This is a genomic window from Enterobacter cloacae complex sp. XAL002 (assembly GCF_049236805.1).
In the GTDB taxonomy this organism is placed as follows: domain Bacteria; phylum Pseudomonadota; class Gammaproteobacteria; order Enterobacterales; family Enterobacteriaceae; genus Enterobacter; species Enterobacter intestinihominis.
This window is the reverse complement of record NZ_JBMKJN010000027.1, coordinates 1-57,671: the sequence shown is the minus strand read 5'-3', so window position 1 is coordinate 57,671 and position 57,671 is coordinate 1. Positions and strand designations below refer to the sequence as shown.

Below are 57,671 nucleotides of genomic sequence, written 5' to 3'. Positions count from 1 at the left end.
ATATCGCGATAACCCAACGTCCTTGAGCTGCTCGTCGCTCATCTGGCTCAGAATGCGGCGGGTACGGTTGATGCGATACCAGTTACGCAGCGTTTTCGCTACCCAGACAAACGCGATAAACGGACGTTTTGAACGATTCTCGTAGAATTCCATGATGCTCTCCTCGCTGTGCCAGTGGGGTTATCATCATGGAAAACGGCCAATACAATACAGATTCAAAAACTGCTTTTGTTTACCATACAGATCCGCTAAAACGGTATCTGCATGGCGTTTTACCCACCAATCTGTACTGGTTTAATAATCTGTATGGTGAAAACAAAGGATACAGCATGACGCGCTATCAACATCTGGCCAACCTACTGGCGGAACGTATCGAACAAGGGCTGTATCGCAGCGGCGAACGTCTGCCGTCGGTACGCACGCTGAGCCAGGAACACGGCGTGAGTATCAGCACCATACAGCAGGCCTACCAGATCCTCGAAAATCTCCAGTTGATCACGCCCCAGCCGCGCTCCGGTTATTTTGTCTCGAAACGCAAAGCGCAGCCGCCCGTACCGGCGATGACGCGCCCGGTGCAGCGCCCCGTGGACGTCACCCAGTGGGATGAGGTGATGATGCTGCTGGACGCCCGCGCCGACAAAGAGATGATCTCCTTTGGCGGCGGCTCGCCGGACATCAACCAGCCGAGCCTGAAGCCGCTGTGGCGCGAGATGAGCCGCATTGCGCAGCATAACCCTGGCGAAATGCTGAGCTATGACGTGCTCGATGGTCGTCTGGAGCTGCGCGAGCAGATCGCCCGCCTGATGCTGGACGGCGGCTCCACCGTGGCGGCAAACGAGATTGTGATCACCAACGGCTGCCACGGCGCGCTGTCGATCGCCCTGCTCTCGGTGTGCAAGCCTGGGGACATCGTGGCGGTCGAGTCGCCGTCGTTTCACGGCACCATGCAGATGCTGCGCGGATTCGACATCAAGGCGATTGAAATACCTACCGATCCCGAGACCGGGATCAGCATCGAGGCGTTAGAGCTGGCGCTGGAGCAGTGGCCGATCAAAGCGGTGATCCTGGTCCCCAACTGCAATAACCCGCTCGGGTTTATCATGCCGGAAGCACGTAAAAAGCAGGTGCTGGCGCTCGCCCAGCGGCACGATATTGTGATTGTGGAGGATGATATCTACGGCGAGCTGGCCGCAGAGTACCCGCGCCCGCGCACCATTCACTCGATGGACATTGATGGCCGCGTGATCCTCTGCAGCTCCTTTACCAAAACCGTGGCGCCGGGGCTACGCGTCGGCTGGATTGTGCCGGGGCGCTATTACGACCGGGTGATGCACATGAAATACGCCGCGGGCGGGTTTAACGTGCCGGGCACGCAGATGGCGGTGGCGGCGTTTATTCGCGACGGTCATTACCATCGCCACGTGCGGCGCATGCGCCAGATTTATCAGCAGAATATGGAGACCTACACCTGCTGGGTGCGGCAGTATTTTCCGGCAGAAATATGCGTTACCCGCCCGCAGGGCAGCTTCCTGCTGTGGGTCGAGCTGCCGGAGACGGTCGACATGGTGTGCGTCAGCAAGCAGCTGTGCCGTCTCAAAATCCAGGCTGCGGCCGGGTCGCTGTTTTCCGCCTCCGGTAAGTACCGCAACTGTCTGCGGATCAACGTGGCGCTGCCGCCGACGGATAAACATCGCGAGGCGTTGAAAAAGATGGGTGAGGCGATTGTGATTGCGATGGAGGGGTAGTGCGGCATTTTGCCCTCACCCCGGCCCTCTCCCGCAGGGAGAGGGTGAAAACCGATCCCGTAGGCCCGGTAAGCGCAGCGCCACCGGGCATTGGCTAACGACTCAGAACGTCCACGAAACGCTGCCGACAATGCTGCGCTCTGCACCGAAGTAGCAGTAAGAGAGCGAGTTACACGCCGCAACGTAGCTTTTGTCCGTCAGGTTATTGACGTTCAACTGCGCGCTCACGCCCGTGAGCCCCACTTTCGACAGGTCATACCCCACGACCATATCCACCAGGGTGTATGACGGTAGCGTATGGGTGTTCTGACGATCGCTGGCGATCCCGTTGACATAGCGCACGCCGGAGCCGACGGTCAGGCCGTCCAGCGGGCCGCTTTTGACGTCGTAGCTCAGCCAGGCGCTGGCCATGTTACGCGGGGCATAGACGGCGCGCTTGCCCTCCTCTTCCGGGCTGCTCTTCTTGTAGCGAATATCCGTATAGGTGTAGGCCGCCTGCATGCGCAGGCTGTCGGTCAGCTGTCCAATCGCCTCCAGCTCAACGCCTTCGGATTCGATTTCACCGATGGAACGGTACGGATCGGTCGGCTCCTCTTTAGTGGCAATGTTCTTCTGGTTGATGCGGAACACCGAGGCGCTGAACTGGCTGTTCATCCCCTCCGGCTCATACTTCACGCCCGCTTCCCACTGCTTGCCCTTCATCGGATCCAGGATATTCCCCTGCTCGTCGGCAAAGCTGGTCGGCGTAAAGGCGGTGGAGTAGCTGACGTACGGCGCGACGCCGTTATCAAACAGATACAGCAGCGCCGCGCGGCTGCTGAAGTTGTTTTTATCCAGATCGCTGCGGGTATGGTTGAAGTTGTCGACGTTCGACACGCTTACCTGGTCGTAACGCCCACCCAGCGTGAGGCGCCAGCGGTCAATGGACATCTGATCCTGCAGGTAGTAGCCGGTCTGGCGCAGCTTATGCTTTTCCCTGCTGTACTGGGTGATATAGTCCGGCTTCGCGCCATAAGCAGGATGGAAAGCGTCAATCGGCGGGAAGCCGCCGTAGTAGCCGGTGACGTTGTTGGTGCGGTCCTGGTAGTCCATGCCGATCAGCACGCGGTGGTTCACCTCGCCGGTATCGAAGCTGCCGTCGACCTGGTTATCCAGGGTGATGGCGTTCATCTTCTCATCGGAGCCGGAATAGCCGCGGTTCAGCTCGGTGTCGTTCAGCCAGCCTGCGGCATACACCTGGTTCAGCTCGACTTTGGTGTGCAGGTAGCGCAGCTTCTGGCGCACGGCCCAGCCGCTGTCAAACAAGTGCTCGATGTTATAACCGACCATGTTTTCCCGACGATCGTACTTGTCGTAATCGTCTTCACCTTCAAAAAAGGTGTTGGAGATTTTCTTACCGCTGTGCGGCACGACGGTGCCCTCATACGGCAGGCCGGAGTGGCTGCCGCCTTCCGGATCGCGGTGCAGGTAGGCCATCAGATCCAGACGGGTATTATCGGTGATACGCCAGGTCAGGCTCGGCATCAGCGCGTAACGCTCTTCTTTGAGCGGATCGAACTGGGAATCGGCATAGCGGGTCATCCCGCTGAGGCGTACCGCCACGCGGTCGTTATCATCAACCGGGCCGGTGACGTCGAACATCGCCCCACGCTGGTTATTGTTACCGGCGAAGAGCTTGATCTCCCCGCCCGGATCGAACGATGGCTTACGGGAGGTGAGCGCCACGATGCCGCCCGGCGATGAGCGACCGTACAGCACGGAGGCCGGGCCGCGCACGACTTCGATACTGTCCAGGAACCACGGATCAACCACCAGCGAGCTGTGGGAATTGGTGTCGCCCATCATCTTCAGGCCGTCGAGGTAGACGTTGTCCAGGCTGCCGTCCGAGAAGCCGCGCAGCACCATGTAGTCGAAGCGGTTTGATGCCCCAATCTGGTTGCTGTAGACCCCCGGCGTGTAGCTCACGGCCTGACGCACGCTGGTTGCGCCCTGCTCTTCGAACTGCTCGCGGGTGACGATAGAGACCGATTGCGGGGTTTCAATATCCGGCGTTTCAAGCTTGGTGGCTGCAGACTGCATCTGCGAGGTCACCACCACGGTGTCAGTTTTTTGGGCATCCTGCGCCAGTAAAGGAAAAGCGACGCTACCGGTAACCCATCCCACCAGCAGTGCCAGACGCGATTTAGCAAACATAACCCTCTCCAGAGATATTTCTTATTGTTAATAAGAATTATTACCTTTTTGAGGGTGCAAACAGCTATGCGCGCCGCCAGGTTATGTATGCGCGATGCTAAACCGCACGGGATACGTTCGCGCGATGGACAAAATTACGTTAGCGGAATTTGCGCACGTCACCCGGTGAAATCCCGTAATGACGACGAAACGCGGTGGCGAAGTTGGTGGCATGCTGATACCCGCACATCCACGCCGCCTGCTGTACGCTGTGGCCTTCCAGCAGATAGCGACGCGCCAGCGCAAGGCGACAGTCGCGGAGATAATCGAAGAGTGTGCAGCCGTAGCGTTGACGGAACTTGCTGCGCAGGCTGCTTGGGCTCATGGCAGCAAGGGCTGCCAGCTGCGCGAGTGTATGGTCACGTTCAGGAGACTGTTCCAGCAGGCACCGGACGCGTTCCAGACGCGCATGCTCAGGGCGGCTCGGGCAGGGCAGCTGGCACTGGTTCAGGCCGTGGCCGAGCAGCTGGTACATGAGCCCCTCCAGCAACAGCTTACGCGAGAGCACGCTTCCCCCCTGCCGCTGTGCATGCTGAATGCCTGACATCACAAACTCGGGAACGTGCCAGACAAACGCGGGGGTATTCAGGCTTTGCCATTCCAGCAGCAGCGACTCAAGCAGGGCTTCACGTCCGGCATCGTGCGGGTACACGCCAAACGAGAGCGTTTTCAGCGTGCTGTCAGCATCGTGACGCGCGCTCATCACCTGATCTTCACTCAGACGCGAGCTGAACGCCATGCCCGGGCGGACGGGATAATCGATACCATTGAGCGTGAGCGTCACGCACCCTTCCAGCACCACCAGCATATAAAGCGGGCTGCTGTGGCGAGAGGTGGTTTCATAGGGCTGTAATACACGTACGTCGGAATGGGTCAGTGAAATGCCGGACGAGAGCGTCATCTCTTCAACATTCCCCTGCAACACGGGGCTGCCGCTGACCTGCTCATCTTTTAGCTGCGGGAAACGGTAGTCGATGCCGTAGCGCTCGCCGAATATTTGAAAATCCTCAACAAAAAATATGCGCTTCGCTGATGTATTTTCACTCTGGAGCATAATTCGGAACCTGCATCGGGGAAAGGACAGGCAAAACAGTACCATTCATTTGCCATGGCAGCAATCACCGGGCGCAGACACTATTACGCTCCGGACAAAGCCGGAGCGAAGGCGTATATTTCTTTACGAGAAATATATTTATGCTTCCTGCCACTCAGCAAAAACCTCTTTATGGTTTTTGGTCAGGACAACTTTATTATCTTCGACCTTATCGACCCAGCCGAGAGGAATAAAGTGGTGCTTGCCGCCTGATTCCGGGTCGCTCTTTGCAAGCTTGATACGCTCACCATCAAGATGGTCCACAACCCCGACATGCGTTCCGCAGCTGGCGACAACCTGAGTGTGATCCTTAATTGCGCTTTTATCTACCATATTAATTCTCCTGTTTCGGTTATTTGCCTGTTGCACGAAATTAACTGTAGCGCATAAATTCGGACCTGAAATGCGTATTAGCATTTTGAAACATCATTGACAGAACCGAATATTATGTCTATTTAGCGCCGAATTGAAAAAAATAAGAATGAGATGAATTATTAGCGACTGATTATTTTCCGTTCATAATTAAAGTATCGCAACCAACGAGGAGGTATTTATGACGATTCGCAACAATCGGACAGAAATTTCGCTGGCTCTTGGTGAAGCGGTCTTAGACATCGTGCAAAAAGGCCATGAGGTATCGCGAGAAAATCTCGCCCAGGCGATGAAAATCAAAGCGGAAAAAGAGCGCGACGATGAGCGGCTTCTGAACTACTGGAAGGCCTGTAATATGCTGGTTTGAACGTAGCGGCGTTTAGTCTGACTAAACGCCGCTGTCTGTTACTCGTCGAAGTACCAGTATCCCTGGTTAATCAATCCGGTCAACTCTTCCACAAACGCCGGATTATTCAGCGCATTGCCCAGCTCGGCCTGGCCGAGCTGGGTGTAGCGGGACAGCGCGTCCGCCCCGTTCACATCCGCCGTCTCCAGCTGTTCGCTGTTAATAAAGAAGCTGCCGTTGACGTTCAGCACGCGCAGCCCGCTCAGGCGTGAAAGCGTTTCGCCCCCTTGCAGCGCGTCGAGCACCTCGTCTGCGGAATACGGCGGCTCGGCGGCGGCAATATCCAGCTCGTGACGCGGCGTGGAGACGAAGCTGCCGAACCATTTTATAAAATCATCCGGCTTGCTAATCATGTCGATCATCATCTGGCGAATGCGATCGAGCTCGTACTGCTCCACGCGGCCCGGGTGTTCGCGGCAGGTCAGATCCGGATCGCTGTAGTGCTCGCCACCCAGATCGTTTTCCAGCGCGTAATCGGCAAAGCTGCTGATCAGATCGCGACCGTTCGGCCCGCGGAAACCGACAGAGTAGTTGAGCGCGGTTTCATGGGTGAAGCCGTCATGCGGGAATCCAGGCGGAATATAGAGGATATCGCCCGGGGCCAGATCTTCGTCAATGATTGGCTCAAACGGATCGACGTGCAGCAGGGCCGGATGCGGACAGAACTGACGCATCGGCAGCTTGTCACCCACGCGCCAGCGACGGCTACCCATCCCCTGAATAATAAACACATCGTACTGATCGATATGCGGCCCAACGCCGCCGCCCGGGACGGAGAAGGAGATCATCAGGTCATCGAGACGCCAGTCCGGCAGGACGCGGAACGGACGCACCAGCTCTGCGGCGGGCATATGCCAGTGGTTCACCGCCTGCGCCAGCAGAGACCAGCCGGTTTCACCGAGGTTATCGAAATGCTCAAACGGGCCATTGCTCGCCTGCCACTTGCCGTTAGCATGGCTTACCAGGCGGCTATCGACTTCCGGCTCCATCGCCAGACCCGCCAGTTCATCAGGGGTAATGGGGTCGACAAAATTCGGGAAGGCATTTTTCAGCACAACGGGTTGTTTTTGCCAGTATTTCTCAAGAAATTCCGGCCAGTCGAGGTTCAGTTGATACGCCATGGTTAGCACCAGTGAGAGGGGAGACAGGCGCGATTATAGAAGAGACAGCCAGGGGGGAACTTGTCATGGGTCAATCGAGCGCGCGTAGGTCGGGTAAGGCGAAGCCGTCACCCGACGCACGCGCGGGCTAAAACTTAATCCAGGTTCAGCTCGTCATAATGGGTGATCAGTTTGCCCACGATGCCGTAGTCCAGCGCTTCCGCCGGTGACATCCAGAAGTTACGGTCGGTGTCCTTCTTCACTTTCTCCAGCGGCTGGCCGGTGGCGTCAGCAATCAGTTTGTTTACGCGTTCCAGCATACGGATAATCTCGCGCGCTTCGATTTCGATATCCGTTGCCTGACCGCGCACGCCGCCCAGCGGCTGGTGGATCATAAAGCGGGTATTCGGCAGCGAGTAGCGGTGCTCTTTTTTCGCCGCCAGGAAGATGGTGATCCCGGCGCTTGCCACCCAGCCGGTGCCAATGACGTGCACTTCCGGTCGGATAAACTTAATGAAGTCGTGGATGGTGTCGCCCGCTTCCACGTGGCCGCCCTGGCTGTTGATGTACAGCTTGATCGGATCGTTGCTGACGCTTTGCAGCAGGATCATCTGAGTGATGACTTTCTGGGCCAGCTCCTGGTTGATCTCACCGGAGATGACAATCGAACGGGATTCCAGCAGTTTTTGCTGTAGAGCGCCCGCGCCGCTTGTTCCTTCCGCTTTTTCTTTATCGTCACTGCTTTTCAGTGTGTAGTGCATCGTTATGTCCTCAGCTTGTCGCGCTCAAAATCAGAGTGTAGCCTGTTTTACCCGTCGGCGTCCTCACACAAAACATCGTGGCTCAGGATGAATATCGCCTGTGTCACGCTCTGGCTTCGCAGCCGGAAAGGTCTCTAAAAACAGCGTTCCGATCCTAACCAATTCGCCACATTTTTATTACACTTTCATATCATCTTCATATTGCCGAATGATAATAATTATTAATGTGTTAGTATGAATGAGGATAGCAAACAGTCGCTTACGTTCAAAAAGGCGCATTTTATTCTCGATGGTTTACTGATCACACCGGGGCGGTGAATGGAACACATTGTTTATGTGGTTGATGACGATGACGCTGTCAGGCAGTCCGTTGTTGGGCTGCTGGAATCAGCGGATATACACGCCCTTGGCTTTTCCTCAGCAGAAGCCTTTCTCAGCCATCCCTTTGAGGATCTGCCCTCCTGCGTGATTCTCGATATGCAGATGCCCACGATCACCGGGTTTGATGTCGCAGATGCGCTGAAAGCCAACGGGCGAGAAATACCGATCATTTTTCTCACCGGTCACGGCACCATCCCTATGTCCGTCCGGGCGATCAAAGGCGGGGCCTACGAATTTCTCACTAAACCCGTTGAATCCAGCGCCCTCATTGGCTCTATCGAATCCGCGCTCAGGCTGGCACAGCACAACGCCGCCCGCGTCAAAGAGCACTACGCCCTGAAACAGCGCCACATGTCCCTCACGCCGCGCGAGCATGAGGTGCTTGAGCTTGCCATCAGCGGCAAGCTCAACAAGCAGATCGCCGCCGAGTTGGGCGTCAGTGAGATTACGGTGAAAGTACACCGCCGCCGGGTGATGGAGAAAATGCAGGTCCGCTCCGTGGCCGAGCTGGTCAGGGCCGTCGAGCGCCTGACCAAACATCAGCCAGCGGAATAACCGTTACGCCTCCTGTCCGGCAAGCGGCAACGCGAAGGTAAACACCGTCCCGTACGGATCTCTGCGGCGCGCGCTCAGTTTTCCCCGGTGCCGTTCAATGATGCTGGCGCTGATGGTCAGCCCCATCCCCATTCCCTGCGCTTTGGTCGAATAGAACGAGTCAAAGATCCGCTCGGTGAGCTCCGGCTCAATGCCGCTGCCGGTATCGGCGATCTCAAAGATCACCTTCCCTTCGGCGCAGTTCGCGGTGGCGATCGTGATGCTGCACGGGCGATCCGTCACTTCCGCCATCGCTTCCATCGCATTCATCACCAGGTTAAGCAGCACCTGCTGGATCTGCACGCTGTCGCCGATGATAAAGCTGTCGTCAGCGTTCAGGAGATAATCAACGCATATGTGTCGCAGCTCAAGTTCGCTGCGGGAGAGCATAATGATGTGGTGGATCAGGAAGTGCAGATCGATTCGCGTAAACGTGGGGTCCTGTTTGCGCGTCAGAGATTGAATGCTGCGGATGATCTCCCCTGCCCGCTCGCCCTCGGCGGCGATCTCCTCCAGCCCCTCGCGCACTTTGTCCAGCCGCGCCGGATCGCGGTTGAGCCAGCGCAGGCTCGCGCCGGCGTTCGAGACAATCGACATCAGCGGCTGGTTGATCTCGTGCGCGATCGAGGAGGTCAGTTGCCCGACGGTGGTGGCCCGTGAGACTCGCGCCAGATCCGCCTGCGCCACCCGCATCGCATCCTCCGCCGCCCGCTGGCTGGTGATGTCGGTAATGATGCCGTAATACTCATTCACTTCGCTGCCCACGCCCACCGGATCGCCAATCCCGAGGATGTAGCGAACGGAGCCGTCGGTGCGGATAATGCGAAACTCCGCGCGCATCGACAGTCCGTCACGCACGCTCTGATTAACGAGGTTACCGATCCGGCCATAATCATCCTCATGCACGAAGGTCAAAAACTCCGCCATTGAGATCATCTTTTGCTGCTCCGGCAGGCCAAGAATACGGGCGTACTCTTCGGACATAAACATCAGATCCTGCACCAGCTCCCAGCGCCAGCTGCCGGTATGGCTGATCTGCTCACCCAGCATCAGCGAGGTCTGGCTGGCGCGCAGCTCTTTCTCCACCCGTCGGCGGTGGATGTTTTCCGCCAGCAGCTCGGCGTAGAGCCGTGCCGTCTCCAGCGAAACAGCCGCCTGCGCGCCCAGCAGGCTGACCACGCGCGAATGTTCGGCGGTAAACACTTCCGGCATCAGGCGGTTTTCCAGATACAGCACCCCCACCAGTCGCGCCTGTTTGAACATCGGGACACACATCACGGCGGCGCCGGACGTCACCAGATAAGGATCCTGGCTGAACGGGTGAAATTCCTCCGGTTTGCCGGTGCGGATCTCCTGCCCGGTGCGGATCACCGCGGCCAGCACCGACAGCGGCATGTCCGTCGCCATCGGTGTCTCTTTCAGGATGCGAACCCGCACCCCGTCGGTGCTGGTCCAGGCGCTGGCTTCGATCTCCGGGATGTGATTATCGCTGACGCGAAGCAGCAGGCCACGCTGCGCCCCGGCCCGTTCAAGCAGCAGCGTCATCAGGTTTTCAATTAAACGCTCGAGGTTGATTTCTTCGGACAAGGCGCGTGAGGCTTTGATGACGCTCTGTAAATCGCGGATCACCTCGTTCTGGGCAAATGCCACGGTGTCGTACGCGCGGCTCTGCCCGGAGGCCAGCAGATGCGGAAAATCCTGCTCCAGCTGACGCACCTTGGCCTGCGCCCCGGCGCGGCCCCAGGCGGCAATCGAACCGCGGAAATGGGCGTCGGAGGCGGTCGGGTAGCCGCAGGCCAGCGAGAAACGCCCTGCCAGCTCGTGGGCCAGGGCATTGATCGGGTTAAACCCGCCCTCCCGCGAGAGCCGCACCGCCTTTTCATACTGCTCCAGCGCGATGCTGTTCATGCCGTCCAGACGGACGATTTCGGCATAAATCAGCGCCTCTTTATCGGCAAACGTGCCCGGATTGATCCGCGCCCAGAGGGCAATTTTGTCGTAATGGTGATGAATACTGCGGCGATAATCCGCCGAGAAGGTCTCCGGCGAAAGCTGGCGGGAGAGCGCCAGCGCGCTGTAAAAATGGTAATCCAGCAGATGGATATGGCCCGGCGCGGACCACGCATACCAGCCCGCCCTCTCTAAATCCGCCTGCGCGTCGGCGTATTCGCCGCAGGTAAAGTGCGCCATCCCGCGATAGAGCCAGTACCAGAACAGCATGGTCGAGGTCTGCTCGGGCGCCTGCTCCGGCGGTGCGGGCAGCAGATCGTCAGGCAGCGCCTGGGCGGCGCTCCATGTGCCCGTCACCGGCGTGCGTAAAAACTCCACGTAGCGGCGCTGAATGTGCAGAACGGTTTCAATGTCCTGATAATCCGTTTTACGCACAAAAGCCAGACCGCGATCGATGCTGGTCAACACGCCGTCCAGATGATCGCCCCGGGAGAGGAAGTTAATGATCTGGTGACAGGCCGCGAAGCAGGCCATCGTCATGTCGCCGTGGGTCACCGCCGAGGTAAAGCAGGCCTTGGCGCACTCGATAGTGTACGACAGCGGCTGGGTCCAGACGCTGAGCTGGTCGAGCGGCAGCAGAGTTTTAGCTTCATAGGCATCATAGCCGTGGCGGTTCACCAGCTCGCGAGCCAGCGTGCCGTACTCAAACCCGAGACGGTATTCGGCATAGCGGTGGCCAATCAGCACGCCAAACCAGGCCATCGCCGTGGTAGATGTGCCGGTTATGCCGCGATCGAGCGTGAGGTGCATCATCCGGCACAGGAGTAAAAAGTGCAGGCGCGGGCAGGTAAAGCTGGCGAAAATACTGGCGCTGTAAAGCAGGTTCATTACCGCTTCGGTCTCCGCGCTCTCCATCAGCTTAAGCTGAGTAAACGGGTTCTGCGGCGCGTCGGCGGTGCGTTGACAGAACTGCTGCCAGGCCTCGTCACATTCGGCATTTTCCGGGTAGCGGCTGATCTGGATCCCGAACACGCCCAGCCAGCATAACGACGCCTCCAGCGCCAGGCGGATCTCCGACTGGCGCATATAGACTTCCGCCAGCAGGTTAGCGGCCAGCGCTTTCTCCGTCAGCCCGCCCGGTGAGCCGAGGATCGTATCGCACAGCGCGCGCGTGCGCTCCAGGTGCCCGAGCGCGAACTCACAGCCCGCCTCTTCGATATCCAGCATAAAGTCCGAGACCGGACCCGCGTTCCCCAGCGCACTGGCGGTCTGGATGTAACTTAACGCGGAAAGGTAATCGCCGGTACGCTTCGCACGCCGCGCGGCCTGGAGGCTCAGCTCACGGAATCTCTGGCGCTGCGGCGCAGGCTGGATGCAGTCCAGCGCGGCGCTGACGTGGTGAACCGCGCGGAACAGCAGTTCGTTACCCGCCGTCTGCCGCGCGGCATCCGCCAGCAGGCTGGCGGTGGTCAGGTGCAGATGGCTTTTCTCGCCCTCATCCAGCAGGGCAAAGGCGGCTTCCTGCACCCGATCGTGGGTAAAAGCGTACGCTTTCTCCGTCAGCACAATCAGCTGAGCGGTAACCGCCGGATGAAGGGCGTAGCGGATTTCCGCCGCCGACTGCCCCACCACGCGGCACAGCATCTCCAGCTCGCCCGTGCAGCCGAGGCAGGCGATGCTGCCCAGCAGGCGGCGCGTCTCGTCGGGCATCTCCTTGAGCTGTTCAAGCACCAGCGTCACCACGTTCTCGGTGTAATGCCGGGCGCGGATGGCCTGGAGATCGTAATGCCATTTCCCCTGATATTTGTTGTGCACCACCAGTCCGTCATCGACGATGCGGCGGAAAAATTCCTGAACGAACAGCGGGTTGCCGCCGGTTTTTTCATGGATCAGCGTGGCAAGATCGGAGGTGCCGGTACTGCGGGCATGAAAAATCCCCCCGAGCCAGCGTGCCACGGCCTTCACCGACAGCGGCTGCGGCACGATCGTCATGGCATGCTGCGCCGCCTCCGGCAGGCTCGCCAGCGCGGTTTGCAAGCTGGGATCAGAAAGCGAACTGAGATCGCGGTGCGCCACCACCACCAGCAGCGGGATGGCGCCGCAGGCGCGCAGCAGGTGATCGAGCGTTTGCAGGCTGGCGGCGTCGATCCACTGCACATCATCCAGCAGCAGCACCAGCGGCGCGCCCTGGGTGGCGAAGGTTTTCACCAGCGCCAGCACCATATGGCTGAAGCGCGCCCGCGCGTCGATGGAAAATGTATCCGCAGAGAAACGCGGTTTATTCTCAAGAAATAAATTCAGCTCCGGCACCAGGCTGACAGCCAGCTCCTCGAAGCCTTCCAGCGCGCGCGACAGGCGGGTTTTCCACGTCGCCACCTCCCCGGCTGGCAGCCCGAGCAGGTGCAGCGTGAGCGTCCGAAACGCCGAACTCAGCACGCCGTAGGGCAGCGTGGGAGAGTATTGATCGACCTTGCCCACCGCCAGCAGCACCTTGCGCTGTTGCAGCGATTTCAGCGTGGTGGCGATCACGGAAGATTTGCCGATCCCCGACGGACCGCCAATCGTCACCAGTTCCGGCGCACCGCTCTGGCGGACCAGCTCAAACGCGGCGATGACGTCGCTGGCCTGCGGATGCGCAGAGAAAAGCGAATCGGCAAGATGGATCGCCGGAGAGCGATCCTGCTGGCCGGGAATAAAGTCGACGATCTCACCTTCGGCGGTCAGCGTCGCCTGGCAGCGCCTGAGGTCGGCAATCAGCCCGTCGACGGTCTGATAGCGATTCTCCGGATTCTTCTCCAGCAACTTAAGGATAATGGTCGACAGCATGCCGGGTACGTCCGGACGCACCCGGCCCGGCGCAAGCGGCTCGGAGGCAATGTGGTAATGCGCCCAGTTAGTCTGGTCATCAGCGCTCAGTTCAAACGGCAATCGCCCGGTCAGAAGTTCATAAAGCACGATACCCAGACTGTAGAGATCGCTCCGGCTGTCGACGGCGCGCCGGGTACGCGTGGTGTGTTCCGGTGACATGTAGGCGGGCGTGCCGCCAGACGCGGCAAGCCGGGACTGGGAGAATGCGTCGGAAGTGGCGCAGGAAAGACCAAAGCTGCACAGACGGCTGGTGGCGTCGTGATGAACGAAGATCGACCCGGGTTTGATATCGCCGTGGATCAGGTTGTGCAGATGCATCTGGCGCAGGGGACCGCAGATGCGGATCGCCATCTCGATAAAGCGGGCGATCCCGGAAATCGCCTTACCTGCCCGGCACGCCAGCAGTTCAAAGCAGAACGGCGCGTAGACCAGCGCAAAACGTCCGCGATACTGGGTTGAAGCGACGGGCCGGATAGCCCAGCCGTCATGAAGTCGATCGCGCAGGGCAAACTCGTTTTTAAGCAGCCGCGTTGCCCGCTCCTCTTCTTCATCGCTGACCGCGGTGGCAATAATAAACGAACCGCCTGACTGGGGATGCCGCCCGTTCATCCAGGAGATGCCGCCCTCCTGCGCCAGCACGGTAAAAATAACATCCTCTTTCAGAACAAAAGCCCGCCCTTCATGGAGACTTCCCTGGGCGGGCCAAAATGCAGGCGACGTTTGTTCGTTCATCCGCGATCCTTATTGTCGGCGGGTCAGCTCCCGCTGAATATGATCCAGCAGAATATCGATGTTAATCGGCTTACGCAAAAATGCAGCGGCGCCCAGGCTGAGTGCATACCGCTGCATATTTTCATCCGCATGGCCGGAGATAAACAGTATTGGCGGCGGCGGCGTGGCCAGCAACCGCAGCTTCTCAAACAGCTCGATCCCGTTCATGCCGCGCAGCTTGATGTCGGTGATCACCAGCGACGCGCCGGACAGGGCGAGAGGGTGGCTCAAAAACACCTCTGCCGAATCGAAGGTATCGGTAGCATACCCTTCCGATTGCAGCAGGTTACTGAGCCCGCTGCGAACAGAGCGTTCGTCATCAATGATGGCAATGCGCCACGGCAGCGTCATGCTGTCTTTCCTCAAACAATTCGTTACGCGTCGCGGCTTTCCTTCGCGGGCGCTGGGGGCGCGGTACCGCTGATTTTCGGTACGCATTCATGACGAAACCAGGCCAGGGTCAGCGGTTCGCGGCTCACCAGACGCCGTCCGATGGGGATCAGTTGTTCACCCACCAGCATGCCGAACAGGCCAAGCAGCGCGACGACCGGCGGCGCCGGGGAATGCACGTCGAGCAGGGCGTAAATTACCCCAGCCGCGACCCCGCACACCAGCGAAATAATCCAGGCCTTCATGATGACGCTCCGGTCAGGTGCTGAACGTGGGGAACCGTCACCTGCACGCCAGCGGGATTATCGCGGGATAAAAGATGACGCATCGCCTGTTCCCCTGCCAGCATGCCCAGCAGGCCAATCAGCGCCAGCGCGGGCGGCGCGGGGGAACGCACCTTCAGCACGGCATACATCAGGCCAATCAGCACGCCTGCCGCGAGGGATATCAACCCTGTACTCATTGTGAACTCCAGAGAAAAAGGCAGTGACGAGCCGGATGAGGGACCAGCCCGCCGCCGGGATTTAGCGTGCCGGAACCGGCGCTAAGGTACGGTGCTCGCTCTTCTGGCGAGACGGCGCTTTGTGCACCATGGTGTAGGCATAATCCACGCCCATGCCGTACGCACCGGAGTGCTCGCGCACGATATCCATCACCGCGGTGTAGGTCTCTTTATGCGCCCAGTCACGCTGCCACTCCAGCATCACCTGCTGCCAGGTCACCGGGATCACGCCCGCCTGGATCATGCGCTGCATCGCGAAGTCGTGGGCTTCTTTGGAGGTGCCGCCGGACGCGTCCGCCACCATATAAATTTCGTAGTCGCCTTCCAGCATCGCGCACAGGGCAAAGCTGTTGTTGCACACTTCGGTCCACAGGCCCGCGACAACCACCTTCTTCTTGCCGTTAGCCTTCAGCGCGTCACGCACCTTCTGGTCGTCCCAGGAGTTCATGGAGGTACGCTCCAGAATGTCCTGACCCGGGAACACGTCCAGCAGCTCCGGATAGGTGTTACCGGAGAAGCTTTCGGTTTCAACGGTGGTGATGATGGTCGGGATGTTGAACACTTTTGCCGCTTTCGCCAGCGCCACGGTGTTGTTTTTCAGCACCTGGCGGTCAATAGACTGCACGCCAAACGCCATCTGCGGCTGGTGGTCGATGAAAATGATCTGACAGTTGGCTGGGGTTAAGACTTCGAGCTTTGTAGTGGTCATAAGATTATCCAGTGAGGTTAAAGGTTAAAATCGCCGCGAACAGCACGTCGATAAAATCGCATTCATCCTATGACCCACGCCGCTGGCGCGTAATTATCTCTTCGTATAGTTAACCTAAGGTATAGTTATACTTTGGTATACCTATCCTATTGTATAACTGGATCTTTCCCGAAACCGGTTCCCATAATCCTGACCATTCCCCTCTCAGTCTGGAGCAGTTATGGTTACCCTCGGTAAAGCCGATCTCATTCTGGTTAACGGCCAGTTTCACACCGTCGATCGCGAGAACCCTCTCGCGGAAGCCGTTGCCGTGCGCGACGGGAAATTCCTGGAAGTGGGCACCGTCGCCGAGGTGATGCAACACCACTGCGACGGCACTAAGATGGTCGACTTAAAAGGCCACACCGCCATCCCCGGCCTGAACGATTCGCACCTGCACCTGATCCGCGGCGGGCTGAACTACAACCTCGAGCTGCGCTGGGAAGGCGTACCGTCCCTGGCAGATGCCCTGCGCATGCTGAAAGAGCAGGCCCTGCGCACGCCGTCGCCCCAGTGGGTGCGCGTGGTGGGGGGCTGGAGCGAGTTCCAGTTTGCCGAGCGCCGTATGCCGACGCTGGATGAAATTAACGACGCCGCGCCGGATACGCCGGTGTTTATCCTTCACCTGTACGACCGCGCCCTGCTCAACCGCGCCGCGCTGAAGGTGGTCGGCTACACCAGGGACACGCCGAACCCGCCGGGCGGCGAGATCCAGCGCGACGCCAACGGCAACCCGACCGGGATGCTGATCGCCCGTCCTAACGCCATGATCCTGTACTCAACCCTCGCCAAAGGGCCGAAGCTGCCGCTGGAGCAGCAGGTCAACTCCACGCGCCAGTTCATGCGCGAGCTGAACCGCCTGGGGCTGACCAGCGCCATCGACGCAGGCGGCGGCTTCCAGAACTACCCGGAAGATTACGAGGTAATTGCCGAGCTGCACGAGAAAAAGCAGATGACCATCCGCATCGCCTACAACCTGTTTACCCAGCGTCCGGGCCACGAGCTGGAAGACTTTGAAAAATGGACCGACATGCTCACGCCGGGCCAGGGCAGCGACTTCTTCCGCCACAACGGCGCGGGCGAGATGCTGGTCTTCTCCGCCGCCGATTTTGAAGACTTCCTCGAGCCGCGCCCGGATCTCGCGCCGGGCATGGAGGACGAGCTGGAGCGCGTGGTGCGCCATCTGGTCGAACACCGCTGGCCGTTCCGCCTGCACGCCACCTATAACGAATCCATCAGCCGCATGCTGGATGTGTTCGAGAAGGTGAACCGCGACATTCCGTTCAACGGGCTGCACTGGTTCTTCGACCACGCCGAAACCGTGTCACAGGCCAACATCGACCGCATCAAAGAACTGGGCGGCGGCATTGCCGTGCAGCACCGCATGGCCTTCCAGGGGGAATACTTCGCCGAGCGTTACGGCATCGAAGCCACCCGCCACACGCCGCCGGTGGCGAAAATGCTGGAGACCGGCGTGCCGGTGGGCTTAGGCACCGACGCCACCCGCGTGGCAAGCTATAACCCGTGGACCGCGCTCTACTGGCTGGTCTCCGGCCGCACCGTTGGCGGGATGCAGATGTACGATCACAGCGCCCGTCTGGATCGCGATACCGCCCTGATGCTCTGGACCCAGGGCAGCGCGTGGTTCTCCAGCGAGCAGAACCAGAAGGGGCAGATCAAAACGGGCCAGCTCGCGGATCTGGCGGTGCTCAGCAAAGATTACTTCCGCGTGCCGGAAGAGGAGATCAAGGGCATCGAGTCCGTCCTCACCGTGGTCAACGGCGATATCGTCTACGCCGCTGGCAGCTTTGGCCCGCTCGCGCCGCCCGCCATTCCGGTCCTGCCCGAGTGGTCCCCGGTGGTGAAGGTGCCGGGCCACTACCGCAGCGCGCCGCCGCAGGCCGCACGCGTCGGCATGAGCGCCGTCCACCACTGCAGCGGCCCGTGCGGGGTTCATAGCCACCAGCATGATTTCGCCCGCACGTCAGAGATGCCGGTGTCCGACGAAAACGCTTTCTGGGGGGCGCTGGGCTGCAGCTGCTTTGCATTCTGATGAAACATAATGACGCTTCGCCCCGGATCGATCCGGGGCTGTTCTTCCTGCGCCTGACCGGCAGCCTGCTGCTGCTGTACGTGCACGGCCTGCCGAAGGTGCTCCACTTCAGCGAAGAGCTGACGCGCATCGAAGATCCGTTTGGTTTCGGACCTTACGCGAGCCTGATCCCGGCGATCGTCGCCGAGGTCATCTGCCCGCTGTTTATCATTGCAGGGGTTTACACCCGCCTGGCGTGCCTGCCGATTATCGCCGTACTGCTGGTGGCGATGCTGGCGGTGCACCCGGACTGGTCGATTGCCGAAGGGCAGTTTGGCTGGCTGCTGCTGATTATCTTCACCACCCTCGCCCTCACCGGACCGGGCCAGTGGCGGCTGCAGCGTAAGACGACGGAGAGGTTCGCATGACCCAGGTTAACGACGTTCGCGACGCACACGTCGAGACGACGCCCGCATCGGCGGCTTCGCCCTGGCAGCCGCTGAGCCAGCCGGTGTTCCGCATGCTGTGGATCGCCACGGTGGTCTCTAACGTCGGCTCATGGATGAGCGACGTCGGTATCAACTGGAGCATGCTGACGCTCAGCGCCGATCCGCTGGATATCGCGCTGGTGCAGGCGGCCAGCAGCCTGCCGATGTTCCTCTTCGCCCTGCCGTCCGGGGTGATGGCGGACATCGTTGACCGACGAAAATACCTGCTCTTCTCCCAGCTATGGGTATTCATCGCCGCTGCCGGGCTGACGCTGCTCTCTTTTACCGGACACGTCACCCCCACCGTTCTGCTGGCGGCAACGTTTCTGCTGAGCGTGGGCGCGGCCATGAGCTCGCCGCCGTTTCAGGCGATTGTGCCTGACCTGGTGAGCAAGCCCGAGCTGGGTTCCGCCGTGGCGCTAAACTCGCTCGGGGTCAACATCAGCCGGGCGATTGGCCCGGCGCTGGGCGGTTTCCTGCTGTCGCTGGCCGGGCCGTGGATGGTGTTTGCGCTTAACGCGCTATCCGTGGTCGGCGTGGCGTGGGTGCTGTGGCGCTGGCGTCCGGCGCCTTCCGTGCAGCGGCTGCCGCCGGAGCACTTCTTCTCGGCGGTGCGGTCCGGCATTCGCTACGTGCACGCCGCCCCGGTGCTGCGTAACGTGCTGGTGCGTACCGTGGCGTTCTTCGTTTTCGGCAGCGCGGGCTGGGCGTTACTGCCGCTGGTGGCGCGCCACGAGCTGGGCTTAGGCCCGGCGGGCTACGGCGTGATGTTGGCGTGTATCGGCCTGGGGGCGATTGCCGGGGCGATCCTGCTGCCGCGCCTGCGCCAGCGGCTGAATGCCGATCGGCTGATAGTGGCCGCCAGCCTGACGTTTGCCCTCACCATGCTGGCGCTGGCGTTCGTGCGCCACGTCTGGCTGCTGAACCTGTTTGAGTTCTTCACCGGCTTCGCGTGGATTGCGGTGCTCTCCACCCTCAACCTTGGCGCACAGCGCAGCGCCGCCCGCTGGGTAAAAGCCCGGGCGCTGGCTGTGTATCTGACGGTGTTCTTCGGCTCGATGACCGCAGGCAGCGCCGTCTGGGGGCAGATCGCCTCGCAGTTCGGCACCCCGACCTCGCTGGTGGTCGCCACGCTGGGGATGGTGCTGGCAAGCGCGACGGCGTTCCGCTGGAAGCTGTAGAAAGATCCGAATTTAAATCTCGACCTGAGCGGGCAGCCGCTGGACGGCGTGGAGATTGAACTCCCGAACGAGCGCGGCCCGGTGCTGGTGTCGCACGAGTACATCATCGACCCACAGAACGCGAAAGCGTTTTTGCAGGCCGTGCACGAGCTACGCCGGGTGCGCCGCCGCGCCGGAGCGATGAGCTGGGCGGTGTACGAGGATATCGAACGTCCAGGGCTGTTTATCGAGACCTTCCTGATGGGTTCCTGGATTGAGCATTTGCGCCAGCAGGAACGCCACACCATGAATGACCTCCTGTTGCAGAGCCGCGTTCTGGCTTTTCATCAGGGCACAACATCACCGGCAATTCGCTATCTGGTCGCGCCGGTATAACCATAACGATCACCTGCACAGGAACACACTATGGCACTGTTTAAGGCAAAAGACGGCACGCAGATTTACTACAAAGACTGCGGCGCGGGCAAACCGATCCTCTTCAGCCACGGCTGGCCGCTGGACGGCGACATGTGGGACAGCCAGCTGAACTACCTGGCCGAGCGCGGCTTCCGCGCCATCGCCTTTGACCGTCGCGGCTTTGGGCGTTCGGATCAGCCGTGGAACGGCTATGACTACGACACCTTTGCGTCCGACATTAACGACCTGATTACTACCCTGGATCTGCGCGACGTAACGCTGGTGGGCTTCTCCATGGGCGGCGGCGACGTGACCCGCTACATCAACAACTACGGCAGCGAACGCGTGGCTGGTCTGGCGCTGCTGGGCGCGGTGACGCCAATCTTCGGCAAATCCGACTCCTTCCCGCAGGGTGTGGATCAGAGCGTGTTCGACGGCATCCGTGACGGACTGCGTAAAGATCGCGCCCAGTTCATCAGCGACTTCGCCACCCCGTTCTACGGCACCAACGCCGGGCAGACCGTTTCCGCGGGTGCCCTGACGCAGACGCTGAACATCGCCCTGCTGGCGTCCCTGAAGGGCACCATCGATTGCGTGACCGCCTTCGCCGAAACCGACTTCCGCCCGGATATGGCGAAAATCGACGTGCCGACGCTGGTGATCCACGGCAGCAACGACCAGATCGTGCCGTTTGAAAGTACCGGCAAGCTGGCGGCGGAGATGATCAAAAACGCCACGCTGAAGGTGTACGACAACGCGCCGCACGGCTTCGCGCTGACCCACCAGGATCAGCTCAACGAAGATCTGCTGGCGTTTGTGAAGTCGCTGTAAGTCATTACGCGAAGCCTGATGGCGCTTCGCTTATCAGGCCTACAAGGGCTGGTCCTGTAGGCCGGGTAAGGCGCAGCCGCCACCCGGCGCTTTCGCAGACGCATTCCGCTCCGCCAGCAGCCGACAAATCTCCGCATGCCTCTCTTCGGTAAAGGTAAAGCGCGACATAAAGCCCATGCGAATCAGCGACCCTATCGCCGGTAACAAACAAATCCCGAAGAACAGCCCCGACAGCACGCTGTCGCTCTGTGACTGCGCCTGCGGCACATAGTCGATCATCGTCAGAAACACGCCGATTAACCCGCCGCCCACCGCCACCGACATCTTGCCGGTAAAGGTCTGCCCGGAGAAGGTGATCGCTGCGCAGCGCTTGTTAGTGTGGTACTCCGCGTACTCGATGGTGTCGGCAATCATCGACGAGGTGAGGATGTTGGTCATCATCACGAACAGCGTGCTCAGGCCGAGCAGGATAAACAGCAGCGCCGTGTGCTGATAGCCCGTGAACCACATCACCACGCGCACCGCCACGTCCAGCCCGCAGAGGATCATAAACAGCTTCCGCTTCTGCATCCGGCGCGTCAGCAGCGGGGCGACCAGGCACAGCACCGCCGCCACTATCCCCATCACGCCAATTGCCATTTGCAGGCTGCCGTCGCCCATGTTGTTGATAAAGAAGTAGATATAGAGTCCGCCCGCCACGTTATGGAACACGCAGAAAAAGAACGACAGCAGGACGATAAACAGCGGCTTGTTCTGGCGCAGGTTGTGGAAGGTGTCGCGCATCGTCACCTTTTCCGGGCTGGGCGGGACGCGCTCTTTGATCTGCATAAAGCCGTTGAGCATCAGCGGCAGGCCCACCAGCATCATCACCAGCGCCGCCATAAAGTAGCCTTTATCGTTGCTGTACTGGGCGAAGAACGCCGCCAGCTTCGGGAAGAAGATGTTGGCGCAGGCGATCCCGGCGTTCACCCCGAGCATCGCCGCCGTTACCGCGCGGGTGCGCTGGCCGGAGTCGTTGGTCATCACCGACGACATCGACCAGAACGGGATATCGGAGATGGCGTACAGCGTCCCCCACAGGATATACGTCACCCCGGCGTAGAGGATTTTGGTGGTCATGTCCGCTTCGATTTTATAGAACGCCAGCAGGGTGACGCCGGTAATCAGCAGCGGCGCAATCAGTAAAAAGTGGCGAAACTTGCCAAACCGGCTGTTAATGGTGTCCATAATGCTGGCAAACAGCGGATCGTGAACCGCGTCCCACGCGCGGGCAATCAGGAAGATGGTACTTGCCGCCAGCGCCGAGATCCCCAGCACGTCGGTGTAAAAATAGTTTATAAACGAACCCACTAAACCAAAGCTAAAACACTGACCTAAACCATAGCCAAAGTAGGACCATAACTCGCGAGACGGTATTTTCATTGTCATTGCCATAGTGCGTACCTGGTTGCCCGGCGACAGCGCGCCGGGTCATTATTATTAGCCCTGCGGATCCGGGGCGATATTGCGCAGCTTCTTCATCAGCGCGATTTCAGCGCGTGAAAACGGGATACCGTTCTCCTCGAACACGTCGTGGAACCACAGGCGGCAGTAGTCCGTGGACTCCTTCATCACCACCGGCCACGGCAGCCAGGTCTGGGTTTTACCGCGCACCAGCCCCCACTGATACGGCGCGACCTTTGCCATGTACATCAGCGGGAGCTGCTCTTCGATGGTGCCGCCCACGTGACGCGCCAGCCATTCGGTGCAGAAGATTGGGCGGCCCAGCGCCTGAAGTTGCTGGATAATCGCCGTCATGCGCCCGGTATTGGTATAGGCGTGATAGCTCACCACGTCCGACAGTTCCAGCGCGGTCTGGTCCAGCGGGTGCTGATAAAACGTCTCGCCCTCTTCTTCCGCCGGCAGACGCCACGCGCAGACGGTGAGCGGCTGGGTCGGGTCTTCCTCACGCACCCAGCGGAACGCCTGCTTCATCAACTCGTGCGCGCAGGTTTCCAGCTTCTCGTCGTACAACACCTCTTCGGTGCCCGTCGCGAAAATGCCGCGGTTGCCCGGCTCGTTATACAGATCCCAGAGCAATACGCGCTTATCCTCGCGGAACTGGCGCACAACGTCGCGGATATAGCGCTCAATCTGTGGCCAGCAGTCGCGATCGCACACCTTATCGCGCCCCGGGCTCGCCGCCGCCTGGCTGTTGTGTTTGCCCGGTACGGGCGGCTTTTGCGGGCCGAGGTACGGCTCGTCGCCGGAGAAACCGCAGTCGTCCATCAGGGTCAGCATGGTGCTGAACCCGTTGTCGTCGGCAATCGTCAAAAAGCGGTCGATGCGCGCCATCAGCCCGTCACGGTCGTGCTCCCAGACGATGAACGGCAGGTTGATGCGCAGGGTGTTATAGCCCGCGTCCGCCGCCCAGCCCAGCTCGCGGTCGATAGTGGCGGGATCGAAGGTCTCTTCCTGCCAGATATCGGTCCAGTTCACCGCTGTCGACGGCAGATAGTTGAACCCGCACAGCCAGCCTTTTTGCTGATACCACGCCTGTGCCTGTTCTTTACTCCACTGCTCTTTCATTACGCATCCTCTTGCTGATAATGTTTAGCTAATAAATATTAGCTGCGGGATAAATGCGCAAATCGCGGTGCAAAGAAAAGCGACGCCTCTCACAAAGTTCACGCTTCGATGAATGAGAAACGTGATCGGCGGCGCTAAAGCGTGCGGTTAGGGTATGATGCAAATTCGCGAAAGGGAGAGGACGGATGAAGCGAAAAACGAAAGTGACGATGAACGATATAGCGCGGGCGGCGGGCGTGTCGCAGGCGACGGTATCGCTGGTGCTTAACCAGTCCCGCAACATCAAGCTCAGCGACGACACCCGCCAGCGGGTGATTGGCGTCGCCACCGAGCTCGGCTACGACCGCCTCCCCGCCGTTCACGCCCCGCGCAACCAGGAGGAGATCGCCCTGCTGGTCAGCTCCATGCAGAGCTTCGACCCGTTTATCGACGCCATCAGCCAGGCGCGGGAAGCGGCGTGGCGCAACGAAACGTTGCTCACCGTCTACGACTACGGCGACGACGTGGAGCTGGCCCTGAACATCATCCGCCAGCTGGACAAGCGCAACTGCATCGGGATTATCCTTGCCTCTCCGGTCACGAACGTCGTCGATATGACGCCATTTCAGGACTGTACCCGCATCCCGCTGGTGCTGCTCAACCAGCGCGACCCTGGCTCGCCGCTGCTGCCGTCGTTTATCCCGGACGACTACGCCAACGCTTTTCAGGTGACTAAACACCTCATCGCCTGCGGCGCCAGCCGTATCGCCCACATCACCGGGGAGAGCTGGATGGAGGCCTCCCGCCAGCGACTGGCGGGCTACCAGGCCGCGCTGCAGCAGGCCGGTTTAACGTGTGACGAGAGCCTGGTGCGCCAGACCAACTGGCAGTTCAGCGAGTCCTTTACCGCCACCACCTCTCTGCTGGAACTGGCCGAGCGCCCGGACGCCATTTTCTGCGCCAGCGACTGGCTGGCGATTGGCTGCTATCAGGCGCTGGCGGTGAACGGCGTGCGCATCCCGCAGGACATGCTGCTGGCGGGCTACGACGACCAGAAGATCTCCGAGCAGCTCACCCCGCCGCTGACCAGTATCCAGCTCCCCTACAGCGAGCTGGGACGGCTGGCGGTGGAGTACCTGTGCAATCAGGAAGATGCCGCCACGCACGTGACGCTGGCGGGCAGGCTGAAGGTGCGCGCCTCAAGCCTCGTCTGAGGTAAACACCATGCCCGCATAGGGCTTCTCACGACACGCCGCCAGCCGCGCGGCGAGGCTGCCCACGTGCAGCTCCAGCTTGTGCCCGTCCGGGTCGAGAAAATAGAACGACGCCCCCTCGCTTTTATTCTGCTTCCAGACGGTGACGCCCGCCTGCTCAAGCCTGTGCGAGAACGGTTCAAAATCTGCTTCCGCCACGGTAAACGCGTAGTGGGTGTAGTCGCTCTCCTGCGGCGGCACGTACTGGCGCGCCTCGTCGTAGGACAGGCAGACCCACAGATCGCCGCAGGTGAGATAGGCCCCGGTATTCCAGCGGGCGTGCAGCGCAAGCCCTAGCAGCTCGTGCCAGAAGCTGACGCTTTTTTGCAGGTCGCTGACCGCGAGGGTCAGATGATTGAGAGATTGCAGCATGACGTGCCCTTTTGTTTTTCGCGCCGGACGTGATACGGTAAAGAGATGAACATAAACCACGCCGTGCTCACCGTAAACCGCTGGTGGCTGCCTTCTTAAAGGCGGCACGGAGTAGTTTTCCCCATTTTCAGATAGCCGCCGAAAGGCGGCTTTCACGTTTCTAAGACCCCTTTCGGCAATTGCACATTAAGGAGTCTTTATGAACACACCAAACATCCTCACCGGCGACCGCCCAACCGGCCCGCTGCACCTTGGCCACTTCGTCGGATCGCTGCGCCAGCGCGTGGCGCTGCAGCAGACGCACAGCCAGTTTGTGCTGATTGCCGACCTGCAGGGTCTGACCGACAATGGCAGCAACCCGCAAAAAATTCGCGACAACATTCCCGAAGTGCTGGCCGACTACCTCGCCGCCGGTATCGACCCGAACCTGACCACTATCTGCCTGCAATCCGCCCTGCCCGCCCTCGCCGAGCTGACGATGTTGTATATGAACATCGTCACCGTCGCCCGCGTGGAGCGTAACCCGACGGTAAAAAACGAGATTGCGCAGAAGGGTTTCGCCCGCTCGCTGCCGGTCGGGTTTATGGCCTACCCCATCAGCCAGGCGGCGGACATCACCGCGTTTAAGGCCGAGTGCGTGCCCGTCGGCGACGACCAGTTGCCGATGATTGAGCAGACCAACGAGATTGTGCACAAGATGAACAGCCTGCTGCCCACCCCGGTGCTGCGCCACTGCAAGGCGATGCTGAGCGACACCAGCCGCCTGCCCGGCATCGACGGCAGCGCCAAGATGTCGAAATCGCTGGGCAACACGCTGCACCTTTCGGCCAGCGAAGAGACCATTCACCGTGCGGTCAGCGCCATGTACACCGACCCGAACCACCTAAAGGTGAGCGACCCGGGGCAGATTGAGGGGAACGTGGTGTTTACGTACCTCGACGCGTTTCATCCGGACAAGGGCAAAGTGGCGGCGATGAAAGCGCACTATAAGGCGGGCGGGCTGGGGGATCGGGTATGTAAGAACGAGCTGGAGGCGTGCTTGCAGGAGCTGATTGCGCCGATGCGGGAGCGGAGGGCGATGTATATGCGTGACAAGGGCGAGTTAATGACGATGCTGAAGCGCGGCACGGAACGGGCGCAGGGGGTGACGCAGGCGACGTTGAGGGAGGTGAAGGTGGGGCTGGGGGTGCCGGTGTTTAGTTAAAGTAGGTTTAGCGGTGGAGTGCGTGGAATTGGCATGAAGCCGCTAACTTGATTATTTCGGAAATCAGCGAGGCGCAATAAATTCTGAAATGCATTATTAGCCATTGTTGTTTGTCATCCTACTGAGAGCACGATATTCATAGACTCTTTATATTTTAAACGTCGCGGCAACTGTTATGAGCAAGTTTATTATTTCCATGCTAAATACGTTACTTTGTGTTTTAGTGACCACGCTATGTCTCATTTGCGTGGGCGTCACTGACAACTGGAAAGAATGCACTATAGCAATAATCATCACTTTAGGATGCGCACATTTCATGGCCGTTTTACTGAATCGTGTATTGCCTCATAAGTTATCGATCTTAGAAGGAATAGTGGAATTATTGGGAGGACCATTATTAGTTATAGGCGCAATTGTGTGCTTTGATGTATTCGAACCTTGGCCGCTAAAAATCATTGGGATGTTTGCGTGGACTGTTTTGATTTTCTTTGTACCTTCAATAATAAATCCCAGACGTTAATTCGGTCTATTAATCAATGTCTACGTCATTACTTCACCCACGGAATCCAACATAATGTACCCCACTCTTTCGCAGGTCATTGAGGTTGTACGTCAGTCCTCGGGACATCATCGCAAGCGCATTGATGAGAACACCCTAATCGAAGCCGACCTCGATATATGCGGCATGGATGGCGATGCCCTGATTGAAGACTGCGAGGAAGCGTTTGGCGTTACGCTCGTCACTGAAGAAGATGGTTATGAGAAAATTTTTTCCCTCGCTGAAAACGAGTTTCTTTTTAGCACCGAGGGCATAGATTACTTTGGTATCTGCCGCTTGATTCGCAGGCTACGAGGCATTCCCGAACCTGTGATACGCGATTTAACCGTTGGTGAACTCCATGCTGTGCTGGTTAAGGCTGTGAAAGAGCAGATAAAGCACGAGTGGTTTTTTCTTAATACGGGCATGAGATGACATGCCCGTTACCTATCACTTTGGTCAGTTCAATATCACCCGTAGCGGTATTAAAGTACAGATAGAAAAAATCTGCGTTTAACCGTTCGGGTTTCGACCAGACCTCCTTCACTTCCAGGCTACGCTTTTCCTTCACATACCCTAACGTTTCGAGATAAGCGCGCAACGGTGCAGCACTGGTAGCGCCTTTAAAAATGATACTGTTTGAAGGTTCGTAACCATCGCCCGAATGCGCCTCAAAATAATAGTCGTCCGTTACTTTTGGGGCGTTCTTAATATCCTTGTCTGTCAGTATCCGGTAGTGGAAAAAATCGTTTTCCGTATAAACGGTCGTCGCATCAGAATCAGATGCCACAAGCCATACAAACAACCATCCGAGGATACATACAGTGGCAACCGTGAGCGCTGACCACTTCAAGGCGTTTAAAAGGATTGTCATAGAAAATGCCCATGAAATGTCTTATCCCTGCCTCAGATTGCATATCTTCCGAATGGCGAACATCAGTAGCGCGGTAACGACGGCCATCATCCCACCCAACACCCACAGGAATGATGGGTCTGCTTCACCATCAGCAAACCCCAGACCGGTACGATTTAAAAAATCATTGCTGGCTTGAGACAAGTAATCGAGCAAGCCTCCCAGAGGAAACAGGACGATAAAGAAGGAAGCAATGAGGCATGCCAGACCAATCAGGATATTATTTTTTAACTTTGCATGAAGCATAATCAGCCCTTCCTGTCACATCAATACGTCCATATGCCATCAACCCTTTACCACCAGGAACACGAATCTTCTTACGTGCAAGCAAAGATTGTCTGACCAGTTGAAAATCAGGGATATTATAGAACGTTATGCATCCCCACGACTCTCCCTCACCATTCGGCCTCAATGGATGAAGTCGAAATGAGCCTCTGTCGACCCCAGTCACAAATACGTTATCAGCCATGGTCGAAGCATTAAACAAGCCGAACTATTCAGAATGATCGGTCCCGTTCTTGAAGTCTTTTACAAACCGTTCAACCCGATTAGCAATACTGCCTTCCGGTGCATCAACGATCCAGTACGTACCCAAAGGTAATGCTGCATTCCTGATAAAGGCGCACTCTGCAATACTGGTTACGGGTTCTATTCCTGAAAAAACGGGAAACGTCCCAACGCCATAAACGTGTAGTTTCAGCTTTCTTCCATCGGCGGAGACATCATTATAATCCATCCTACAAATCTGCATAGCAATCCTCCCTGTCGCTTTGCGGAGAATGTTACAACCGATTTATTGAGTGCACCAGCGGAGTTAGATAATGCATCTAAAAAAGGAAAAATACGGGCATGCGTATTCAAGCCCGTATTAACTTATCCTTTTACATGATTAATGAAGGGATATTTTAGATATTATTCTTACTTTGCCAGACCATTTCCGCGCTTCACCATAGGTATATCTCCCGTATCATTCAGCGCTCCCGGAAACGTTTTTAACCACTGCACGACTTTCTGCTTATTTATATTCACCACACTCATACCTTCCAGACATCCCCATAATTCTCTTGTATGCTGTGGGGTAATCACGATGCAGTCTTTCATGGCGCGGATTTTCACAGGCATACCGTTGATAAAGCCTGCACGGGTTAACCAGTCGCCCCCTAGGAGAAGGTATTTCATATCTATGCGTGCATACAGTTCGCAGCAGGCGGCACTGTCCTTCGGTGTTTCCGCGCGTGGATGGACGGGGGCCACGTTGGTCTGGTTGCCGTGCAGACGGCGGGCGCTGTTTTTGCGTACCAGCTCGCGGTTTTCAATCATGCCGGTGAAAGCGTCTGATTCTGTTTTGCAAACGGTAAACTCTGGCTTAAAATTCGTCGCAGCCATTTTCAACTTCTCCGTAGTTGTTGGTGGTTAGCGGTATGGGGGTGTTGCAGCACCTTCATATCGCGAATTCTTCTTTAAATATTCTTTGATACTTCCTTTGCCGTTCGGCGTAATTTCTGGTGCCCATTATACAGGGCTGAATATAAATACAGCGGTTTAGGATGAGGGGAATTTGGATTTTGCGAGGGGGATTCAGGAAATTACGGTAGGTATTTTTTAATTCGCGAAACAACAACACTTTTGCCTGAAAATCACTTCAACTCGCCTCCTCCCGATATCTGTTCATTTGCAAACCTGGCACTAATGCCGCATCGGTTGCCTCAACACTTTTCTATCAGACCTCTCAAAAATTCATCAAACCTATAGATTAACGATTTACATCACCCTGATTTTGTTATGTGATCCTGTTACAGGCTTTAGTAACGCCCTGCCCAGCCAACCGTAACAGGACTTCATCGATGGAATTTTATCAGGCCGATCCGACGCTTGAGAACTACTGGCGTGGTGTGATCCTCTTTGGAAGGAACGTCGCATCTTACAAGTTTGCGCTGGCGTCTGCGTTGTATGAAGTGGATAAGACGGGCAGCGATTTGATTACGTTCGACCAGCTTGCCGTGCCGTTCAGCCGCTATCTTTGCGAGCACCTGAAGCATGCGCCAAAACAGATCACCTCCCGCAGCAGTCAGTTTTTGGAAACCTGTCTGAAGTTCAACCGAGGTGAAATCACCCACGCCCAGCTCATTGAAGCGACGGTGCGCCTTGGCTTTAACAACGTGATCGATGCCTTTCATTACGTGAACCAGGGCGAGATCGATAAACGTTTTTTCCTTGATGAGCGCAAAACCAACAACGGGATCCGCCTGACGGATAACTTCTATTTACTGGGCGAACGCCTGCAGTATAAAAACCTCGCCTTTGAAACCAATGCCCGCTGGAACCTGGTAGAACAGGCCTGGTCGATGGGGATTTCACGTAACCTTGTTGGCGTGGAGTTTGACGAAGATAATCAGCTGTTGTTTACGAGAGTAAATGCGCGTCGCGTAGACATCACCAGCTGCCGCGACAGCCTGAATGGATACCAGAAAGGACGATGTTTTTACTGCTTTAAACCCATCAGTCTGGTACCGGGAGACGCAGAACTGGCGGACGTCGACCACTTTATTCCCTGGGCTGCCCGCCAGGAAGTGAGCAATATTAACGGCGTATGGAACTTAGTGCTGGCCTGCCGGTGTTGTAACCGTGGCGTCGAAGGTAAATCTGCACGGATTCCCGACCTCAGGCTCCTGCAGCGGTTACACACCCGCAATGAGTATTTTATTCAGAGCAAACTGCCGTTACATGAGACGATTGTTCTACAGACAGGGCAACGTCCTGAAGCACGGAGAAGCTTTCTTCAGCGTAACTGGCAGGCTGCGCTGGATAAACTTATCCATACCTGGAAACCCAACGCGGAAGGCGAGGCAACGTTTTAATGACACTTCACTACTATCAGAACCACGCGCAGGATTTCTTCAATGGCACGGTCAATGTCGATATGACCCCGCTCTACGAGGCCTTCACCCAACATCTGACGCACGGTGCCCGGGTTCTGGATGCGGGCTGCGGTTCAGGCCGGGACGCAAAAGCCTTTCATGAGATGGGTTATCAGGTGGATGCGTTTGATGCCTCTTCCGCTATGGTGGAGCTGGCAAGGCAACATACCGGGCTACCCGTGCAGCTGATGACCTTTTCAGAGATCGACGGTAAAGCGCAGTACGATGGGATCTGGTGCTGTGCCTCATTACTGCATGTCCCCTCTTCTGAGTTGCCTGCGGTGATGCAGAAGATTGCGGATGCGCTTAAGCCTGGCGGCATCTGGTATGTGTCCTTTAAGTATGGGAACGGTGAACGCGTGCAGGGTGAAAGACGGTTTACGGATCTGGATGAAGAGGGGTTGCGGGATTTGCTGAAGACGGTTCCGGGGATGGAGATCGCTTCGCTGTGGGTGACGCAGGATAACCGCCCGGACAGAGATGAGACATGGCTGAATGGAATATTACGAAAAAACACCGCTTGATTATCAGGCGGTGCTAATCGATACGGAGTAAATTAACTCAGTCATTTATCACCTTGGTCAGCTCAACTTCACCCGTGGTGGCATTGAAGTACAGATAGAAAATGTCCCCTTTTACCTGATAGGGTTTAGACCAGACCTCCTTTTCCCAGGGTCAGTAAAGTCGGCTGGTAATGCTCACAATATGCAGCCGATTACATGGTGAACGTTACTTCCTGAGTTGATGTACTTGAGCCGCCAGCCAACTAGCAACTGTGACCATTTGAAAATCTTGAGGTTTTTCCTTTCCACCATTTTAACACCATTAAGAGGGCATCAAATAAAGTGTTCAACGTTCGGCTGTGGCTACAGATAACCCACAATTTAGCGTCATGCCCATCCCGCCTAAAGGCTCACAATCGAAAACAGTCCGGTATAGCTAGACCGGAATATTTTTGTCTATCAAAAGAGTAGTGGCAGCTAACTCAGAAATGCTAGGAGATCTTGGTTCTTATTGTTACTGTATAACAAAAAAATGAGGTCACTATGAAAACTACGTTATACAAAGATTTCACCTTTGAAGCCGCACACCGTCTTCCGAATGTTCCGGAAGGCCATAAATGCGGTCGCTTACACGGACATTCCTTTGTCGTGCGACTCGAGATAACCGGTGATGTGGATAAGCACACTGGTTGGATTATTGATTTCGCCGAACTAAAAGCGATTTTTAAACCTACTTTGGATAGGCTGGACCATTACTATCTCAATGACATTCCAGGCCTGGAAAACCCTACCAGCGAAGTGCTTGCTGAATGGATTTGGAATCAGATTAAACCTCAACTCCCGACCCTTAGCGCAGTCGTCGTGAAAGAGACATGCTCTGCAGGCTGCATTTATCGCGGCATAAAATAACTTATCTAGATAGCCAAAATTATATTGGCTATCTATTCTTTTAAAATCCCATTGTTATATGTAAGTACTACAGCAAGAATATTTCATATATTGCAATTGATTAATCACCTAGTTCAGATCAATTTAATGAATCTTAAGTTAAACTCGATACTACTAATACGAAAAATAGTAGTTGGAAATGGGGTTTTACGTATAGAAATCAATCACTACAAAGAAAGCTACTCACTTACTGTGTTATTTGTGAATCTACTAAGAACTTTGATTTTTTTCACTTGAATATGGGATTCATCTCAGTATCCTGTCAGTATCGACTGAACTTTTGCTTCTCAATGTGTGTCGTTCAGGCATGGAAACCCCTTACTTCATCCCATGACTGTTCATTTTTCGCACAAATCATACATGCGAAGATAATTTCAAGGATTGTGATGATGAACATATTACCTATAGGGTCGTTGGTTGCTTCCGAGAGTTTTGACGGTATCGGAAAAGTTATCAGCATTGATATTGACGAAAACAATGCAGCAGTTGCTTTTTTTGAGTCACCTGCACACCCCTATACACGTCAGGTTACAATTAGTCTTGAGAAGTTAACGCCGACGATTCCTCATGAAGAGGCTGTCGTCTACTGCCTTGAACCACAAAGTCAACGCTGGACGCGCGCTCGATTTGGTGGGTCGCGACCTAATGGTGATTATTTGGTCATTTTTCGCGAAGATGACGCAACGACGCTGCCTATCGATAAGATCTTTATACTGAACAAAGCACCCGATAAACCTATTAATCCTGCACATTTTCTGGCTTACCAGGCCAATGACGCCCCCTTCTTCTTTCCTCGCCGACACTCCTTCATCAAGACCTACATCCAACAACGCGCTTCCTGCAGGGGTCTAGCATCCATTTCCAGCAGCGCCGTCGAACTGGAACCGCATCAACTGGCCGTTGTACGGCGAGTATTACAAGATAAAACGCCGAAATATATTCTGGCGGATGAAGTGGGTCTTGGGAAAACCATTGAAGCAGGTATGGTTATCCGTGAACATGCCCTGGAAGAAGCGGGGCATGTCAGTATGCTTATCGCCGTGCCAGGCCAACTCGTCAGCCAGTGGCGGGAAGAATTAGGTGAACGTTTTCAGCTAAAACAGTTGCTCGTTGGTGTCTCGGCGATGCTCTCCTTGTTAAAGCAAGATGGCTCTGCACAGGGGATTGTTATCTGTAGTTATTCTGAGGCATGCCTCCTGCTGAGCAGAGGATTCTCACCATCCCTGATTACCATTGATGAAGTCCATCAAATTGCAGACTGGCCGTGGTCTACGGACGAAGACCAGCGTGATGATTTCAAACTGATATCACAAACATGTCAGAAAGCACATTACGCATTGCTTCTCACTGGTACGCCGCTGCATGGCCATGAGCGCAACTTCCTGTCGATGCTGCACTGCATCAACCCGGAAGCATTCCAGATTGATGAAAACCACCTGCATGCATTCACCGAACTAGTGAAAAACCGTGAAAGCCTTGGCGGTGTTTTCTCTTCTCTAGTTCCATCTGTGTCTAATATTAGTCTTCGCCGTAACCTTGAAGAGGTTCTGGTGCAATTCCCCGACGACCATCAGTTGGCAACGTTATGCCAAGGACTGTTTCCACTGATCGGGAGATTTTCTCAACCAACACCTGAACGTGAAGCGGGTATTAAAGCGATAAGACTACATCTTGGCGAGAATTACCGCATCCACCACCGTCTGCTGAGAAATCGCCGTCAGGTTGCACTGAGTCAGGATGAAAGCAAAAACCTGAATCTGGATCTTCTCTTCCCTGGTCTAAACGGCGTGAGGGAATCTCACTGGCAAACCGAAGGACTAACCTTGGATGAGTTGCTGGAAGAGTATCGCGCTATGGCCGTACTACCGCAAAACCAGCATTGGTCGTTAAAAGAAGCGAACTACATCGCCTGGATTGACGATCTCTTTTCCAGTCCGATTTGTGTTCTGCAGCGGGCAAAAGCCATTCTCACAGAGTCAACGGGACTGCCCAAGGATGAGCAAGCCTTACTGGAACATATCGTCTCGACGGCTAAAAATGAGCAACAAGCTATCGACAATATGTTGGCCGCATCGCTCAATGATTGGCTAAATCAATTTCCAGATGGCAAAGCGATTGTCTTCTGCGATCGTCCTGAACTAGCGCAGCACCTGTCAGTCAAAATGAGCATTCTGCTGGACTACCCAATAGAACGCTATCAGCCAGGCCAGTCACTACAGTTCACTCAGGCACAAAACCCCGTTCGGGTTCTATTGTGCGATAGAAGCGGCGAGGATGGGTTGAATCTCCACGGAGGACGTCGTCTGGCCGTTCATTATGGTTTGCCGCGATCCTGCAGTCGGATTGAGCAACGTCTGGGTCGTCTCAACCGCTATAGCGCCAACCTGCGTGGTATCAAACCGGTTCAAAGCATGATACTAAAAAACCATGTGACCGATAGCTTACGCAATCAGTGGGCCGACATTCTGGTGAACAGCATTGGCGTATTTAACAATACCATCGCCAGTCTGCAGTTCGTACTAGATGATTATATCAGTGATGCCTGGAACAGACTGTTCATCGAAGGCCCACAAGTGCTGGGAAACCTTACGGCAGAATTCTCTGGTGAAAATGGCGTTTTGGTCAGAGAGACCAACAAAATTAACATGCAGGAAAAATTGCTGGCAATGGATGAAGAAGTCTCGCAAGCGGCACTTTTCGCTCAGCAGCTTAGTAATGACGATCTCATTGCAGCAGAACAGTGTAAAGCACTTACGCCGTGGATCTCTCAAGGATTGCGTTTCCGTTCATCAGGAAATGCTGAAGAAGGGATGCGTTTTAGTTTTGAACTAGCTGAACGCAGTTCTGGGACGCTGGTAGATTTTAAAACTTTTCTGTCAACCTGCATGCTCAGCTTCGACAAAGAGGGAGGCAATCCACCGTCTACCCATCTAATGAGTGCAGAACGTATCCCTGCCATTGACGGGACAACGGTTTATCCCTTGCGTTACGGCCAACCTTTCGTCGATGCGATCTGGCAGTTACTGAATCAGGACGCGCGGGGCAGTTCGGTGGCGATGCTACGTATGATTAACGCAGAACTAAATGAACCTCGCTATTTCTTTCAGATGAGTTGGCTCATTACTGGCTGCGATCCGCTAAGCCCTTACGCCACTCTTCGTCAATGCGATGAACTGGAGCCGCCACGCATTGTTGAGGAGTGGGTAGCTGCAGACGGTTCCCAGGTGACAAATCCACAACTGCTTGGAATGCTGAACAGCGAGTACAGCAAGACCCCTTCTGCCACAAAAAGTTATGTGGACCTCAATCTGCGAGCCACTAGATGGCAAGAAATTGAAGAGCTGATTTCCGCTGATGCGTGGAAAGAACAGGTTGAGCAGGTATATGATAAAGCGCTGCAAAAACAGCGTGATTTGTCTCAAGCCAACGCTTATATCCAGCTGATGTCGGTAAAAGCGATCATTCTTTGCAGTAGCAATATTTTATCTGGAGTCGCCTGATGACGGAACAATGGTCACGTCTGCAGTTTGCGCTAACCACCTATTTTACCGATGACGTTACCTTCAAAGAGGGGATTGAAAATCCCTTCTTCCTGCGGTTAATGAACATCATCATCGACCCTACTGCCGGCCTGAATGATATTTTTGCCGGCTATGCCGATGCCCTTCGCACTGCACAGGTGAACGGCATCGAAGATCCCTGGCTGCCTTCTCCACCGTCGCTGACGGAGACCCCAGACCCACTTTGGGGGCTGGAAAAATCCGTCGTGGGACAGATATTGTCACTCGCTGCTGAAGCGGACCTGACGAGCACCCGGGCCACTTACCAGAGCCGAACCCGACGTAACTTATTGCAGCCGGAAATGGATCCGGCGCTCAAAAACTTGCTGGTCGACACGCCCCATACGCACTACCGTGGCTTCGGACAGCAGGCGGCAATCCGCACGCTGCTCACCTCCGACGTCAACAGCACTCTGGTGGTGAATCTCCCCACCAGCTGCGGTAAAAGCCTTATCACGCAAATCCAGGCCATCAGTGCGCCGTTCGGTTCGTTAACGCTGGTGATTGTCCCAACGGTCGCCCTCGCCATAGAACAAGCGGATTTTATGCGGGACATGCTGCGGCAGGCTGAGCAGGATCACGGAGGAACCTATGCCTGGGTTGGCGGTCAGGATCACACAACGCGCCAGACGCTGAAAGAGCGGTTGAGAAACGGCTCACAGCGCGTGCTCTTTTGTTCGCCGGAGGCGGCAAAATCGTCGCTGGTTCCGGTACTGTTTGACCTGGCGAAAAATAACCTAATAGGTGCCGTCGTTATCGACGAAGCCCATCTAATAGACCAGTGGGGCGCTGAATTCCGCCCTGATTTTCAGCTGATTGCGCCGCTGATTCGTTCATTAAAAGCCCAGCCCGGATGCCGTTTTCGCACCCTGCTGCTCTCCGCCACCTGGAGCCAGAACACCCGTGATGTGATTGTTGAGCAGTTCCGCTCAGATGACAGCGAACTGATTGAGATTACAGCGAACTTCCTGCGTCCCGAACCCGAATACTTCGTACATGCTGAGCCCACCCCTGGTGCGCATCAGCAGCGCGTGGAGCAGTTGCTAATGACGCTCCCACGCCCGCTCATCCTCTATTGCACCACGAAGGAAGAAGCGGAAAACTGGCATCTCCGACTTCAGCAACAGCAATACCAGCGTGTTGGCCTGTTCCATGGCGACACGGAAACCCTAGCTCGCAAAAAACTGATTTCACAATGGGCAAGCGACCAACTGGACATCATGGTTGCCACCTCGGCGTTTGGGGTAGGAATGAATAAAAGCAACGTCCGTTCGGTCATTCATGCCGCCATTCCGGAAAATATCGATCGCTATTATCAGGAATGTGGACGCGCCGGGCGTGATGGCAAAGCCTGCCAGGCGCATCTGGTCTGGCATAGTGCGCAAATGGAGACGGCAGAAAGCCTTTCGGTTGAAAAACTTATCAGCGTCGAAAAAGGCTACCAGCGTTGGATGGCCATGTTTAAGCGGTACCAGCCCAGCGACATCGCCAGTTACAGCATCTCACTGGATACTAAACCCGATCATATCGACTATCAGGGCGATCGAAATCAAGCCTGGAACCGCAGAACCTTACTATTGATGCAGCGCACCGGGCTGATTGAGCTGGTGTTCGCAGCCCCTGAGCTGCCAGAAAACCTGCGAAAAGATGAAGAAGAAAACGCTCAGGCAGTTCACGACTGGTTTGCCCAGTATTACAACAAAGTGCATATTCGCCACTGCAACGACTCGCACCACTCTGAAGAGTATTGGAACACCTTTGTTGATAGGGCCCGCCAAGAAGAACTAGCTAAGCGCCGTGCGGCATTTACCTTGTTAAAAACGTGGATCCTCGACCCTCGACCTCCCCTGTGCCAGACACTAAGAAAATTTTATATTTATCAGCACCATGCGCCAGAAATCACTTGCGGCGGATGCCCGGGGTGTCGGGCTCAGGGTAAAGGCGCGTTCTCCCCAACAGTTGGGGCCGATGTGGAAATTATACGAGCGACGCCGAAGAAACGAGCGCGCTTCGCTGGTGCCGTCAGGAAAGTGTATTACACCGATGAACTGGAAATGAGGGCTCTTCTATCAGAACTCCGCGTACCGCTTCGTCAGTTGATCGGCTCTGGCGATTACGAGACCATCCGAGCAGATAAGGCCGATTTCAGGCATCTGGAACGCGCCTTGGATTCCATCTCTCGCTTCTGGTGCGTGCAAAAACTTGCTGCACCCACTTCGGACAGTGCGGAAATTGTGATTGTGTCTAACACTGCCACTGCGCTACCGGACCTACCGGCCTCGCGATATGAACGCATCATCATCGCCCCGCAGCACCTGGCCGATCCGCAGCATCCTTACAGAAAATGGTGGGAAAGCGCAGGCAACGCGCAACCCTTGGACACTTTTATCAGGCAACTACAGCATGTCAATCATCAATAACGCAAACCCAGGAAGCAGCCTGGTGCTGATCCCCTTATTTGATCGCATTGTACAAAATGCCCAGGCACCGCTTTCCCCGGAAGCGGTTGTGGCTCGCTATCGGCCCAATAACCTGCCCGCTAACGATAACGCTTGGGGAAAAATCAGAGAGAACCTCGCCTTTTGGTGCCGACTGGGACTCTGGCCTATGGAAGAAGAGAGGATTCTGCCGCAGCCCAATGAGACTCGTCCGCTCTATCAGCGCGTGCTGCAATGCACCATTGATGCCTGCAAAGAAAAAGGTATCGCTGAAGGTAAGGAATGTGAACCATTGTGGCGAGTGCTAACCTGTTTGATGAATCTTCAGCAGCACTCATTAGGCGGCAAGGAACCGCTGGCCCCAAATATCATCACTGAAAAACTGCAAAGATGGCTTCCAACCGAAACCGTTAACTCCAATACCGAAAAGCTGGTCAGGGAATATGGACGCTATTTGGGCTTTCTGGAACTAGCGCCGGACCAGAACTACTATACCGATCCAACCCGGGCGATTCAGTGCTTTTTGCCGCAGATTTTTGGCGAACAAAATAGCCTCTCCATTAAAACCTTCATGGCCAATATGGCTGAAGTGATGCCAATGATGGACGGCGGTGAATTCCGGGTAAAAATGCAGGAGATCATGAGCGAACGCAACTGGTCTGCTCCGGAAGGTAAAAATATCAGCACCAGCACATCACTTGCGCTGCGTCGCTTGGAAATAGACCAGAAAATTCAGCTGATCGTTGGGAGCGATGACGCCGCATCATTATCGCTACAATTGCCCAATGGTGAGATTCGCCCAGTCAGCCAGGTCCGTCTCAGGGAGGCCGCACAATGAGTATCATGAACTACTGGCCGTCACTTGAAAATATCGAGCAGTGCATCCGTAACGAAGCCGAAGAGTTGCAGGATGATGTACTACTAGCGGTACATGAGCCAATGGTGCTTACCCGTCGTGATGTTAACAACAATCAGGTAGCCCTCCGCGACGAAGACATGTTTACACAACTGCTCACCACCGAGCGGGCTATCCCACTCATCGGCCGTTCAGGGATGGGGAAATCACATCTGGTGCGCTGGCTTGACTGTCGTCTAAAAAGCCATCTGCATGCAAACGGCGAACTGGCACAGTGGGAAATTGTCCGTATTCCGAAAAACGCCAGCCTGCGTCAGGTTCTGCTGCTGATCCTGAAAAATCTGCACGGTGGAATTTTTGATGACGCGCGTAAGCGTGTTGATGATGTGGCTGAACAACACTCCGCTAAAGATCTCGCTGATCTGATGCTGACCATGATGTCTCATCAATTAGAAAGCATGTATAACGAAGCGATGAAGATCGGCCAAGATTACGAATCGCAAGGGAAAGAGATCCCGGCAGATCTTCTGAACCGACTCGAAGCCATCATTGAAGAAGTCGAAAACGGCATTGGCAACCTGATTACTGACCCTAACTTTAAGCTGAATCTGCTCAAACAAGATCATTGCCTCTATAAACGCGCCAGTCGAATGAGCGATGGGCTTAAAGAGGAGGATGAGGATCACGATAATTACGAACTGGCACCCGCCGATCTCTTTTTCCAAGACAACATAGATGACCTGTCGTCGCTTGCTCGTGAATATATTCGACACTCGCGTATTGATGAACATGATAATGAAAAAGCCCGCATTCAGGCTGTAAGCGTTCTGAATGAAGCGATGCATGCGGCGTTAAAATCACTATTTGCCAAACTCTTTACATTCAACGGCGGTAACTTCCAGGAGTTGTTCCAGCAGATTCGCCGTGAGTTGCTCGCACAAGATCGCCGCCTTGTGATCTTGGTGGAAGATATGGCAGCTATTTCGGCCATTGAAGATGTACTGATTGACAGTCTGATCGAAGAAGGCATGCGTGATGGAGTGAAAACACTATGCCCGGTGCATTCGGTTATTGCCGTTACCGATAACTATCCGGGCTACAAACGCCGTCAGGAAACGCTGATGACACGAGCGGGCTACGAGTGGATCATTGAGCACACCGACAGAGACAACAACGAAGGGCGTATTGTGTCACTGTGCGGTCGTTATCTGAATGCAGCGCGCCATGGCGCAACGGCGCTGAAGCAGTCGCGGGCGCAAAACCAGGCAAATTGGCCGAGTGTCTGGCAAGACGAAGAAAAGCCGGAATGGTTGGCGGACTTTGGTATGACAGACAAACAGCAAGTTCCGCTGTTCCCGTTTAACCGCGAAGCTATCCGTGCGCTGGCTGATAAAAACTGCCGTGACAGCAGCGGCCAACTGACTTTTAACCCACGAATTGTGATTAACCGTATCCTGCTGGATATTTTGCGTGATTGCCGTGTTGAGGCAGAGCGCGGGCTATTTCCACCGCCGAACCTTGCAGGAATTGACGTTGGCACAGAAATACTTCACAACATCAATCAGTTAACCAGAAACAGAGTTACCAGTGCAGCGTCATTGACCGCACTTTGGAGCTATGGCTGCGACTCTTGGGAAAAAGTCTGCAATCAACTGCCGCCGGGAGTAGCAAAAGCTTTTGGTCTCACTGAGTTGGCCGAACGTATTAACGGTAAAATTTCTGCCCCACCAGCAGGAGGCAACGATGATGAAAAACTTAACAAACCAACCGGTATTACAGTTCCTGAACCTAAACCTGAACCGAAATCTGAGCTAGCTTTCATCAAACATCTCAAAGCCTGGGTCGATGAAAAAACCGTTTTACCTCAATTAATTGCCAGTGATCTGCGCGCAGGACTTAACAATTGCTATGAACTCTATGCCCAAGTGGAATTTTCCAGTATGGCAGAGCGACCTTCACTGATTGAGCGTAATCCTTTGATTAGCCTGCCACTGGCGGCTTCAGATCCCTCGAACGCTATTGTGAAATTCTATGAACTCAAAGACCTCAACGATCCGCTACGCAGGATAGAGATCTACAACGTGTCGCTGGCGATTTTGCGTATCCAGCATTACGCCAACTTAAGCGAAGGGCTTAGCTACCCTGAAGCTATGGAAGACTACGCCCACTATGAAAACTTTGCCAGTTGGTGGGTGCCGCAGACCGCGGAGATTGCAATCAACCATGCCCGGGCGCGGAAACTGAAGCCTGCGCTGCGTAATCATTACCAAAAAGCGCTGCTGTTGGGCCTGTTGACTGGCAAAGAAAATCCGACGGAGCTCATTGATGCACTTTGCCTGACGCAGAAAGGCGTCGGTCGAACTGAGGGTAAGAATCAAGGACGAACAATCAAAACAAGCCCATCCGATCTCTGTTTCTACGGACTCGAGGCCAACCAGAAACCACATTCCAGCATAAAAGTGGCTGAAGCCCGGCAGGCAGCACTTCAGGGGTGGGACGACGCCCGCGACGCATGGCTTTCTCTGGTTGCCGTCCCTGAATTAAGTTCCGGGCTCACCTCAGTCCGAGCACTTGAAGCCGAAGTGGTAACCTCCGCGTTGCGAGAGATCCAGAAGGAACCGCTTGGAGCGGATGTGCAGCGTGCGGCAGAGACAGCCCGCAAAGAGATCGCATCAACTATCGAAAATGCACAACTCTTTGAAAATATAAAAAATCAGGATGACTTCATTGCCCTTCTCGATGAGTGGCAGATGTTTATCGAAGCGGTACGCACCCAATATTACCCTTCGGAATCCGAGCAGATCAGAAACTCATCATGGTTGCTGGGTGAAATTGAAGCATTAAGAGTAGACGCAGAGGCCAGCCTGAACACGCTGCTCACGCTTAATTCCCTCGTCAGACAGAAAGATGCCTTCATGCTGTGGCATGACATTTCCCATCTGGATGGTGATTACGTCAGCCGTATCGGTAACCTTCTTGCGCAATGGCAGAATATTCAATCGAAAATCAGCTTTACGCTACAGCAGATAAACAGTAAGGGTGACGCACCGAAACTGAAAAATGCCTGCACGCTAGTTGAAGAGCGACTGAAAAATCTGGCGGCTGATATCAGCGCCTCTGGAGTGAATGAATGAGTACATTACGCCAACAGCTTGCAGAGATGCAGAAGCAACTGGATTTAAGCGTCCAAGCAAGTAAAGCCACGCAGATTATTGAGAAATGCGGCGTAGTGCTCTCAAAAACTGACACCGTCGCTGGGCATTATTGTCGCCTTAAATACCAGTACCCGGCCCTACAACTTCTGCCGCCTGAACTGAGGGTCAGTTGGAGAGAAGATCAACGAAATGAACTCAAAAATGTGGTTAACGGTGTCAATAACTTGCTGTCTCAGTGGAGACGCTGGCTGAATAATCAGACCCAAGTAGCTGCCGATACGCAAGCCTCGGATGAACCGCTGGATGGAGTGGTCGCAACGCAGGAACCTACAGCATATGACATCATTCAGAATGACTCCCTGACCAACTGCGTGAGCCAGGCGCTCAGCCTGCACCGCACTCTGAGCGACCAGCTGAAAAACGCATGGGAAGAGTGGCAACAAATCCTGCATCAGCAGATTCAGGTAGACAGCAAAACCCTCGATGCTCAGCAGAAACTCGAGAAACTGAAAGAGATTGCTGACGAATACCTAAGCCTGCGCGACAAGTTTGACACCTTGATCCAACCTTTGCCTGAGAACGGCGAGAGCGTGACAAAGATCCGGGCAATGGCGGAGCACCTGAACACCCTGCGCGGCATGATGAAAACTGACTGGCCAGAAGCGGTGCAGAACTTCCTTGATCGCATCAATGGCCCGCAGCGAAACAAACCAACGCTGAGCGCATTGACAACAGAAGTGTTTGAGTGGCTTCGAGATGAAGACATGTTGGAAGACTTTGTGATTACAAGGAAATAGTGACATGACTGTTGAGGATATATGTCGTCTGCATGCGGCGCTGGACGTGCTCGAAGGGCGCGAAGCCGAGTTGCTAGTCTGGGGAGACACGGAAGGTGCCTTTACGGATGCGGATATTCTGTCCCTGTTTGCCCACCATTTTCCTGATGATAATGGCAAAGTGCTGATGCAGGATCTTCAAGACGCCGCGATGTTATTTAGCATCCCCAATACTCAGGGAATGAGGCTTTATCGCACTCGTATGGCGGAATCTGTTCATCTGTTTCGCCATCAGCGCCAGTGGTTTCGCGGCCAGCAGTTGAATCGCACGCGGTCGCTGGTGGCTGACTATCGCTTTATACGCCGCCCGCGCAGTTACCCGGCAAGGATACATCCGGCTGAAGAGGTACTGAATCAATGGTCCGACGTTGAGTGGATGAACGACATTAAACGTCAGGCCCTGCAAACGCTTATCGGTGATTTCTCCATAGCCGGTTTTCAGTCCAAGGCGACGGCGCGCATCCTGAGGGCATGGGATTTTCACAGCCGCCACCCACACGCCAAAGAAGCAACCGCCACCATCGTATGTGCTGGCACTGGCAGCGGTAAAACCCTGGCGTTTTATCTGCCTGCTCTAACGTCACTTATCAACGATCTGCAACGCGATTGCTCGGCGCGGGTTCGCTCACTGGCTCTTTATCCGCGTAAAGAGTTGCTTAAAGATCAGTTTATGGAGACTTGGGTAAAATGCCGTGAAGTGGATACCCAGGCACAGAAACTTTCAGGGCGAAAAATCCGCATTGGCTCATTCTTTGGCGATACGCCGTACAGCATCCAGTACGTTGATAAAGACAAAGATCTTCCTTTTGATCTGCTACGCTGCAGCACTCCAAAATGCCAAGGCGAAATGCGCTGGAAAGCGGAAGATATCCGTCAGGGCAAAGAGATCTTGCGCTGTACGCACTGCACGCACAGCGTGGGTGAAGATGAAGTGGTGCTCACCCGCGTCTCATTGATGAATAACCCACCGGATATTTTGTTTACCACCACTGAAATGCTCAACCAGCATCTAGGCAACAACAAGGCCAGCCATCTGTTCGGCGTCGGCATGAACGTAATTGCACCGCCGGTAGTTTTGCTCGATGAGGTCCATACCTATTCAGGCAACAGCGGCGCGCAAACTGCCTATCTACTTCGTCGCTGGATGCAACTGGCGCGCTGCCGCCCGCATTTTGTTGGCCTCTCGGCAACGTTGAGCGATGCTGAGCGGTTCTTCGCAGACTTGGTAGGAGCCAACAAAAAACATGTCATGCTCATTGAGCCCGCTTTCCAGGAGATGGTAGACGAAGGGGCTGAATATCTGTTGGCATTGCGGGGCGATCCCGTTTCGCAAACGGCTCTGCTCTCAACCACCATCCAAACCAGTATGCTGGCACGCCGGATTATGGATACCCGCAAAGCCGCGTCGCACGGCACCTGGGGTCGCAAAGCCTTCGTCTTTACCGACGATCTTGATATCAATAACCGCCTCTACCACCAGCTTTGCGATGCCGAAGGGTGGCGTACGCGCGGACAACAACTTCTGCCTAACGAAACTCCGCTCGCAGCTCAGCGTAACGAAAACAGTGGTGCTCTCGACGCATTGACCCTTGCCGGTCAAAATTGGCGAATGGTGATCGATATAGGGCATCCTCTTGATGGTCACGATCGTGCCATAGTGGCGCGGACATCCAGCCAGGACGCTGGAGTCAATCCTAAAGCCGACATTGTCGTAGCAACCGCCTCGCTGGAAGTCGGCTTTAACGATCCTTCAGTCGGGGTAGTGATTCAGCATAAAGCACCGCGCAATGTCGCCTCTTATCTGCAACGCAAAGGCCGTGCCGGGCGTTCAAGAACCATGCGCCCCTGGATGGTGGTCGTGCTGTCAGAATTCGGTCGCGATCGCGTGGTGTACCAACGTTATGAGGAGTTGGTGACACCGGAAATCAAGGGCCAGTCGCTTCCTCTAGGCAATATCCATATCCAGAAAATGCAGGCAGCGATGGCAACTCTGGACTGGCTAAGCATGAAGATCCCTGGCAGTAACATCTGGTCATTGTTGAACAATCCGCCCAAAAGCAAAGAGCAGCAAGGGCATCTAGAGCGCATACTCACTTTGATTTCCGCCGTGCTGGAAAAGAATGTCTCTCAGCAGGAACTGGAACAATACTTATTCTACGCGCTCAAAATAACCGAGCCGCAACTTCAGCGCGTTATGTGGTCTCCGCCGCGCTCTATCATGATGGAGATGCTCCCGACCTTGAAGCGCCAATTGACCACCCGGTGGTCGCTGATGGGTATTCCCGGCGCAGACAGATCGATGGGGCGTTCACCACTACCTTCGTTTATTCCAGCAGCCCTCTTCAGTGAGTTGAACTTGCCTGAACTGAGCATCCAGCTTGAACGCCGCTTTGCGAAATATGAAAATCTGCCATTTATTCAAGGCCTGAAGGAGTTTGCACCGGGCCGCATCTCCAAGCGCTACGCCATTTATTCGGATCTGGAAGCCGATTGGCTGGTGCCAAACAATTTTGTGCCGCAACTGAACCAGGTTTCAGACGTCGATTTCGAGATCAACGAGGCATTTGGTGATACCTGGCAGCCGGAGTGTCTGGTAACCCTTGCGGATGCATCGCAGCTAAAAGTCATTCGTCCTCTGCAAATTCTTACCCGAGCTCTTGATTTCAAACAGAATCTGACGGAGAAGAGTAATTCTCAGTTGACGTGGCACACTCACTTTTCCGCAGATGCCCATGCCGAAGCGATGGCGATCCCCGCGGGGCCATGGAGCACAGTGTTGCGGTCCGCCACGTTTTATACACATCAACATATGACCCCCCTTGAGCTGACGCGTTATGCCACCGCCGCCAGCGCTTCGCTGCGGAGTAAAAGCAAACAGCAGGCCTGGGTGAATTTTAGATGGGTCGAAAACGGTCACCCGGTCGCAGTTGGTGCCCGCCAGTGGGTGGATGGCATGAAGTTGAGTTTTACGCTGCCTTCCGCACTGCATCAGCAGGTCATGAATGATACAAAGTTAGCCGGGTCTCTCAGAACGCTCTATTTCCGCCACTGTATTAGCAGTGAAGCTCGTTTTGAATATGACAGTTTCACCGCGGACTGGATCTACGAGTGCTATATAGCGGCGCTGACCAAAGAAATTGTCAGCAGCACAGACCTCGCGGATGCAATTCACGCTCTGCGCACGCCGGAGGGCAGAGAGTCGCTGGCAACAATTGCCGATTCGCTGTTCCAGGCCGAAAATATTTTTGAAAACAACGAAGATGGAGAGGGCTCAGCGGAGCGCCAGGAGCTACAGCAGCAGTTGAGGAGCCTGTTCAACGAGCCGGAACTGCTTGCAATGCTTGATACGCATAGCGCCGTGTTAACTGACGACCTCAGCCAAAATACCTCTTTTTGCCAGTGGCTCCAGACGTTGTTGATAAGCACCTTCTCAGGTGCCGTAAAACAGACCAGCCATATGTTGCTGCCTGAGGTGGACGACAGAGGATTGCTTGTTGACGCCGTTCTTGATGGGGAGCAACTCGATATCTGGCTCACCGAATCAGAGCCTGGGGGCTGCGGGATTATCACCCGCCTCGAAGAAGCGTTCCACGGCGATCCGGTCGCCCTGCTGAATCTGTTTATTCGTAGCTTTGCCGCCAGCGACTACGAGCAGATCGATGACGATCTCTTCGAACTGCTCTCGCGACTCCCTTCAAACACCACATTGCAGCAGACGCTGAACGATTTACGCTTGGCGGAGAGTCATCATGATCGTCGGGTTGCGAATGTAAACCTACGTACTGAGCTAAAAAAACAAGGATTTGCGCTTTCTCACAGCTTTATGTCTGTGCTGCATACCCGCATCCTTCGCCCTGGCAGCCAGCTTTCTCACGATCGGCGCTTGCTGGACTATCTGCGCGAATGGCGGGCGCTGGAGGCCAAAGCCGGTTATGAAATTAACCTGAACATTTTTGCCCATACTCAGGCAATTCAGGAACTTCCCGGAGCGAACGTCACAAAAATTTTCGAACGTTTTTGCCAGATTCAGGGCATGCTGTGGCAGCGTGGCAATACTATCCGCCAGTCGATACTCAGCTACTACAACCCCTTTGATAACGGGCCAAAACTCACGGAAAGGCTGCTGCTCAGCACCTTGTTCTGGCAACCTGCGACGCAGATTGATTTGACAGACAGCGACTGGCTTTCGCAGATCCACACGGCGATCTCTCGCGAAGGGTTTGCTGAATTACTGATCCCCCGGGAAGCCCGCCAACAGGTGGTACAGACCGTATCCGCGTTACAACTGGTACCTGTCGATTATTTCGGCCTGCACCTCTACCCGAGAATTGGGGCCGTCGACTATCGAGGCGGCAACATCGTGTTGCGAGTCGAACTGGCTGAAGCCCTGCAGTAAGGAGAACGATGAATGGAAGAGCAACGACAAATATTTCTCCATGGACCTCTCGGACAGCGACAACTGAGGGAAGTACTGAGTGCGCAGTTCAGTGGGCTTATCCTGTACCCTGAACTCATCTGGCTGATCTCGCCATGGATGAGCGATTTTGACGTCATTGATAATCGCGGGGGGCAATGGAGTTTTCTTGATCCGTCGTGGGGTGCCAGAATGGTCAGTTTCCAGGAGCTTCTGGCGACGGCAGTGAATAACGGCTGTCCACTCAGGATAGTCACTCGCCCGGACACGCTTAACAAAGTGTTCGTTGAGCGACTGCAGGCAAGACTTTCGCCGAATCATGATATGCAATGCTCCTATTATGAGAACCTACATGCCAAAGGCATGTTAACAAAGCACTTCTTTCTGAAAGGTTCGATGAACTATACCTGGAGCGGTGCGAACCTTAACGATGAGCATTTGCTGTTCTCCAGCAACAAAACCCTCATTTCTGACGCACTGATTGAATTCGGTGGACAATATACCTTCGGTGACAGTGATGAATAATATCCCCTCTTGGATTAGGGCCTTCTTTGGCGAAAGCAATTTGCTCAGCCTTGATAAACTGCTAAGCGACTCCCCCGGTGCTTACGCGCCTGAGCAGAAAAATGCGCTGTTGCCTCTTGTGAAGAGCGCGCTTGACGGTGAATGGCCCATTATTCTGCCTTGGTGCGACCGCCAACACTGGGTTTTCTTCGCGATGGCAGAAGATGAGCGCACCCTGCAGGAACTCACCAAAGTTATCAATGCCCGGTTTGGTTCAGCTGACGTTGAGCCCGACCGCCGAATTTACTTGAGTCCGACTTCTGGCCCGACTTTTACGGCAGAAACCGCATTGCTCGAACATAGCCCAGCAGGGTTTATTCGTATTGAGTTGCTGGAAGGTAAACGTGAGGATAAGCAGGCAAAAACGCGGGTTTTTGCCGCCCTGAAAGAGTTGATTGACCTGTTCCGAAAGCGTCCATCTCTCGTTCGCACCCGCAAGCGCCCGTTTGGTCGTATCCTTAGCGATTTCATGCTGGCAACAAATCAAAAAGAGGTGGAGGCCAGCAATGACTTTCTGCAAGAACTGCGTGATAACGGTCTGCTCTCCAAACGCAATCTACTGCTACTTGAGCTTCAGCAGGCCGGGAAATGGCAAAATTGGGATGCCCTGCTAAACCACCAAGACCTGCCAGATCTGATCAGAGGGCGCATTCCCTCGTCGCTGACCAGAATGCTGCTTGCCGCTTATCAGCACCGCTATCTGGGCCATGATGCCCTTAGCTACACGCAGGAGACGCCATCGGCTTTGCGCCCAGCCTTCCTTGCCCTCCAACCGCTTTTTACGCAGGTTCCACTGCTAGGAAGCGAGGAAGGGGAAATTAACTCTTGGAGAAGTTGGGCGATTGGCGTGGCGCTGGTGGGTGAACAAAACCTGCTCAGCATGATACCTGACACGCTGAAATCAGGATGGCTTCAGGAATTACAGCACTGGGCCGAACTCAAGAGCACCGCGTACGATACTCCAGCCTCATCTCCTGTCTCGTTGTCGCTGCCGCCAACAACACTTGAATCTCTGGCCAGTTATCTACAAACGTCGTTGACAGCCACAGCCGAAACGCTGGGGAGCTATGCTGAGATGCTCAGCAAGATAGATCCACAACTGTATGAGCAAGCTCAGAAAACCCCTCTTCTAAAAACGCTGATTGAGAGCATCAACCGGCTTACTGCCGCGAGCATCACCGGCTGGGACAACTGGTTCTCGCGCCTGCGCGAACCCGATGCCGATAGAAACGCTCTGATGCAAATTGTCGCGCTGGAGAGCGAGCATTGGCCAGTCGCCTCCTTCCAAGAATCGGCTTTTGTTCACCTGCTGGCGCAGGATTTTCCGCCGCATGCCTTTTCAACACTACGCAACGCCATGCCCGCCTTTATCGAGTGGCTGGGGAAAAACCAGCTGCAATTGCAGAGTACAACATGGCTGAAATGGATGGATGTTCTGGCGATGGAACAAAGCGTCAGTCCGGCGGACATCAAACTGGCGACCCTAGTAACCGAATATTTCCTGCAAGGTCCTCTCACCCTGGCTGAATACCAGAATTTTGTTGCTACATTGCAACTCATTATTGAGCGCTGCAGTTCACTTAAAAATCTGACCTCGCTTGAAGAGATGATCGAACTGTTTCTTGATGCACCGGAGCACGATAACGCCACACGAAACGCGCTATGGATGGATATTCAGACTTTTGCCGTTGGTGTATGGCCGCGCCTCGATCACTCAACCCGAGCCATCATGCGTAGTCTGGCCATCAACGTATTGGGCATTGGTGCTGATTCAGCGTTTCCTCCGGAACCGGCACGAAGCGATGATAGCGAGCCTGAAACACTTCCGGATCTCTCGGGCAAACGTGTCGCCATTTATACCCTGACAGAAGGAGCTGCTCGCCGGGCCAAGGGGATGATTGAAGTGTTGTTTCAGGGGATCAGAGTAGATGTGAATCATGACCATAACGCAACGGATAAGCTGGTCAATTTAGCAAAACAGGCTGATTACTTTATTTTTGCCGCTGCGAGCGCAAAACATCAGGCACTGTATGCGATAACGCCTCATCGTCGCGATCTCATTTATCCTGAAGGTAAAGGTGCTGGTTCGATTCTCAATGCCTTTGTTGCACGTCTTCAACAACCCATGAGTATTGACGTATAAAAAATAAGGGGCATTCGCCCCTTATTTTTTTAGATGTTTGCGTTTGCCGTCTTTATATAGCTGGTTACAAGATAATCAGTAACCAAAGATATATCTTTTGAAAGATTTTGCAGTTCATTCCATTTACGAACAATAGGCTGACCATCAACATCTGTGCCGAAGTTCCACACGCCACTACTCCATGCACAAAGCGGCTTAATACGGTTTAACTCTTCGACAAAACGAGTATAGGAAGGGATCTCAGTCCAGCCTGGTTCACCTTTATAGTCCTGATGAACCTGATCGATTTCATCCATCAAACTGCCAAGCGCAAGAATACCAACGCCATGTAGCAAGCGGGAATAACGAGGCTTTTTATCCCAGTCATCAGTAAACACAGTTTCCACAGCCGACCAGAAGTTATTCAGCAGTTTCACCATCTTCCCTTCATCCCCCAACCCTGTCGCAGGGTCACGAAAGCGATACAATGCTCCCTCACGAAGACTGGCATCGATCATTTTGATCATCGAGTTGTCAGCAATAACCCCATCAGGGTTGGTCGCCGTTTTGATGCGCCCTGCAAGTGGACCTTCGCCGAAGTTCAGTCGTTGAGTTAGCAGTGAAGGAAACTTACGCATTTGCAGATCGGATGGCAAACGACCGTGGGTATGCGGTGCCAGTTCGTATAACAACGTTTTGGGCAACGGTTTTGTGGAGTTAACCAGCATGAACTGTTCACGCTGTTCTTCTGCATCATTAGCGATAAATGCAGATACCGGCATCATAAACGAGTCTATTTCCGCATCCCGCAAAGCAGCGGTACGTTGTTGACCATCCACTATAAATCCTGGCTTCTCAAAATCCTTATCTTCGGAGAAAGGTATTACCAGATGCCCCATGTCGCCATTATCTGTAAGTGGTTCAAAACGCACACGCTTATCAAAAGCGATAATCACCGGGTTTGGTATCATCGGGTTTGAGCTCTCAATATAGCGCTGAATTTCGCGAATATGGTTACGTACTTCTGGACGCTGATAGCCAACCAAATTCTCTTCGCCGCGACGAATACGCGAAATCGCTGCAATTTTGCTGATCTGTTTACCTTCTATCGCAAGGCTATAGAGTTGCCTCTCCTCACCCTGTCGGATTCGCAGGGCGGGAACACGATATTCACTCATGACAGTTCCTCTGAGCGTAATGACAATGTGTGCTGTAAACGGTTGTACAACACCTGAATATTATGGAAACCGCGGCGACGGTTACGTTCTGCTCCGCGGAAAATGATGACGTTGATACCGATAGCCTGGCAAATATTGCATTGGCACTGTTTCCAAGGACGTTCACCCAGTGTGCGTTCATAATCCGCACGGATTTTATCGGCCTCTTTTTCACCTGAATGCAGGCGTTCATAAGCCAGTACTGCCTCAAGAGTTTTCTCAAGGGACAAAGCCCCTTTATCGTATTCGAACAGGGCATTCATGGCATCCTTTTCCAGATGCCGAGCAATATCCTGATCGATCACACCAGATTTTATTTTGCGGCTTAAACTTGGATTCGCATCAAACTGAGGGACTCGCACAGCGGTATAGGCCGGGCCATCAGGCGTATGATAGTTATTTTTTCGATCTTTAAAGGCCTGCTGAAGCGGTGTAGTCGAGTCAATACTGGTCACACCAAACTTGATAAAGTCGGCGAAACTCTCTGGACGAGCAATACCTAACAAGTGAACACGTGTATCACTTTTCAGCAGTGGCTTAATCTCTTCGAGAGTCTCAAGGATCTGCGCCGTTTTCAACGGCACCATCCCCCCCATGGTGATATTTTTGTATCCCATGGCCAGCAGAGCCTCTACTGACTGACGGTAGGAGGTTTTGCTCCATCCATGTGCAACGCCAAAGGCGGTGAAACAGGACTTTTGAGACTTGTTTAAAAACTCTTGAGCCAAGGTCAGCGTGATATCCTGACGTCGACGACATTCAGCCAACACTTCTCCACTGAATATCTCACCAGGTTTCTCATAGCCAAAAACAATATGATCAAGAGAAACACCATGGTTAAATCGGGAGGTTTCGTAGAATTCAATGACCTCTTCCACTCGGTATGGCGGCACATCTTGGTTAACATAGGTGAAGGCTCCGCAATCACCCATAGTTTCCATACTTTCCGGCAAGCGGAAGAAGTGCTTCATGCCATTACGGAAGTAGCGTAAGCGCTGGGCTCGCGTATATTTACTTTCTCCACTGCCAAGGCCGTCAACTACTGCTTTCGAAACCAGCATGCCGTCATAAGGCCGAGAAAATACCTCATGTGGATAATGATCGTCACGCTGGCGAACGCGATGTTCGTTTCGCGTTTCATGGAAGAAGTCGAAACTAGGATCGATAAAATCCTGACTATCCGGGAAAAAATATTTAAGCTTCGACAACTTACTCTCCTGTGACGCCACTGCAAAGCCTCAAAAAACGGAAGATTCTATCATGAAAACCTGACCAGTGGCATCAAGCTTTACTACCCGTCAAACCCTTGAAAATCACACGGAACCGCTTTTCCTCGAATGAATTCCCTGAGTCACGAAACTCGCGCAGGGCCTGTGTTGCACTGATACTTGGTTGATGTTGCAAAATTTTCAAAATGTACAACTCAACTTCTTCAGAACTACGCCTAATTCCTTTTTTTACTTCTCGCGCAGGCAATTCGTTTAATTCTGTTGATAACCTCTGAGAAAAATCACTTAAATTATCTAAGCCTCTTTCAGTAAACTCACGAATAATATGCTTTGCCATACTAACATTTAGCATGAGCATATTGCACTTTAACCATTGAGCCATATCATGGTTAGTTTTAAATAAATAACTCATCAGCCTGTCGTTAATTACCTTTGATGTAATAATTAGCAATTGCTTTTTAGAATCAACCAGATACTCAAGACCATTAATGATATCTAATTCAATGGCATTGATATAATCAGGAGAACCACAAATAATATAATAGTGATCCTTGTTTTTTTTCATCAAATTTTTAATTGATGAAGGATGCTCAGAAATGAATGGAGATCTCTCTGTTAATTCTTTCCACCATGTTCTATGGAAAGATTTCCCTACATATTCACGAGAGTATAGCGGTATTGATTCATCGTACCCAATCGCAAATGTTGCTTTATAGGGTACGACTTGATCAGTATAGTGAAGCAGGCCAAGACCAGCAGAAATAACCCATAAATCAATATGATAGGATTTTAATATTTCTTTAGCAGTAGCCCAGTGCCCCCCCTTATACAGATCTACTGCGCATACTGTAGCAGATGTTTTTAGGGATTCATTTAAAGCATTACACCAAGAGTTCACCAATACATTTGAAGGGGTCTGCCCAGAGGTATACTGGGCTAAACTCAATATAGCCTTGCCATCACTGTTTTTACCATTTGTGCAAGTTGTTATTAAATTGATGTTACTCACAATCGCTCTCCTGAAACTGTGCAGCCAAAGCTACCTCAGAAAAAGGGATGTTGCAAGAAACGAATTGCTACTCACCGTGATTTTTTTGGTTGGTTATTGTTAGTGAGCAACATACTCAAAGTATTCATCTTGTGAGTTAGTGCATTTATGGCATCGTCTCAAAATTCCTTGCTCTTCCAATGAAAGGCAAAAAGCCCTACAACTCTCGAGTAATTTTGTTGAGTTTTCACTTTTATCCATTGAAATCAATGCTCTAGCAAGGGTGTCATAGCTAAATCCGCCAGTCGAATGCGAAACAATGCTCATAGCAAGTTGGGTATCGAAAGTCTTCATAGTGCATCTCTTAAAAGGAAGCCTGATCTATTTATAAAAAACAATTGGAAACTATTCAAGAATACATTATCGATTCTTGTTTTGTTTACCAAACACTCTGAAGATTTATGATAAGGGCAATCAGACTAATTCTTCTCAACCAACATGCATTTAGGAAGAACTCTCAAATCGATTGATTCATCTTCAAAAGAACAGCTTTAAGGATATAAGCAGCCTACGCAACTGGATTCATCTACCCCTAGAACAAAATTGTAAGTTTTTCAAAGGCAAAGAAACGGTAAAGCTTGTAGTAACTGGATTTCAGACACAAAAAAAGCCGCCCTTAAGCGACTTTGATTTGCATCTTTTGGTGCCGAAGGCCGGACTCGAACCGGCACGTATTTCTACGGTTGATTTTGAATCAACTGCGTCTACCGATTTCGCCACTTCGGCACTGAAGGGGATGCGGAAACGTTGTGGATTATACCTGTCGCGCGCCGCCATGCAAGCGACGACACGCTAAACCCGCGCTAAGTGCCCAAAAAACCAGCGCCCTTCGTCAGTCCAGCTCAGACACCGCCAGCCGAATCACCCCCGCCGCCTTCTGCTCCGGCAGCGCCAGCACCTTCGCCCACATGTCCTGCACCATATCGCAGGAGAGCTTCTCCTTGCCCACCGCCTTCTCCGGCATCTCCAACAGCTGGATATCCTCGCCGTACTTATCGGCAAGCGCCTTCATAATCGGCCGGACATCCCCGACAGCCGCCTCGCGTTCGGCTTGCGTCACGGTGTGGCGGTTTTTGCCGTAGGCCGCGCGCATCATGTCGGCGTCGGCCTGCATGCGCCGCGTCATCAGGTCTTTATCCAGCATGCGCATCGGATTCACGCCGCCCTTCACCGTCGGGTAGAGGAAGCGGAAGCAGGCGTCGTCGCTCACCTTCTGGATGGCGGCGGTCTGCTCCATATTGATGGTCATGTAGTTCACCACGTTGGCGTCCGGGGCGTTTTGCAGGCGCGACATCTGCAGATGCAGGATCTGCGGCTGGATGGTGTCGATAATCTGCTGCTCCGGCTCGCCCGCTTTTTGCAGGGCGGCCATCTGGTCGAGGATGCGCTGATGCAGCGCGGGCTCCTGCTCCTTAATCACCTGCCAGGCGGGCATCTCGTTGAGGGCGTTATCCATCTGCCGTTCCGGAGCGCGCTGCCTGTCGAAAAACACCCAGAACGCCACGGAGGCAGCCGCAATGACGATAATCACAATACGGGTCCACTTTTTATTCATCTCGCATCCTTATCCTTGAGTTATGCCGGGTTACACCGGCACGCCGCTGTGGAAGCGAAACTCGTGGTCCGGTGTCGAGATAAGTGTGGCTTCAATTTCGCCAAAAAGCTGTATGCGCGGTGAGATATCGTCGTCGCTCACCTGCTGAGCCAGCGTCAGGTAGTCCTGATAATGGCGCGCTTCCGAGCGCAGCAGCGAGAGATAGAACTTCTGCAGGTCGTCGTCGAGGAACGGGGCCAGCGCGGCGAAGCGTTCGCAGGAGCGGGCTTCGATGTAGGCGCCGCAGATGAGCTTGTCGATCAGCGTCAGCGGTTCGTGGGTGCGCACTTCCTTCAGCATCCCTTTGGCGTAGCGGCTGGCGGTGATTTTGACGTACGGAATGTCGCGGGCCAGCATCGCCTCGCGCACCTGCCAGAAGTGGTGCAGCTCCTCTTTAATCAGCAGCACCATGCTGTCGATGAGCGCCTGTCCCCACGGGTCGTCGGTTTTGGGCATCACGCTTTTGCCAATCTGCCTGTGCAGGGCGATGAAGTCCGGCTCCGGGCCGTCGCGGAAGGTGAACTGTTCGTAGGGCTTGAGCCAGTCGAGCAGCGCATCGGCACCGCTTTCGTCGGCGACGTATTTACGCACGAGTAACAGCGCGGTCTGGGCGGCCTTGAGCTCGCACACCATGTGGTCGGTGAGCAGCAGCGGCAGGTTCGCCGGGTCGCGGGCTTTATCAATCCATGCTTGCGGGGTCGGGCACTGGAGGAAGTTGAGTACGGGGGCGAGTATCTGCGGGTAATCCATGGTTCTGCCTTGAAAAAGCGGTGGCGCGTGCCACCGCCTGAAACGCTTAGTGACGTACGCCGTCGTCGTCTTCGTCGACGTAATCTTCGTCGTCGCCTTCTTCGCCGTCTTCACCGTTCGGATCTTCGAAGTAGGTTCCCCAGCCGTCGTATTCCACTTCAAACTTCTCGGCCAGGTTCATCAGCTGTTCTACCTGCGCGTCGATCAGCTCCGCCTTCAGCGCGCCTTCGCTCAGGATGTCGCAGCAGATGACGGTGTCGCCCTCTTCCACTTCCAGTTCTTCCGGCTCGGTCACTTCGTAACCCAGCTTGAAGGCTTCCACGGCCATTTTTTCCAGCGCCTCGAAGTCATCCGCAGAGAAATGGTGTTCGATGGTGTACAGCGCGTCCGGATCGCTACCGTCTTCCAGCAGTTCTTCAATAATCAGACGCGTCTCTTCGCGTTGCTCTTCCAGTAATTCCGGGTTTGCCATGGGTCAATCCTCTTTAAAGTGCGGCAGATACTTCTATTTTCACACACGGACGGGTTTGCCTCCACCTTTGTTGGAAAGATTTGTGAAACGGGGTTGCAAATGAATAATTACACATATAAAGTGAATTTTAATTCAATAAGTGGCGTTCGCCATGCGAGGATAAAATGTCTGATCTGTACATGAAACACTTTCTGAAATTGCTCGACTTTACCCCTGCACAGTTCACCTCTCTGCTGACTCTTGCCGCACAACTCAAAGCCGATAAAAAAAATGGCAAGGAAGTACAAAAGCTTACCGGTAAAAACATCGCGCTCATCTTCGAAAAAGACTCAACCCGTACACGATGCTCTTTCGAAGTTGCCGCATTTGACCAGGGCGCGCGCGTTACCTGGTTAGGGCCGAGCGGCAGCCAGATTGGGCATAAAGAGTCAATTAAGGATACCGCACGCGTGCTCGGGCGGATGTACGATGGCATTCAGTATCGCGGTCACGGCCAGGAAGTCGTCGAAACGCTGGCGCAGTATGCGGGCGTGCCGGTGTGGAACGGGCTGACCAACGAGTTCCACCCGACGCAGCTGCTGGCGGATCTGCTGACCATGCAGGAGCACCTGCCGGGCAAGGCGTTTAACGAGATGACGCTGGTCTACGCGGGCGACGCGCGCAACAACATGGGCAACTCGATGCTGGAAGCGGCGGCGCTGACCGGGCTGGATCTACGCCTGGTGGCCCCGAAAGCCTGCTGGCCGGAAGAGAGCCTGGTGGCGGAGTGCAGCGCGCTGGCGGAAAAGCACGGCGGGAAAATCACCCTGACGGAAGACGTGGCGGCGGGCGTGAAGGGCGCGGACTTTATCTATACCGACGTGTGGGTGTCGATGGGCGAAGCCAAGGAGAAGTGGGCGGAGCGGATAGCGCTGCTGCGCGGGTATCAGGTGAACGCGCAGATGATGGCGCTGACCGGCAACCCGAACGTGAAGTTCCTGCACTGTCTGCCCGCGTTCCATGACGACCAGACTACGCTCGGCAAGCAGATGGCGAAGGAGTTCGACCTGCACGGCGGGATGGAAGTGACGGACGAGGTGTTTGAGTCGGCGGCGAGTATCGTCTTCGACCAGGCGGAAAACCGGATGCATACGATTAAGGCGGTGATGGTGGCGACGCTTGGGGAGTGATTGACTCCTCTGCGGTCTGGTGCCCTCACCCCGGCCCTCTCCCACGGGGAGAGGGAGAACACCCAGCCCGTAGGCCCGTGCAAGCGCAGCGCCGCCGGGCGAATCAGGCGACGATGCGGCCTGATGCCCTCACCCCGGCCCTCTCCCACGAGGAGAGGGAGAACACCCAGCCCGTAGGCCCGTGCAAGCGCAGCGCCGCCGGGCGAATCA

47 protein-coding genes, 1 tRNA gene and 1 pseudogene (1 of these 49 running past the window's edge) are annotated in these 57,671 nt (G+C 54.6%); 23 read left to right on the top strand and 26 right to left on the bottom strand.

Annotated elements, in window-relative coordinates; translation table 11 throughout:
• Nucleotides 1–153, bottom strand: partial view of a DUF1127 domain-containing protein gene (locus ACOT0L_RS20330; protein ID WP_003863073.1) — the 5' portion only. It extends 9 nt beyond the left edge of the window; only the first 153 of its 162 coding nucleotides appear in the window; it begins with the start codon at nucleotides 151–153; its stop codon lies beyond the left edge, outside the window.
• A 176-nt stretch (nucleotides 154–329) separates the two neighbouring features.
• Here ACOT0L_RS20330 and ACOT0L_RS20325 point away from each other — a divergent pair, with 176 nt between their 5' ends.
• Nucleotides 330–1,745, top strand: coding sequence for a PLP-dependent aminotransferase family protein (locus tag ACOT0L_RS20325; RefSeq protein ID WP_022646932.1), 1,416 nt, complete (start codon nucleotides 330–332; stop codon nucleotides 1,743–1,745).
• Between the two features lie 102 nt (nucleotides 1,746–1,847).
• Here ACOT0L_RS20325 and foxA read toward each other — a convergent pair whose 3' ends face one another.
• The 3 genes from foxA to ACOT0L_RS20310 form a co-directional block, all read right to left on the bottom strand.
• Nucleotides 1,848–3,956 (bottom strand): ferrioxamine B receptor FoxA, encoded by a 2,109-nt coding sequence (gene foxA, locus ACOT0L_RS20320; RefSeq protein ID WP_103891573.1) that lies wholly within the window; start codon nucleotides 3,954–3,956, stop codon nucleotides 1,848–1,850.
• A gap of 121 nt (nucleotides 3,957–4,077) precedes the next feature.
• A complete protein-coding gene (locus ACOT0L_RS20315; RefSeq protein WP_063148089.1) occupies nucleotides 4,078–5,031 on the bottom strand; it encodes a helix-turn-helix domain-containing protein in 954 nt (317 codons plus the stop codon).
• 138 nt (nucleotides 5,032–5,169) lie between these two features.
• The gene (locus ACOT0L_RS20310; protein ID WP_003863067.1) at nucleotides 5,170–5,403 is read right to left on the bottom strand and encodes a DUF2171 domain-containing protein; all 234 of its coding nucleotides are present in this window, start codon (nucleotides 5,401–5,403) and stop codon (nucleotides 5,170–5,172) included.
• 220 nt (nucleotides 5,404–5,623) lie between these two features.
• Between ACOT0L_RS20310 and ACOT0L_RS20305 the strand changes: the two genes are divergently transcribed.
• Nucleotides 5,624–5,809, top strand: a complete 186-nt coding sequence (locus ACOT0L_RS20305) for a hypothetical protein (RefSeq protein WP_010427252.1) — start codon at nucleotides 5,624–5,626, stop codon at nucleotides 5,807–5,809.
• Nucleotides 5,810–5,847: 38 nt separating this feature from the next.
• On the opposite strand, the gene ACOT0L_RS20300 is transcribed toward ACOT0L_RS20305, so the two are convergent.
• Together ACOT0L_RS20300 and ACOT0L_RS20295 are read right to left on the bottom strand one after the other, a co-directional pair.
• Complete coding sequence (locus ACOT0L_RS20300; protein WP_126490737.1) at nucleotides 5,848–6,969, bottom strand: cupin domain-containing protein; 1,122 nt, start codon at nucleotides 6,967–6,969, stop codon at nucleotides 5,848–5,850.
• 134 nt (nucleotides 6,970–7,103) lie between these two features.
• Nucleotides 7,104–7,709, bottom strand: coding sequence for an ATP-dependent Clp protease proteolytic subunit (locus ACOT0L_RS20295; protein ID WP_022646928.1), 606 nt, complete (start codon nucleotides 7,707–7,709; stop codon nucleotides 7,104–7,106).
• Nucleotides 7,710–8,027: 318 nt separating this feature from the next.
• On the opposite strand from ACOT0L_RS20295, the gene ACOT0L_RS20290 reads away from it, so the two are divergent.
• A complete protein-coding gene (locus ACOT0L_RS20290; protein WP_022646926.1) occupies nucleotides 8,028–8,645 on the top strand; it encodes a response regulator transcription factor in 618 nt (205 codons plus the stop codon).
• Nucleotides 8,646–8,648: 3 nt separating this feature from the next.
• Here the strand turns inward: ACOT0L_RS20290 and ACOT0L_RS20285 are convergent, their stop codons facing one another.
• The 5 genes from ACOT0L_RS20285 to ACOT0L_RS20265 all read right to left on the bottom strand — a co-directional run bounded on the left by ACOT0L_RS20285 (nucleotide 8,649) and on the right by ACOT0L_RS20265 (nucleotide 15,874).
• The gene (locus ACOT0L_RS20285) at nucleotides 8,649–14,234 is read right to left on the bottom strand and encodes a trifunctional serine/threonine-protein kinase/ATP-binding protein/sensor histidine kinase (protein ID WP_421637271.1); all 5,586 of its coding nucleotides are present in this window, start codon (nucleotides 14,232–14,234) and stop codon (nucleotides 8,649–8,651) included.
• 9 nt (nucleotides 14,235–14,243) lie between these two features.
• Nucleotides 14,244–14,624, bottom strand: coding sequence for a response regulator transcription factor (locus ACOT0L_RS20280; protein ID WP_006810275.1), 381 nt, complete (start codon nucleotides 14,622–14,624; stop codon nucleotides 14,244–14,246).
• Between the two features lie 23 nt (nucleotides 14,625–14,647).
• Entirely contained in the window at nucleotides 14,648–14,908 is a 261-nt protein-coding gene (locus ACOT0L_RS20275; protein ID WP_006810276.1) for a XapX domain-containing protein, read from the bottom strand.
• A complete protein-coding gene (locus tag ACOT0L_RS20270; RefSeq protein WP_022646923.1) occupies nucleotides 14,905–15,126 on the bottom strand; it encodes a DUF1427 family protein in 222 nt (73 codons plus the stop codon). Before ACOT0L_RS20270 ends, ACOT0L_RS20275 begins: the two co-directional genes overlap by 4 nt.
• Before the next feature lie 61 nt (nucleotides 15,127–15,187).
• On the bottom strand, nucleotides 15,188–15,874 hold the full coding sequence (locus ACOT0L_RS20265) for a hydrolase (RefSeq protein WP_022646922.1): 687 nt from the start codon (nucleotides 15,872–15,874) through the stop codon (nucleotides 15,188–15,190).
• A gap of 220 nt (nucleotides 15,875–16,094) precedes the next feature.
• Here ACOT0L_RS20265 and ACOT0L_RS20260 point away from each other — a divergent pair, with 220 nt between their 5' ends.
• The 4 genes and pseudogenes from ACOT0L_RS20260 (at nucleotide 16,095) to ACOT0L_RS20245 (ending at nucleotide 20,841) form a co-directional block, all read left to right on the top strand.
• Nucleotides 16,095–17,966 (top strand): amidohydrolase, encoded by a 1,872-nt coding sequence (locus ACOT0L_RS20260; RefSeq protein ID WP_126503153.1) that lies wholly within the window; start codon nucleotides 16,095–16,097, stop codon nucleotides 17,964–17,966.
• Nucleotides 17,966–18,373, top strand: coding sequence for a DoxX family protein (locus ACOT0L_RS20255; RefSeq protein ID WP_032625334.1), 408 nt, complete (start codon nucleotides 17,966–17,968; stop codon nucleotides 18,371–18,373). The genes ACOT0L_RS20260 and ACOT0L_RS20255 overlap by 1 nt, the downstream gene beginning before the upstream one ends.
• Nucleotides 18,370–19,989, top strand: a pseudogene (locus tag ACOT0L_RS20250) (MFS transporter). Before ACOT0L_RS20255 ends, ACOT0L_RS20250 begins: the two are co-directional and overlap by 4 nt.
• 30 nt (nucleotides 19,990–20,019) lie before the next feature.
• Complete coding sequence (locus ACOT0L_RS20245) at nucleotides 20,020–20,841, top strand: alpha/beta fold hydrolase (RefSeq protein ID WP_022646918.1); 822 nt, start codon at nucleotides 20,020–20,022, stop codon at nucleotides 20,839–20,841.
• A gap of 39 nt (nucleotides 20,842–20,880) precedes the next feature.
• On the opposite strand, the gene ACOT0L_RS20240 is transcribed toward ACOT0L_RS20245, so the two are convergent.
• Nucleotides 20,881–22,275, bottom strand: coding sequence for an MFS transporter (locus tag ACOT0L_RS20240; protein WP_126503155.1), 1,395 nt, complete (start codon nucleotides 22,273–22,275; stop codon nucleotides 20,881–20,883).
• Nucleotides 22,276–22,320: 45 nt separating this feature from the next.
• Entirely contained in the window at nucleotides 22,321–23,409 is a 1,089-nt protein-coding gene (locus tag ACOT0L_RS20235; RefSeq protein ID WP_126503157.1) for a cellulase family glycosylhydrolase, read from the bottom strand.
• Between the two features lie 185 nt (nucleotides 23,410–23,594).
• Between ACOT0L_RS20235 and ACOT0L_RS20230 the strand changes: the two genes are divergently transcribed.
• Nucleotides 23,595–24,602, top strand: coding sequence for a LacI family DNA-binding transcriptional regulator (locus ACOT0L_RS20230; protein WP_126503160.1), 1,008 nt, complete (start codon nucleotides 23,595–23,597; stop codon nucleotides 24,600–24,602).
• Here the strand turns inward: ACOT0L_RS20230 and fosA are convergent.
• Complete coding sequence (gene fosA, locus ACOT0L_RS20225; RefSeq protein WP_126503162.1) at nucleotides 24,588–25,013, bottom strand: FosA/FosA2 family fosfomycin resistance glutathione transferase; 426 nt, start codon at nucleotides 25,011–25,013, stop codon at nucleotides 24,588–24,590. The two genes, ACOT0L_RS20230 and fosA, sit on opposite strands and share 15 nt — an antisense overlap.
• A 199-nt stretch (nucleotides 25,014–25,212) precedes the next feature.
• On the opposite strand from fosA, the gene trpS reads away from it, so the two are divergent.
• Together trpS and ACOT0L_RS20215 are read left to right on the top strand one after the other, a co-directional pair.
• Nucleotides 25,213–26,217, top strand: a complete 1,005-nt coding sequence (trpS, locus tag ACOT0L_RS20220; protein ID WP_126503165.1) for a tryptophan--tRNA ligase — start codon at nucleotides 25,213–25,215, stop codon at nucleotides 26,215–26,217.
• Between the two features lie 574 nt (nucleotides 26,218–26,791).
• Complete coding sequence (locus tag ACOT0L_RS20215; protein ID WP_022646912.1) at nucleotides 26,792–27,190, top strand: hypothetical protein; 399 nt, start codon at nucleotides 26,792–26,794, stop codon at nucleotides 27,188–27,190.
• Here the strand turns inward: ACOT0L_RS20215 and ACOT0L_RS20210 are convergent.
• The 5 genes from ACOT0L_RS20210 to ACOT0L_RS20190 all read right to left on the bottom strand — a co-directional run bounded on the left by ACOT0L_RS20210 (nucleotide 27,171) and on the right by ACOT0L_RS20190 (nucleotide 29,054).
• Entirely contained in the window at nucleotides 27,171–27,629 is a 459-nt protein-coding gene (locus ACOT0L_RS20210) for a hypothetical protein (protein WP_094948333.1), read from the bottom strand. The two genes, ACOT0L_RS20215 and ACOT0L_RS20210, sit on opposite strands and share 20 nt — an antisense overlap.
• 21 nt (nucleotides 27,630–27,650) lie before the next feature.
• Nucleotides 27,651–27,914 (bottom strand): hypothetical protein, encoded by a 264-nt coding sequence (locus tag ACOT0L_RS20205; protein WP_022646910.1) that lies wholly within the window; start codon nucleotides 27,912–27,914, stop codon nucleotides 27,651–27,653.
• Entirely contained in the window at nucleotides 27,889–28,155 is a 267-nt protein-coding gene (locus ACOT0L_RS20200; RefSeq protein WP_289443866.1) for a tlde1 domain-containing protein, read from the bottom strand. The genes ACOT0L_RS20205 and ACOT0L_RS20200 overlap by 26 nt, the downstream gene beginning before the upstream one ends.
• Before the next feature lie 6 nt (nucleotides 28,156–28,161).
• Complete coding sequence (locus ACOT0L_RS20195; protein ID WP_232926242.1) at nucleotides 28,162–28,404, bottom strand: DUF2778 domain-containing protein; 243 nt, start codon at nucleotides 28,402–28,404, stop codon at nucleotides 28,162–28,164.
• A gap of 182 nt (nucleotides 28,405–28,586) precedes the next feature.
• Nucleotides 28,587–29,054, bottom strand: coding sequence for a SymE family type I addiction module toxin (locus tag ACOT0L_RS20190; RefSeq protein WP_074133734.1), 468 nt, complete (start codon nucleotides 29,052–29,054; stop codon nucleotides 28,587–28,589).
• Nucleotides 29,055–29,512: 458 nt separating this feature from the next.
• On the opposite strand from ACOT0L_RS20190, the gene ACOT0L_RS20185 reads away from it, so the two are divergent.
• The 11 genes from ACOT0L_RS20185 to dpdD all read left to right on the top strand — a co-directional run bounded on the left by ACOT0L_RS20185 (nucleotide 29,513) and on the right by dpdD (nucleotide 50,003).
• Nucleotides 29,513–30,526 carry an HNH endonuclease domain-containing protein gene (locus ACOT0L_RS20185; protein WP_126503169.1) on the top strand — a complete coding sequence of 338 codons (1,014 nt, stop codon included), beginning with the start codon at nucleotides 29,513–29,515 and terminating at the stop codon, nucleotides 30,524–30,526.
• Nucleotides 30,526–31,110, top strand: a complete 585-nt coding sequence (locus tag ACOT0L_RS20180) for a class I SAM-dependent methyltransferase (protein ID WP_126503171.1) — start codon at nucleotides 30,526–30,528, stop codon at nucleotides 31,108–31,110. The genes ACOT0L_RS20185 and ACOT0L_RS20180 overlap by 1 nt, the downstream gene beginning before the upstream one ends.
• 522 nt (nucleotides 31,111–31,632) lie before the next feature.
• Complete coding sequence (gene queD, locus ACOT0L_RS20175) at nucleotides 31,633–31,998, top strand: 6-carboxytetrahydropterin synthase QueD (protein WP_023295845.1); 366 nt, start codon at nucleotides 31,633–31,635, stop codon at nucleotides 31,996–31,998.
• A gap of 425 nt (nucleotides 31,999–32,423) precedes the next feature.
• On the top strand, nucleotides 32,424–35,537 hold the full coding sequence (dpdE, locus tag ACOT0L_RS20170) for a protein DpdE (protein ID WP_260473314.1): 3,114 nt from the start codon (nucleotides 32,424–32,426) through the stop codon (nucleotides 35,535–35,537).
• Complete coding sequence (gene dpdF, locus ACOT0L_RS20165; protein ID WP_126503173.1) at nucleotides 35,537–38,017, top strand: protein DpdF; 2,481 nt, start codon at nucleotides 35,537–35,539, stop codon at nucleotides 38,015–38,017. Before dpdE ends, dpdF begins: the two co-directional genes overlap by 1 nt.
• Complete coding sequence (dpdG, locus tag ACOT0L_RS20160; RefSeq protein ID WP_023295842.1) at nucleotides 38,001–38,873, top strand: protein DpdG; 873 nt, start codon at nucleotides 38,001–38,003, stop codon at nucleotides 38,871–38,873. Before dpdF ends, dpdG begins: the two co-directional genes overlap by 17 nt.
• Nucleotides 38,870–42,025 carry a protein DpdH gene (dpdH, locus tag ACOT0L_RS20155; RefSeq protein WP_126503175.1) on the top strand — a complete coding sequence of 1,052 codons (3,156 nt, stop codon included), beginning with the start codon at nucleotides 38,870–38,872 and terminating at the stop codon, nucleotides 42,023–42,025. Before dpdG ends, dpdH begins: the two co-directional genes overlap by 4 nt.
• Nucleotides 42,022–42,843: a hypothetical protein gene (locus ACOT0L_RS20150; protein ID WP_023295840.1), complete on the top strand. Its 822-nt coding sequence runs from the start codon at nucleotides 42,022–42,024 to the stop codon at nucleotides 42,841–42,843. The genes dpdH and ACOT0L_RS20150 overlap by 4 nt, the downstream gene beginning before the upstream one ends.
• Before the next feature lie 4 nt (nucleotides 42,844–42,847).
• Complete coding sequence (gene dpdJ, locus ACOT0L_RS20145; protein WP_126503177.1) at nucleotides 42,848–47,278, top strand: protein DpdJ; 4,431 nt, start codon at nucleotides 42,848–42,850, stop codon at nucleotides 47,276–47,278.
• A gap of 12 nt (nucleotides 47,279–47,290) precedes the next feature.
• Nucleotides 47,291–47,821, top strand: coding sequence for a phospholipase D-like domain-containing protein DpdK (gene dpdK, locus ACOT0L_RS20140; protein WP_016538299.1), 531 nt, complete (start codon nucleotides 47,291–47,293; stop codon nucleotides 47,819–47,821).
• A complete protein-coding gene (gene dpdD / locus ACOT0L_RS20135; RefSeq protein WP_126503179.1) occupies nucleotides 47,814–50,003 on the top strand; it encodes a protein DpdD in 2,190 nt (729 codons plus the stop codon). Before dpdK ends, dpdD begins: the two co-directional genes overlap by 8 nt.
• Before the next feature lie 29 nt (nucleotides 50,004–50,032).
• On the opposite strand, the gene dbpB is transcribed toward dpdD, so the two are convergent.
• The 7 genes from dbpB to rraB all read right to left on the bottom strand — a co-directional run bounded on the left by dbpB (nucleotide 50,033) and on the right by rraB (nucleotide 56,292).
• Nucleotides 50,033–51,160: a DGQHR domain-containing protein DpdB gene (gene dbpB, locus ACOT0L_RS20130; protein ID WP_023295837.1), complete on the bottom strand. Its 1,128-nt coding sequence runs from the start codon at nucleotides 51,158–51,160 to the stop codon at nucleotides 50,033–50,035.
• Entirely contained in the window at nucleotides 51,157–52,407 is a 1,251-nt protein-coding gene (gene dpdA, locus ACOT0L_RS20125) for a tRNA-guanine transglycosylase DpdA (RefSeq protein ID WP_032682229.1), read from the bottom strand. Before dpdA ends, dbpB begins: the two co-directional genes overlap by 4 nt.
• A gap of 73 nt (nucleotides 52,408–52,480) precedes the next feature.
• Nucleotides 52,481–53,437: a hypothetical protein gene (locus ACOT0L_RS20120; protein WP_260473315.1), complete on the bottom strand. Its 957-nt coding sequence runs from the start codon at nucleotides 53,435–53,437 to the stop codon at nucleotides 52,481–52,483.
• A gap of 680 nt (nucleotides 53,438–54,117) precedes the next feature.
• Nucleotides 54,118–54,202 (bottom strand) — tRNA-Leu (locus tag ACOT0L_RS20115).
• Between the two features lie 106 nt (nucleotides 54,203–54,308).
• The gene (locus ACOT0L_RS20110) at nucleotides 54,309–55,031 is read right to left on the bottom strand and encodes a topoisomerase II (RefSeq protein ID WP_126503182.1); all 723 of its coding nucleotides are present in this window, start codon (nucleotides 55,029–55,031) and stop codon (nucleotides 54,309–54,311) included.
• Nucleotides 55,032–55,061: 30 nt separating this feature from the next.
• Nucleotides 55,062–55,820 (bottom strand): tRNA isopentenyl-2-thiomethyl-A-37 hydroxylase MiaE, encoded by a 759-nt coding sequence (miaE, locus tag ACOT0L_RS20105; protein WP_022646893.1) that lies wholly within the window; start codon nucleotides 55,818–55,820, stop codon nucleotides 55,062–55,064.
• A gap of 46 nt (nucleotides 55,821–55,866) precedes the next feature.
• Nucleotides 55,867–56,292: a ribonuclease E inhibitor RraB gene (gene rraB / locus ACOT0L_RS20100; RefSeq protein ID WP_017694625.1), complete on the bottom strand. Its 426-nt coding sequence runs from the start codon at nucleotides 56,290–56,292 to the stop codon at nucleotides 55,867–55,869.
• A 99-nt stretch (nucleotides 56,293–56,391) separates the two neighbouring features.
• On the opposite strand from rraB, the gene argL reads away from it, so the two are divergent.
• Together argL and argF are read left to right on the top strand one after the other, a co-directional pair.
• Nucleotides 56,392–56,475, top strand: coding sequence for a putative translational regulatory protein ArgL (gene argL / locus ACOT0L_RS20095; protein WP_221765951.1), 84 nt, complete (start codon nucleotides 56,392–56,394; stop codon nucleotides 56,473–56,475).
• Entirely contained in the window at nucleotides 56,457–57,461 is a 1,005-nt protein-coding gene (argF, locus tag ACOT0L_RS20090; RefSeq protein ID WP_126503184.1) for an ornithine carbamoyltransferase, read from the top strand. Before argL ends, argF begins: the two co-directional genes overlap by 19 nt.
• Nucleotides 57,462–57,671: the final 210 nt, after the last annotated feature.

Bases quoted from the DNA above. Each gene is read 5' to 3' on its own strand.
- ACOT0L_RS20305 (WP_010427252.1), top strand. From the start codon at position 5,624: ATGACGATTCGCAACAATCGGACAGAAATTTCGCTGGCTCTTGGTGAA.
- ACOT0L_RS20265 (WP_022646922.1), bottom strand. From the start codon at position 15,874: ATGACCACTACAAAGCTCGAAGTCTTAACCCCAGCCAACTGTCAGATC.
- ACOT0L_RS20315 (WP_063148089.1), bottom strand. From the start codon at position 5,031: ATGCTCCAGAGTGAAAATACATCAGCGAAGCGCATATTTTTTGTTGAG.
- miaE (WP_022646893.1), bottom strand. From the start codon at position 55,820: ATGGATTACCCGCAGATACTCGCCCCCGTACTCAACTTCCTCCAGTGC.
- trpS (WP_126503165.1), top strand. From the start codon at position 25,213: ATGAACACACCAAACATCCTCACCGGCGACCGCCCAACCGGCCCGCTG.
- ACOT0L_RS20180 (WP_126503171.1), top strand. From the start codon at position 30,526: ATGACACTTCACTACTATCAGAACCACGCGCAGGATTTCTTCAATGGC.
- ACOT0L_RS20235 (WP_126503157.1), bottom strand. From the start codon at position 23,409: ATGAAAGAGCAGTGGAGTAAAGAACAGGCACAGGCGTGGTATCAGCAA.
- ACOT0L_RS20275 (WP_006810276.1), bottom strand. From the start codon at position 14,908: ATGAAGGCCTGGATTATTTCGCTGGTGTGCGGGGTCGCGGCTGGGGTA.
- ACOT0L_RS20185 (WP_126503169.1), top strand. From the start codon at position 29,513: ATGGAATTTTATCAGGCCGATCCGACGCTTGAGAACTACTGGCGTGGT.
- ACOT0L_RS20245 (WP_022646918.1), top strand. From the start codon at position 20,020: ATGGCACTGTTTAAGGCAAAAGACGGCACGCAGATTTACTACAAAGAC.
- dpdH (WP_126503175.1), top strand. From the start codon at position 38,870: ATGAGTATCATGAACTACTGGCCGTCACTTGAAAATATCGAGCAGTGC.
- ACOT0L_RS20110 (WP_126503182.1), bottom strand. From the start codon at position 55,031: ATGAATAAAAAGTGGACCCGTATTGTGATTATCGTCATTGCGGCTGCC.
- ACOT0L_RS20215 (WP_022646912.1), top strand. From the start codon at position 26,792: ATGTACCCCACTCTTTCGCAGGTCATTGAGGTTGTACGTCAGTCCTCG.
- ACOT0L_RS20210 (WP_094948333.1), bottom strand. From the start codon at position 27,629: ATGACAATCCTTTTAAACGCCTTGAAGTGGTCAGCGCTCACGGTTGCC.
- ACOT0L_RS20325 (WP_022646932.1), top strand. From the start codon at position 330: ATGACGCGCTATCAACATCTGGCCAACCTACTGGCGGAACGTATCGAA.
- ACOT0L_RS20195 (WP_232926242.1), bottom strand. From the start codon at position 28,404: ATGGATTATAATGATGTCTCCGCCGATGGAAGAAAGCTGAAACTACAC.
- ACOT0L_RS20255 (WP_032625334.1), top strand. From the start codon at position 17,966: ATGAAACATAATGACGCTTCGCCCCGGATCGATCCGGGGCTGTTCTTC.
- ACOT0L_RS20270 (WP_022646923.1), bottom strand. From the start codon at position 15,126: ATGAGTACAGGGTTGATATCCCTCGCGGCAGGCGTGCTGATTGGCCTG.
- argF (WP_126503184.1), top strand. From the start codon at position 56,457: ATGTCTGATCTGTACATGAAACACTTTCTGAAATTGCTCGACTTTACC.
- fosA (WP_126503162.1), bottom strand. From the start codon at position 25,013: ATGCTGCAATCTCTCAATCATCTGACCCTCGCGGTCAGCGACCTGCAA.
- dpdE (WP_260473314.1), top strand. From the start codon at position 32,424: ATGATGAACATATTACCTATAGGGTCGTTGGTTGCTTCCGAGAGTTTT.
- ACOT0L_RS20285 (WP_421637271.1), bottom strand. From the start codon at position 14,234: ATGAACGAACAAACGTCGCCTGCATTTTGGCCCGCCCAGGGAAGTCTC.
- ACOT0L_RS20150 (WP_023295840.1), top strand. From the start codon at position 42,022: ATGAGTACATTACGCCAACAGCTTGCAGAGATGCAGAAGCAACTGGAT.
- ACOT0L_RS20230 (WP_126503160.1), top strand. From the start codon at position 23,595: ATGAAGCGAAAAACGAAAGTGACGATGAACGATATAGCGCGGGCGGCG.
- queD (WP_023295845.1), top strand. From the start codon at position 31,633: ATGAAAACTACGTTATACAAAGATTTCACCTTTGAAGCCGCACACCGT.
- ACOT0L_RS20280 (WP_006810275.1), bottom strand. From the start codon at position 14,624: ATGACGCTGCCGTGGCGCATTGCCATCATTGATGACGAACGCTCTGTT.
- ACOT0L_RS20190 (WP_074133734.1), bottom strand. From the start codon at position 29,054: ATGGCTGCGACGAATTTTAAGCCAGAGTTTACCGTTTGCAAAACAGAA.
- argL (WP_221765951.1), top strand. From the start codon at position 56,392: ATGAATAATTACACATATAAAGTGAATTTTAATTCAATAAGTGGCGTT.
- ACOT0L_RS20260 (WP_126503153.1), top strand. From the start codon at position 16,095: ATGGTTACCCTCGGTAAAGCCGATCTCATTCTGGTTAACGGCCAGTTT.
- ACOT0L_RS20240 (WP_126503155.1), bottom strand. From the start codon at position 22,275: ATGGCAATGACAATGAAAATACCGTCTCGCGAGTTATGGTCCTACTTT.
- ACOT0L_RS20310 (WP_003863067.1), bottom strand. From the start codon at position 5,403: ATGGTAGATAAAAGCGCAATTAAGGATCACACTCAGGTTGTCGCCAGC.
- dpdF (WP_126503173.1), top strand. From the start codon at position 35,537: ATGACGGAACAATGGTCACGTCTGCAGTTTGCGCTAACCACCTATTTT.
- ACOT0L_RS20205 (WP_022646910.1), bottom strand. From the start codon at position 27,914: ATGCTTCATGCAAAGTTAAAAAATAATATCCTGATTGGTCTGGCATGC.
- dbpB (WP_023295837.1), bottom strand. From the start codon at position 51,160: ATGAGTGAATATCGTGTTCCCGCCCTGCGAATCCGACAGGGTGAGGAG.
- ACOT0L_RS20295 (WP_022646928.1), bottom strand. From the start codon at position 7,709: ATGCACTACACACTGAAAAGCAGTGACGATAAAGAAAAAGCGGAAGGA.
- dpdG (WP_023295842.1), top strand. From the start codon at position 38,001: ATGTCAATCATCAATAACGCAAACCCAGGAAGCAGCCTGGTGCTGATC.
- ACOT0L_RS20300 (WP_126490737.1), bottom strand. From the start codon at position 6,969: ATGGCGTATCAACTGAACCTCGACTGGCCGGAATTTCTTGAGAAATAC.
- rraB (WP_017694625.1), bottom strand. From the start codon at position 56,292: ATGGCAAACCCGGAATTACTGGAAGAGCAACGCGAAGAGACGCGTCTG.
- dpdK (WP_016538299.1), top strand. From the start codon at position 47,291: ATGGAAGAGCAACGACAAATATTTCTCCATGGACCTCTCGGACAGCGA.
- dpdD (WP_126503179.1), top strand. From the start codon at position 47,814: ATGAATAATATCCCCTCTTGGATTAGGGCCTTCTTTGGCGAAAGCAAT.
- dpdJ (WP_126503177.1), top strand. From the start codon at position 42,848: ATGACTGTTGAGGATATATGTCGTCTGCATGCGGCGCTGGACGTGCTC.
- ACOT0L_RS20290 (WP_022646926.1), top strand. From the start codon at position 8,028: ATGGAACACATTGTTTATGTGGTTGATGACGATGACGCTGTCAGGCAG.